At 70.7% G+C, this 53,626-nt stretch carries 44 protein-coding genes, 1 tRNA gene and 3 pseudogenes; 21 read left to right on the forward strand and 27 right to left on the reverse strand.

Features of this window, described 5'->3' with window-relative positions; genetic code table 11:
* Positions 1–206 (reverse strand): annotated as a pseudogene (locus LE548_RS10015) (hypothetical protein); the annotation flags it as partial.
* A gap of 209 nt (positions 207–415) precedes the next feature.
* Between LE548_RS10015 and LE548_RS10020 the strand changes: the two are divergent.
* Both LE548_RS10020 and LE548_RS10025 read left to right on the forward strand, forming a co-directional pair.
* A complete protein-coding gene (locus LE548_RS10020; protein WP_225096318.1) occupies positions 416–829 on the forward strand; it encodes a hypothetical protein in 414 nt (137 codons plus the stop codon).
* Positions 830–863: 34 nt separating this feature from the next.
* Positions 864–1,760, forward strand: a complete 897-nt coding sequence (locus LE548_RS10025) for a spermidine synthase (protein ID WP_374116050.1) — start codon at positions 864–866, stop codon at positions 1,758–1,760.
* 9 nt (positions 1,761–1,769) lie between these two features.
* Here LE548_RS10025 and LE548_RS10030 read toward each other — a convergent pair whose 3' ends face one another.
* Positions 1,770–2,270, reverse strand: coding sequence for a hypothetical protein (locus tag LE548_RS10030; protein ID WP_225096320.1), 501 nt, complete (start codon positions 2,268–2,270; stop codon positions 1,770–1,772).
* 100 nt (positions 2,271–2,370) lie between these two features.
* Here LE548_RS10030 and LE548_RS10035 point away from each other — a divergent pair, with 100 nt between their 5' ends.
* From LE548_RS10035 to LE548_RS10045, 3 genes are all read left to right on the forward strand, one after another.
* Positions 2,371–3,090, forward strand: coding sequence for a response regulator transcription factor (locus LE548_RS10035; RefSeq protein WP_225096321.1), 720 nt, complete (start codon positions 2,371–2,373; stop codon positions 3,088–3,090).
* Entirely contained in the window at positions 3,087–4,478 is a 1,392-nt protein-coding gene (locus tag LE548_RS10040) for a HAMP domain-containing sensor histidine kinase (RefSeq protein WP_225096322.1), read from the forward strand. The genes LE548_RS10035 and LE548_RS10040 overlap by 4 nt, the downstream gene beginning before the upstream one ends.
* 132 nt (positions 4,479–4,610) lie before the next feature.
* A complete protein-coding gene (locus LE548_RS10045; protein ID WP_225096323.1) occupies positions 4,611–6,065 on the forward strand; it encodes a cellulose binding domain-containing protein in 1,455 nt (484 codons plus the stop codon).
* A 65-nt stretch (positions 6,066–6,130) separates the two neighbouring features.
* On the opposite strand, the gene LE548_RS10050 is transcribed toward LE548_RS10045, so the two are convergent.
* The 4 genes from LE548_RS10050 to LE548_RS10065 form a co-directional block, all read right to left on the reverse strand.
* On the reverse strand, positions 6,131–7,561 hold the full coding sequence (locus tag LE548_RS10050) for a GH1 family beta-glucosidase (protein ID WP_225096324.1): 1,431 nt from the start codon (positions 7,559–7,561) through the stop codon (positions 6,131–6,133).
* Positions 7,562–7,660: 99 nt separating this feature from the next.
* Positions 7,661–8,566: a carbohydrate ABC transporter permease gene (locus LE548_RS10055; RefSeq protein ID WP_225096325.1), complete on the reverse strand. Its 906-nt coding sequence runs from the start codon at positions 8,564–8,566 to the stop codon at positions 7,661–7,663.
* A gap of 10 nt (positions 8,567–8,576) precedes the next feature.
* Complete coding sequence (locus LE548_RS10060) at positions 8,577–9,593, reverse strand: carbohydrate ABC transporter permease (RefSeq protein ID WP_225096326.1); 1,017 nt, start codon at positions 9,591–9,593, stop codon at positions 8,577–8,579.
* A 229-nt stretch (positions 9,594–9,822) separates the two neighbouring features.
* Positions 9,823–11,148 (reverse strand): extracellular solute-binding protein, encoded by a 1,326-nt coding sequence (locus LE548_RS10065; protein ID WP_225096327.1) that lies wholly within the window; start codon positions 11,146–11,148, stop codon positions 9,823–9,825.
* 318 nt (positions 11,149–11,466) lie between these two features.
* Between LE548_RS10065 and LE548_RS10070 the strand changes: the two genes are divergently transcribed.
* Complete coding sequence (locus LE548_RS10070) at positions 11,467–12,522, forward strand: LacI family DNA-binding transcriptional regulator (protein WP_225096328.1); 1,056 nt, start codon at positions 11,467–11,469, stop codon at positions 12,520–12,522.
* A gap of 107 nt (positions 12,523–12,629) precedes the next feature.
* Here LE548_RS10070 and LE548_RS10075 read toward each other — a convergent pair whose 3' ends face one another.
* Entirely contained in the window at positions 12,630–12,995 is a 366-nt protein-coding gene (locus LE548_RS10075; RefSeq protein ID WP_225096329.1) for a DoxX family protein, read from the reverse strand.
* Positions 12,996–13,082: 87 nt separating this feature from the next.
* On the opposite strand from LE548_RS10075, the gene sigJ reads away from it, so the two are divergent.
* Both sigJ and LE548_RS10085 read left to right on the forward strand, forming a co-directional pair.
* Positions 13,083–14,042, forward strand: a complete 960-nt coding sequence (gene sigJ, locus LE548_RS10080) for an RNA polymerase sigma factor SigJ (RefSeq protein WP_225096330.1) — start codon at positions 13,083–13,085, stop codon at positions 14,040–14,042.
* Positions 14,043–14,130: 88 nt separating this feature from the next.
* Positions 14,131–14,341 (forward strand): annotated as a pseudogene (locus LE548_RS10085) (SAM-dependent methyltransferase); the annotation flags it as partial.
* A gap of 110 nt (positions 14,342–14,451) precedes the next feature.
* On the opposite strand, the gene LE548_RS10090 reads toward LE548_RS10085, so the two are convergent.
* From LE548_RS10090 to LE548_RS10100, 3 genes are all read right to left on the reverse strand, one after another.
* Positions 14,452–14,524, reverse strand: a tRNA-His gene (locus LE548_RS10090).
* Between the two features lie 106 nt (positions 14,525–14,630).
* Entirely contained in the window at positions 14,631–15,233 is a 603-nt protein-coding gene (gene orn, locus LE548_RS10095) for an oligoribonuclease (protein ID WP_225096331.1), read from the reverse strand.
* A 112-nt stretch (positions 15,234–15,345) separates the two neighbouring features.
* Positions 15,346–16,551: a helix-turn-helix domain-containing protein gene (locus LE548_RS10100; RefSeq protein ID WP_225096332.1), complete on the reverse strand. Its 1,206-nt coding sequence runs from the start codon at positions 16,549–16,551 to the stop codon at positions 15,346–15,348.
* An 818-nt stretch (positions 16,552–17,369) separates the two neighbouring features.
* On the opposite strand from LE548_RS10100, the gene LE548_RS10105 reads away from it, so the two are divergent.
* Positions 17,370–17,897 carry a universal stress protein gene (locus LE548_RS10105; protein WP_225096333.1) on the forward strand — a complete coding sequence of 176 codons (528 nt, stop codon included), beginning with the start codon at positions 17,370–17,372 and terminating at the stop codon, positions 17,895–17,897.
* A gap of 130 nt (positions 17,898–18,027) precedes the next feature.
* On the forward strand, positions 18,028–18,570 hold the full coding sequence (locus LE548_RS10110; protein WP_225096334.1) for a GPR1/FUN34/YaaH family transporter: 543 nt from the start codon (positions 18,028–18,030) through the stop codon (positions 18,568–18,570).
* Positions 18,571–18,712: 142 nt separating this feature from the next.
* On the opposite strand, the gene glmS is transcribed toward LE548_RS10110, so the two are convergent.
* Together glmS and LE548_RS10120 are read right to left on the reverse strand one after the other, a co-directional pair.
* Complete coding sequence (gene glmS, locus LE548_RS10115; protein ID WP_225096335.1) at positions 18,713–20,530, reverse strand: glutamine--fructose-6-phosphate transaminase (isomerizing); 1,818 nt, start codon at positions 20,528–20,530, stop codon at positions 18,713–18,715.
* Between the two features lie 26 nt (positions 20,531–20,556).
* Positions 20,557–20,814, reverse strand: coding sequence for a hypothetical protein (locus LE548_RS10120; RefSeq protein ID WP_225096336.1), 258 nt, complete (start codon positions 20,812–20,814; stop codon positions 20,557–20,559).
* 165 nt (positions 20,815–20,979) lie between these two features.
* Here LE548_RS10120 and LE548_RS10125 point away from each other — a divergent pair, with 165 nt between their 5' ends.
* Positions 20,980–22,545 (forward strand): metallophosphoesterase family protein, encoded by a 1,566-nt coding sequence (locus LE548_RS10125; RefSeq protein WP_225096337.1) that lies wholly within the window; start codon positions 20,980–20,982, stop codon positions 22,543–22,545.
* A gap of 25 nt (positions 22,546–22,570) precedes the next feature.
* Here the strand turns inward: LE548_RS10125 and LE548_RS10130 are convergent, their stop codons facing one another.
* Positions 22,571–23,443 (reverse strand): DUF4429 domain-containing protein, encoded by an 873-nt coding sequence (locus LE548_RS10130; RefSeq protein ID WP_225096338.1) that lies wholly within the window; start codon positions 23,441–23,443, stop codon positions 22,571–22,573.
* A 79-nt stretch (positions 23,444–23,522) separates the two neighbouring features.
* Here LE548_RS10130 and LE548_RS10135 point away from each other — a divergent pair, with 79 nt between their 5' ends.
* On the forward strand, positions 23,523–25,127 hold the full coding sequence (locus LE548_RS10135; RefSeq protein WP_225096339.1) for a beta-N-acetylhexosaminidase: 1,605 nt from the start codon (positions 23,523–23,525) through the stop codon (positions 25,125–25,127).
* Here the strand turns inward: LE548_RS10135 and LE548_RS10140 are convergent.
* The 10 genes from LE548_RS10140 to LE548_RS10185 all read right to left on the reverse strand — a co-directional run bounded on the left by LE548_RS10140 (position 25,091) and on the right by LE548_RS10185 (position 37,953).
* Positions 25,091–26,887 (reverse strand): IucA/IucC family siderophore biosynthesis protein, encoded by a 1,797-nt coding sequence (locus LE548_RS10140; RefSeq protein WP_225096340.1) that lies wholly within the window; start codon positions 26,885–26,887, stop codon positions 25,091–25,093. The genes LE548_RS10135 and LE548_RS10140 overlap by 37 nt on opposite strands.
* Positions 26,884–27,408 (reverse strand): GNAT family N-acetyltransferase, encoded by a 525-nt coding sequence (locus LE548_RS10145; protein WP_225096341.1) that lies wholly within the window; start codon positions 27,406–27,408, stop codon positions 26,884–26,886. The genes LE548_RS10140 and LE548_RS10145 overlap by 4 nt, the downstream gene beginning before the upstream one ends.
* Entirely contained in the window at positions 27,405–28,685 is a 1,281-nt protein-coding gene (locus tag LE548_RS10150) for a lysine N(6)-hydroxylase/L-ornithine N(5)-oxygenase family protein (protein ID WP_225096342.1), read from the reverse strand. The genes LE548_RS10145 and LE548_RS10150 overlap by 4 nt, the downstream gene beginning before the upstream one ends.
* Complete coding sequence (desA, locus tag LE548_RS10155) at positions 28,669–30,135, reverse strand: lysine decarboxylase DesA (RefSeq protein ID WP_225096343.1); 1,467 nt, start codon at positions 30,133–30,135, stop codon at positions 28,669–28,671. Before desA ends, LE548_RS10150 begins: the two co-directional genes overlap by 17 nt.
* Before the next feature lie 119 nt (positions 30,136–30,254).
* A complete protein-coding gene (locus tag LE548_RS10160; RefSeq protein WP_225096344.1) occupies positions 30,255–31,109 on the reverse strand; it encodes a siderophore-interacting protein in 855 nt (284 codons plus the stop codon).
* 11 nt (positions 31,110–31,120) lie between these two features.
* On the reverse strand, positions 31,121–32,164 hold the full coding sequence (locus LE548_RS10165) for an ABC transporter substrate-binding protein (protein WP_225096345.1): 1,044 nt from the start codon (positions 32,162–32,164) through the stop codon (positions 31,121–31,123).
* A gap of 140 nt (positions 32,165–32,304) precedes the next feature.
* Positions 32,305–33,465 carry an acyl-CoA dehydrogenase family protein gene (locus LE548_RS10170; RefSeq protein WP_225096346.1) on the reverse strand — a complete coding sequence of 387 codons (1,161 nt, stop codon included), beginning with the start codon at positions 33,463–33,465 and terminating at the stop codon, positions 32,305–32,307.
* Positions 33,466–33,470: 5 nt separating this feature from the next.
* Positions 33,471–34,412: a hydroxymethylglutaryl-CoA lyase gene (locus LE548_RS10175; protein ID WP_225096347.1), complete on the reverse strand. Its 942-nt coding sequence runs from the start codon at positions 34,410–34,412 to the stop codon at positions 33,471–33,473.
* Positions 34,409–36,325: a biotin carboxylase N-terminal domain-containing protein gene (locus LE548_RS10180; protein ID WP_225096348.1), complete on the reverse strand. Its 1,917-nt coding sequence runs from the start codon at positions 36,323–36,325 to the stop codon at positions 34,409–34,411. The genes LE548_RS10175 and LE548_RS10180 overlap by 4 nt, the downstream gene beginning before the upstream one ends.
* 11 nt (positions 36,326–36,336) lie before the next feature.
* The gene (locus LE548_RS10185) at positions 36,337–37,953 is read right to left on the reverse strand and encodes a carboxyl transferase domain-containing protein (RefSeq protein ID WP_225096349.1); all 1,617 of its coding nucleotides are present in this window, start codon (positions 37,951–37,953) and stop codon (positions 36,337–36,339) included.
* A gap of 120 nt (positions 37,954–38,073) precedes the next feature.
* On the opposite strand from LE548_RS10185, the gene LE548_RS10190 reads away from it, so the two are divergent.
* From LE548_RS10190 to LE548_RS10205, 4 genes are all read left to right on the forward strand, one after another.
* Entirely contained in the window at positions 38,074–38,670 is a 597-nt protein-coding gene (locus tag LE548_RS10190; protein ID WP_225096350.1) for a TetR/AcrR family transcriptional regulator, read from the forward strand.
* 134 nt (positions 38,671–38,804) lie between these two features.
* Entirely contained in the window at positions 38,805–39,962 is a 1,158-nt protein-coding gene (locus tag LE548_RS10195) for an acyl-CoA dehydrogenase family protein (protein WP_225096452.1), read from the forward strand.
* Between the two features lie 45 nt (positions 39,963–40,007).
* Positions 40,008–40,877 (forward strand): acyl-CoA thioesterase II, encoded by an 870-nt coding sequence (gene tesB, locus LE548_RS10200; RefSeq protein WP_225096351.1) that lies wholly within the window; start codon positions 40,008–40,010, stop codon positions 40,875–40,877.
* A 217-nt stretch (positions 40,878–41,094) separates the two neighbouring features.
* The gene (locus LE548_RS10205) at positions 41,095–41,421 is read left to right on the forward strand and encodes a hypothetical protein (protein WP_225096352.1); all 327 of its coding nucleotides are present in this window, start codon (positions 41,095–41,097) and stop codon (positions 41,419–41,421) included.
* Positions 41,422–41,482: 61 nt separating this feature from the next.
* Here the strand turns inward: LE548_RS10205 and LE548_RS10210 are convergent, their stop codons facing one another.
* Complete coding sequence (locus tag LE548_RS10210; RefSeq protein ID WP_225096353.1) at positions 41,483–42,274, reverse strand: phosphatase; 792 nt, start codon at positions 42,272–42,274, stop codon at positions 41,483–41,485.
* A gap of 85 nt (positions 42,275–42,359) precedes the next feature.
* On the opposite strand from LE548_RS10210, the gene LE548_RS10215 reads away from it, so the two are divergent.
* The gene (locus LE548_RS10215; RefSeq protein ID WP_225096354.1) at positions 42,360–43,124 is read left to right on the forward strand and encodes an alpha/beta fold hydrolase; all 765 of its coding nucleotides are present in this window, start codon (positions 42,360–42,362) and stop codon (positions 43,122–43,124) included.
* Positions 43,125–43,192: 68 nt separating this feature from the next.
* Here LE548_RS10215 and LE548_RS10220 read toward each other — a convergent pair whose 3' ends face one another.
* Positions 43,193–44,671, reverse strand: coding sequence for a PucR family transcriptional regulator (locus tag LE548_RS10220; protein WP_225096355.1), 1,479 nt, complete (start codon positions 44,669–44,671; stop codon positions 43,193–43,195).
* A 138-nt stretch (positions 44,672–44,809) separates the two neighbouring features.
* Here LE548_RS10220 and LE548_RS10225 point away from each other — a divergent pair, with 138 nt between their 5' ends.
* Genes LE548_RS10225 through LE548_RS10235 form a run of 3 tightly spaced genes read left to right on the forward strand, consistent with a single transcriptional unit; the run spans position 44,810 to position 48,993 of the window.
* On the forward strand, positions 44,810–46,273 hold the full coding sequence (locus tag LE548_RS10225) for a sodium:solute symporter (protein ID WP_225096356.1): 1,464 nt from the start codon (positions 44,810–44,812) through the stop codon (positions 46,271–46,273).
* A gap of 57 nt (positions 46,274–46,330) precedes the next feature.
* Positions 46,331–47,311, forward strand: coding sequence for an agmatinase (speB, locus tag LE548_RS10230; RefSeq protein ID WP_225096357.1), 981 nt, complete (start codon positions 46,331–46,333; stop codon positions 47,309–47,311).
* Positions 47,308–48,993 (forward strand): thiamine pyrophosphate-binding protein, encoded by a 1,686-nt coding sequence (locus LE548_RS10235; protein WP_225096358.1) that lies wholly within the window; start codon positions 47,308–47,310, stop codon positions 48,991–48,993. Before speB ends, LE548_RS10235 begins: the two co-directional genes overlap by 4 nt.
* Before the next feature lie 109 nt (positions 48,994–49,102).
* Here the strand turns inward: LE548_RS10235 and LE548_RS10240 are convergent, their stop codons facing one another.
* Entirely contained in the window at positions 49,103–51,379 is a 2,277-nt protein-coding gene (locus tag LE548_RS10240) for a glycosyltransferase family 39 protein (protein WP_374116052.1), read from the reverse strand.
* 195 nt (positions 51,380–51,574) lie between these two features.
* Between LE548_RS10240 and LE548_RS10245 the strand changes: the two are divergent.
* Positions 51,575–51,796, forward strand: a pseudogene (locus LE548_RS10245) (transposase); the annotation flags it as partial.
* A gap of 110 nt (positions 51,797–51,906) precedes the next feature.
* Here the strand turns inward: LE548_RS10245 and LE548_RS10250 are convergent.
* Positions 51,907–53,166, reverse strand: a complete 1,260-nt coding sequence (locus tag LE548_RS10250; RefSeq protein ID WP_225096359.1) for a hypothetical protein — start codon at positions 53,164–53,166, stop codon at positions 51,907–51,909.
* Between the last annotated feature and the right edge of the window lie 460 nt (positions 53,167–53,626).

The raw sequence follows: 53,626 nt of genomic DNA on the forward strand, positions 1-53,626 counted from the left end.
GCGTAGTTCGGGCAGCGGATCTCGCCCGCCTCGACCCTGCCGACGTAACGCGCGTCACAACTCACCCGCTCACCGATCTCGCGCGCGGCGCGCCGTACGAGCGCCGCGAACTCGGCCGGTGAGCGCCTGCCGCGCAACTGCCGGAAGGCGAGGTTGGGCCGCAGTGGCCGGTCGGGCTGTGACGAGGTCACGGTTGACGACGCCATGGCCGGGTCCTCTCGTGCGAACCGTCGAACCGGGCATGAACGTACCTGCTGTGACGGACCCGCCACGCGGTGTTTGGCTACAAACCGGATATCTCATCCACGATCTGCCATGAAGTGCCATCCTTTGCGGCGCACTTGTGCCGTAGCCGTTGACGGGCTCGCGCGTTGGACAGGTTGGACCGCAACAGTGCTGTGTGGTGGAGGCCGGGATGGAGACCAGCCAGAGCAACGAACGCTGTACGTCGCCGTCGTCGGACGCGGGGGGTGGCGCGGACACGGCGGCGTGCGACCTCGTGACGGTGCCCGCCCGGCAGGGACTGGAGGCGGTCGACATCCTGCGGCGCGGTTCCGGCGACACGATGGGACCCGTGCTGCACGACGACGGCTGCGGCACCCTCGGCTTCCTGGTCCCGGCCGGCACCGCGGCCTGCTGGGACGTCCCGGGCAGCACCTGCACGGAGACCGACGGGCGCGGCATGCGACTGACCCCCGAACCGCCGGTGGAGGGCTCGGACTGGCTGCTGCCTCCCGGCGAGGCCGACCTCGCCACCGACCCCGTGGTGCTGCGCAGGGCGCTCGGCGAGGCGGCCCGGCTGATCGAGGCGGCCGACAGCCGCCGGTGAGGCACCCGGCCCCGGCACCTGCGAAAATGGGCCGGTGGGCAGGTCGAGGAGTACGCGGAGCACGAAGGACACCGGGCGCACGCGGCGCGGGCCGGCCGCCGTGGAACCCGTCGTGGAGGCGGTCGACGGCGGTCTCGCCCAGCTCGTCCCCGATCCCGACCGCGGCCGTGCCTGGACCCTGCTGATCGACGGCGCCCCGCAGTCGCACGTCGACCTGGACGACCCGGCGTATCTCTCCTTCGAGTACCAGCGCCGCCTCGGCCATGTCATCGACCTCGTCGCCCCGCCCGGCAAGCCCGTGCACGCCGTGCACCTCGGCGGCGGCGCGCTCACCCTCGCCCGGTACGTCGCCGCCACCCGGCCCCGCTCCACCCAGCAGGTCGTCGAGCGGGACGCGAGCCTGGTCCAACTGGTGCGCCGGGAGCTGCCGTTGGATCCGAACGCCCGGATCAGGGTCCGGTCGGTGGACGCGCGCGCGGGGCTCGGCAAAGTCCCCGACGGCTGGGCGGACCTGATCATCGCCGACGTCTTCAGCGGCGCCCGCACCCCGGCCCACCTCACGTCCACCGAGTTCCTGGACGAGGTCCGCCGCGCGCTGCGGCCCTCCGGGGTCTACGCCGCGAACCTCGCCGACGGCCCGCCGCTCGCGCATCTGCGCGGCCAGATCGCCACCGCCGCCGCCCGGTTCGCGGAGCTCGCGCTGATCGCCGACGCGGCCGTGCTGCGCGGCAAGCGCTTCGGCAACGCGATCCTCGTGGCCTCGGACGCCCCGCTCCCGCTCGCCGAACTCACCCGCCGCGCCGCCTCCGACCCCCACCCGGCCCGCCTCGAACACGGCAAGCCGCTCCTGGACTTCACCGGCGGGGCCGTACCCGTGACGGACGCGGCAGCCGTGGCGTCGCCCGCGCCGCCGCCGTCGGTGTTCCGGTAGGCCGGTCCCTCAGTAGTTCCCGACCTCCACATGCGGCGGCCCGTCGTGCCAGGTGCAGAACACCGACACCCGGTCCGTGCCCCGGGTGAACTCCACCCGGATCCAGGTGTCCGTCTTCCACACCTGCATCGACCAGCCGGCCCCCGGTGTCGCCGAGACGAACGTGGCGCCGGCCGCGCCCAGGTCGAACACCGCCCGGCCGCCGTCGGTGTCGTACGCCTTGACCTGGCCGGAGGTGGTCGCAGATGGGCTCGGGGTGTGGGCCGGGGTGCGTGAAGGTGTGGGCGTCGGGCGTGGTGACTGTGTCCGCGAGGGGGAGACGGAGGACGACGGCGGTGGGGGCGCGGGCGTCGAGGCCTGGTTCTTCGCGTCGGCCGCCGTGACCGGCAGGGCGCGCGGCGGGTCGTACGCCGTCCCGGCCATGACCGTGTGCACACCCCACCACGACAGCGTGACCGCCGCTCCCGTCGCGAGCAGCCACGCCATCACCGGTACGAGTCCTCTGCGCATCGCGGGCCATACTGCCTCACCACCCACACGGGTTGTCCACAAGCCCCGAGTTGTCCACAGGCCCGAACGGGGTCCGCCGGCATGGCGTACGGTGCGGCGCATGGCAAGTGTGCTCGTGGTCGAGGACGACCAGTTCGTACGCTCGGCGCTGATCCGGCATCTGACCGACGCCGCGCACACCGTGCGCAGTGTCGGTACGGCGCTGGAGGCGCTGCGCGAGGTCGCCCATCTCCGCTTCGACGTGGTCGTCCTGGACCTCGGACTGCCGGACCTGGACGGCTCCGAGGCCCTGAAGATGCTGCGCGGCATCACCGACGTGCCGGTCATCATCGCCACCGCCCGGGACGACGAGACGGAGATCGTCCGGCTGCTGAACGCGGGGGCGGACGACTATCTGACCAAGCCGTTCTCGGTCGAGCACCTGTCCGCCCGGATCGCCGCCGTGCTGCGCCGCGCCCGGTCCGCCGGTGCCGAGCCCCCGTCCTCCCCGGTGCTCCGGGTCGGCGGCCTGAGCGTCGATCCGCTGCGCCGCCAGGCCGAGCTGGACGGGGTCCGCCTCGACCTCACCCGCCGGGAGTTCGACCTGCTCGCCTTCCTGGCCGGCCGGCCCGGGGTCGTCGTCCCGCGCAAGGAACTCCTCGCCGAGGTCTGGCAGCAGTCCTACGGCGACGACCAGACCATCGATGTGCATCTGTCCTGGTTGCGCCGCAAATTGGGGGAGACGGCCGCTCAGCCGCGTTATCTGCACACCCTCCGGGGTGTCGGCGTGAAGCTCGAACCCCCGGCGGCTCCTCCTGCGGACGGGGTGCCGGTGCGATGAGGTGGGCCCTGGTCAAGGTGTGCCTGGCGGTCACCACGATGGTCGTGGTCGCCTTCGCCGTGCCGCTCGGACTGGTCGTCAAGGAGATGGCCCGCGACCGGGCGTTCACAGGCGCCGAGCGGGAGGCCGCCGCCGTCGCGCCCGCGCTGTCCATCACCACCGACCGGGACAAGCTGGAGCGCGTGGTGGCCTCGGCCGGCGCCGACTCCGGGATGGCCGTGCACCTGCCCGCCGCCGACGGCCGCCCCGCGCTCGACCTCGGCAGACAGCGCGCCGCCGGCCGTGACATCGAGGCCGTGCGGCGCATGGGCCGGGCCTCGACGACCTCCGTCCCGGGCGGCTCCACCCTGCTCCAGCCGGTCGCGCTCGGCTCCGGCACCATCGCGGTCGTCGAGGTCTACGTCCCCGAGTCCGAGGTCACCCATGGTGTCGGCACGGCCTGGGCGGTGCTCGCGGCCGTCGGTCTCGCGCTGATCGTCGGCTCGGTCGCCGTCGCCGACCGGCTCGGGGTGCGCATGGTGCGGCCCGCGCAGCGGCTGGTGCGGGGCGCGCACGAACTGGGCGAGGGCAAGCTGGGCTCCCGGGTGCCGGAGGACGGCCCCACCGAACTCAGGCTCGCCGCCGCCGCGTTCAACTCCATGGCCGACCAGGTCGTACAACTTCTCGCCAATGAAAGGGAGTTGGCGGCCGACCTCTCTCACCGCCTGCGCACTCCCCTCACCGTCCTCCGGCTGAACGCGGCCTCCCTCGGCGCCGGACCGGCCGCCGAGCAGACCCGGGCCGCCGTCGCCCAGCTGGAGCGCGAGGTCGACACCATCATCCGCACCGCCCGGGAGGCCAAGCCGCAGACGGCCGCGGCCGGGCCCGGTGCCGGGTGCGACGCGGCCGAAGTGGTGCGCGAACGCATGGAGTTCTGGTCCGCGCTCGCCGAGGACGAGGGCCGGAAATGGCGGGTGGCCGGCGTCGAGAGACCGGTGCGGACACCCGTGGCCCGCGCCGATCTGGCCGCCGCGCTCGACGCCCTGCTCGGCAACGTCTTCCGGCACACCGCCGAGGGCACCGCCTTCGCGGTCGACGTGCACAACGGCGAGGACGCGGTGATCGTGCTGGTCTCCGACGCGGGCCCCGGCATATCCGACCCGGACGCCGCGATGGCCCGGGGCCGCGGCTCGGGCAGCGCCGGCTCGACCGGACTGGGCCTCGACATCGTGCGCCGGCTCGCCGAGTCCACCGGCGGGGACGTGCGCATCGGCTCCTCGGTGCTGGGCGGGACCGAGGTGCGGATCTGGTTCCAGCTGGACGGACGCCGGCCGGTCGGGCGGGGACACCGCGGCGGTGTGCGCCGCCGCCGACCGGGCAGACCGGTCCCGACTGGTCTCGACCATTAACCGTCCCCGATCCCTTCCTTAAGCGCACCCTAAGGTCTGCAACGGCCGTCCCGATCAGGCCGTTTGTCCGATTCCGGCTCGCTAGCGTGCTGCCGCACCCCACCCCCGTGAGCATCGAAGGCAGGCAGGCGCATGAGCACGCACCGGCGCAGGATCAGTGGCAGGAACAAGGCGATCGGCGGCCTCGTGGCCGCGGCCGTCGCGGGCGGCGGCGCGGTCCTGCTCACCGGTACCGCGAACGCGGCCGGGGTGAACGCCGCGTACACGAGGACCAGCGACTGGTCGACCGGCTACACCGCCCAGTACGTCGTCACCAACAACAGCGGCTCGCAGGAGAAGAGCTGGACGCTGGAGTTCGACCTCCCGGCGGGCGCCAGGCTCAGCTCGCTGTGGAACGGCGAGTCGAGCGTGAGCGGTTCGCACGTCACCGTGCAGCCCGCGAAGTGGGACACCGAGGGCCTCGCCCCGGGCAAGTCCGTGACCGTCGGCTTCGTGGTCGACGGCAGCGGCGCCCCGACCGGCTGTCGTATCGACAACTCCCCGTGCTCGGCGGACAGCGGCCCCACCCCCGAGCCGAGCGGCCGCCCCACCGACACCCGGTCCCCGTCCCCGGCCCCCACCCCGACGGTCACGAAGACCACCACTCCCACCCCCACCGCCGGCCCCACGACCGGCACCGGCAGCGGCACCACCGCCTCCGCCGGCTTCGCCCCCTACGTCGACACCTCGCTCTACCCGGCCTTCGACCTGGTCGGCGCGGCGGACGCGACCGGGGTGAAGAACTACAACCTCGCCTTCATCACCGACGGCGGCGGCTGCACCCCCAAGTGGGGCGGCGTGACCGACCTGACCAGCGATGCCGTGGCGGCGCAGATCGGCGCCCTGCGGGCCAAGGGCGGTGACGTCCGGGTCTCCTTCGGCGGCGCCTCCGGCTCCGAGCTGGCCACCACCTGCTCCTCGGCGGACGCGCTGGCGACGGCGTACGGCAAGGCGATCGACGCGTTCAAGCTGACCAAGGTCGACTTCGACGTCGAGGGCGGCGCGCTGCCGAACACGGCGGCCAACACCCTGCGGGCGAAGGCGATAGCGAAGCTCCAGGCGCAGCACCCGGGCCTGGACGTCTCCTTCACCCTGCCGGTGATGCCCGAGGGCCTCACCCAGGACGGTGTGAACCTGGTGTCGAACGCCAAGTCCAACGGAGTGAAGGTCTCCACCGTCAACATCATGGCGATGGACTACGGCGCCTCGTACAACGGCGACATGGGCGACTATGCCCAGCAGGCCGCCACCGCCACCCAGGCCCAGATCAAGGGCGTGCTCGGGCTGTCCGACGCGGCCGCGTGGAAGGCCGTCGCGATCACTCCGATGATCGGGGTCAACGACGTCTCCGCCGAGATCTTCAAGGTCGACGACGCCACCCAGCTGGTGGACTTCGCCAGGTCCAAGGGCCTCGGCGGGCTCTCCATGTGGTCGGCGGCCCGCGACAAGCAGTGCGCCGGCGGCGCGAAGAACTCCGCCGACCCCACCTGCAGCTCCATCGTCCAGGCCCCGTTCGCCTTCTCGAAGGCCTTCGGCGCCTTCAATTGATCAGTCCGGCGTGATCATCCCTATGGAGGTACGGCCCGCCCCCACGACGGGCCGCGCCCCGTCTTTCAGGCGGCCGAGTCCGCAGGCGACAGCGTCCCCGTCCGGGCCACCTCCCCGTACCACCGGGCACTCGACTTCGGGGTGCGCTCCAGCGTCGCGTAGTCCACGTACACCGCGCCGAAACGCTTGCCGTAGCCGTACGCCCACTCGAAGTTGTCCATCAGGGACCACAGGTAGTAGCCGCGCACATCGGCACCGTCGGTTATCGCCCGGCGGACCGCCGCGAGGTGGCTGTGCAGATAGGCGATGCGGTCGGGGTCGTGGACGCGGCCGTCGGGGTCGGGCTTGTCGTCGTAGGCCGCGCCGTTCTCGGTGACGTACAGCGGCAGGCCCGGGGCCTCGCGCGTGTAGCGCATGATCAGGTCGTACAGGCCGCTCGGGTCGATCGTCCAGCCCATCTCCGTGCGCTCGCCCGGAGTCTGGTGGAACAGCACGTCGTCGGCGCCCGGCCAGGGGGAGTGGTCGCTGCTGCCGTGGCCGTCCGCCCGCGGGCCGGTGACGTCGCAGGACGCGGCCGAGACCAGCGTCGGGGTGTAGTAGTTCAGGCCCAGCGCGTCCAGCTCCGCGTTCGCCGTGCGCAGGTCGCCGTCCAGGACGTACGACCAGTCGGTGACCGGGGCCGTCGCCGTGAGCAGCGACTCCGGGTAGGCGCCGTGCAGCATCGGGCCGTGGAAGACCCCGTTGGCCAGGTCGTCGATCCGGCGGGCCGCGGCCAGATCGGCCGGGTCCTGCGAACGCGGCCGTACCACCGAGGAGTTGAGGCTGACGGCGATCTGGTTGCGGGCCGGCATCACCGAGCGCAGCGCCGACGCCGCCAGTCCGTGCCCCAGGTTGAGATGGTGGGCGGCGCGCAGCGAGGCCACCGGGTCGGTACGGCCGGGGGCGTGGACACCCGAGCCGTAGCCCAGGAAGGCGCTGCACCAGGGCTCGTTGAGGGTGATCCACTGCTCCACCCGGTCGCCGAGGGCCTCCCCGACCAGGCGCGCGTACTCGGCGAAGCGCAGCGCGGTGTCCCGCTCCGGCCAGCCGCCCGCGTCCTCCAGCTCCTGCGGCAGATCCCAGTGGTAGAGGGTGAGCGCCGGCTTGATGCCATGGGCCAGCAGCTCGTCCACCAGCCGGCGGTAGAAGTCCAGGCCTCGCTGCACCGCCGGGCCCCGGCCCGTCGGCTGCACCCGGGGCCAGGACACCGAGAAGCGGTACGCGGTCAGGCCCAGCTCCGCCATCAGCGCCACGTCGTCGCGGAAGCGGTGGTAGTGGTCGACGGCGATGTCACCGGTCTCGCCGCCGGCCGTCCTGCCCGGCGTATGGCTGAAGGTGTCCCAGATGGAGGGGGTACGGCCGTCCTCCCGCACCGCCCCCTCGATCTGGTACGCCGAGGTCGCCGCACCCCACAGGAAGGCGGGCGGGAAGGTGACGGAGGAGACAGAGTCAGGCATGGAAGCGCTCCCATAAGAGGTCGTGGAAGACCGGTGAAGTGAGAAGAGCGAGGGAGCCGGGACGGCGGTGGCCCGGCCCCCTTCAGCGCGATCGGGTGCTCAGCCCTTGACCGCGCCCTGCATGATCCCGCCCACGATCTGCTTGCCGAAGATCGCGAACACCAGCAGCAGCGGCAGCGTGCCGAGCAGCGCGCCCGCCATGATCAGCGACTGGTCGGGCGTGTAGCCGCGGCCCAGCGCGGAGACCGCGACCTGCACGGTCGGATTGCCGTTCTGGGTGAGCACCAGGAACGGCCACAGGAAGTCGTTCCAGGTCTGCACGAACATCAGCATGCCGAGGACCGCCATCGCCGGCCGGGCCGCCGGGAACACCACGTGCCACACCACACGCCAACTGCTCGCGCCGTCCACCCGGGCCGCCTCGATGATCTCGTCCGGCAGCGCCTGCATCAGGTACTGCCGCATGAAGAACACCCCGAACGCGCTCACCAGCGACGGCAGGATCACCGCCTGCAACTGGTCGGTCCAGTCCAGCTTGGCCACCATCATGTACAGCGGGATGATGCTGAGCTGCGGCGGCACCATCATCGTGCCGATCACGATCAGCATCATGGCGTTACGGCCCTTGAACCGCAGCTTGGCGAAGGCGAACCCGGCGATCGTGGACAGGAAGACGATGGTCCCCGCCGAAACGCCCGCCACGAATGTGGTGTTGACGAACGCCTTGCCCAGATTGGCGTCGTTCCAGGCGACGTTCAGGTTGTGCGCCAGGTTCGAGCCGAACCAGAACGGCGGCGGGGTCTCGGCCAGCCGGTTGTTGTCGCGGGACGCGGCGATCGCCGTCCACACCAGCGGGAACAGCGAGCCGATCGAGAACAGGATCAGGACCGCGTAGGCGACGGGGCCCGCGTGCAGCGTCCCGCCGGCCCGCGCCGCCTTCGGCCGCCGAAGCCGCCCGGGCTCCTTGTCCGTCGCCCCGGTGGTCGGGGTCAGGGTCGTCGTCACGGCCGTACTCCTAACTACTCTCGCGCAGGCGGCGCGAGATGACGTAGTTGACGATCCCGATCACGATGAGGATCAGGAACATCGTCCAGGCGATCGCGGAGGCGCGGCCCAGGTGCTGGTTGACCCAGCCCTGCTCGTACAGGTACAGGCCGAGCGTCTGGAACTGGTGCTCGGCGCCGCCGGAGGCGCCCTTGTTGGCGTCGAACATCAGCGGCTCGCCGAACAGCTGCGAGGCGCCGATCGTCGACACGACACAGGTGAACAGGATCGTCGGGCGCAGCTGCGGCAGTGTCACATGGAAGAACTGCTGCCAGCGGTTGGCCCCGTCCAGCGCCGCCGACTCGTACAGGTCCTGCGGGACGGCCTGCATCGCCGCCAGGTAGATCAGCGCGTTGTAGCCGGTCCAGCGCCAGACCACGATCGAGGAGACCGCGATCTGCGAGGGCCACTTGTCGTTCTGCCAGTCGATGTGGCCGCCGCCGACGAAGTGCAGCGCCCAGTTGATCATGCCGTAGTCACGGCCGAAGAGCAGCACGAAGACCAGCGAGGCGGCGGCGATCGACGTCGCGTACGGCGCCAGCATCACGACCCGGAAGAAGGTCGAGGCACGCAGCTTGTAGTTGAGGATGTGGGCGAGCCCCATCGCCATCGCCAGCTGCGGGACGGTCGAGATGATGCCGATGGTCAGGGTGTTCTTCGCCGCGTTCCAGAAGAAGTCGTCGTCGAAGATCCGGGTGTAGTTGTGCAGCCCCGCCCACTGCATGTCGGTGGGCGCGGTCAGCTCCACCGTGTGCAGCGAGGCCCAGCCCGTGTAGATCAGCGGGAACAGCCCGAAGGCGATGAAGAGCAGGAAGAAGGGGGAGACGAAGGCGTACGGACTGAAGCGCATGTCCCGCTGCCAGCGGCGGGACAGCCGCGCCCGCCGCCGCTCGTCCGCCGTCCGCACCACCTCGGGGCGGGCCGGGGCCGCGCCCCCCTCCTTCGCGGGGGGCGCGGCGGTGTCGTGCCGGGGTGCCGTTCCGGTCACCTGACGTCTCCTACGAGGCGTTGGCCTTCAGGCCGGAGCCCAGGAGGCATCCACACGATCGGGTGAACTGTGCTCGATGCGTTGCGAGAACCAGGCATGTGGCTGGATCCTTGATCTCGGTTAGACCGGGCTTCCAACCCGGCTGGTGTTGATCGCGTAAGACTCGATCGCTTGCTGAGTGACCGAGCGGCGTGAGCCAGGAATCCCCTTGCTCCGGCCGGGGGAGGGTTCAATTCTCCAGGTTGTTGTCGATGGTCTTGGTGGCCGTGGACCAGGCCTCGTCAGCGGACTTGCCCTTGGTCACCAGGATGACGCCGTTGTCCGTCAGGCCCTGCTGGATGATCTGGTCCTTCGGGCCGATCGGCTGGGTCGGGATGGACTTGGCGGCCTGGGCGAAGATCGTGCCGATCGGGGCGTCCCCGGTCATCTGGTTCTTCGCGCCGGTGACCTGGGACATCGTGTACGCGGACGGTGCGCTCGGGAAGCTGCCCTGGACGGCGAAGAGCTTGGCCTGCTGGGCGGGCGCGGTCAGCCAGGTCACGAACTTCTCGGCCTCGGTGACGTTCTTGCCGGACTTGGGCACGGTCAGGAACGTGCCGCCCCAGTTGCCGGCCTGCGGCGCCTGGGCCACGTCCCACTGGCCGGCGGCGTCCGCCTTCGACTTGCCCTTGATGTAGCCGAGCATCCACGGCGGGCAGGCCACCGCGGCGAACTTGCTGTTGGAGATCAGCTGGTCCCAGCCCGGCTGGAACTGGGGCTGCGACTGCACCAGCCCGTCCTTGGCGGCCTGCGCGGTCAGGTTGAAGGCGCTCCGCACGGCCGGGTTCGACTTGTAGATGACCTTGCCGGAGGCGTCGTAGAACTTCTGGCTGGCGCTGCTGAGGATCGCGTTGAGCAGACCGCCGGGGGAGTCCATGAAGGTGGTGCCGCTGGGCGCCTTCTTCTTGTACTGCTCTCCGGTGGAGACGAGCTTGCTCCAGTCACCGGCCCACAGCTTGGACACCTGGTCGCGGTCGGAGGGCAGGCCGGCCGCCTTGAACAGGTCCTTGCGGTAGCAGATCGCCATCGGCCCGATGTCGGTGCCGAGGCCGATGGTCTGGCCGCCCTGGGTGGTGGCCTGCTGCCACTTCCAGTCCAGCCAGTTGCTCTTGTCGACACCCGCGACCTTGGACAGGTCCTCCAGCTTGCTCGCCTGGGTCTGCACGACCTCGGCGATGTTGCCGACTTCGACGGCCTGGACGTCCTGCAGACCGCTGTTGGTGGTGAGGTGGTTGACCAGGGCCGGGTAGTAGTTCTCGTTCTTCTCGATCACGTTCTCCTGGATCGAGATGTTCGGGTGCAGCTTCTCGTACTCGGTGTAGAGGCCGGCCTCCTTGAAGCCCATGGTGCCGAACAGACCCAGGGTGATCGTGGTCTTGCCCTTGCCGCCGCCGTCGCCCGAGGTGTCGGACTTGCTGCCGCTGTCGTTGGCGCAGCCGGTCAGCAGACCCGTGGTCATCGCGGCCACGGCCGCGAGGGCCCCCAGCCTGCGAGACCGGCGGATGCTCGTGCGCATTGCGTCCTCCTGTTGCCTGACGTGCCGACCCCCCGGCCAACTGCACTGTTGGGCCCGTCTGTCACTCGCTGCGGCTCGGGCGGGGAACGTGCGGGACGTGTATGTGTCAGGTAGTGTGGGAGCGCTCCCACAAGTGATGTGTTGAAGGGTCGTCGGTTCGAGGCGGGGTGTCAAGGGAGTGCGCGCGGAGGAGTGCGTTCGGTTATCGGGCTGTTAGCCGGGGGCGGAGGTCCGGGGGCGGCAGCCCCACGGACGGCAACCGGACGAGCGGTGCTGTTACATTCGGCCAGCACAGGGAACGGCGGAAAGGCGGAGCCCATGGCAAGCCACGGAGCGCGGGGCCGGAGCGGTGGGCGGCCCACGCTCGAAGAGGTCGCCGCACGGGCCGGGGTCGGCCGGGGCACGGTCTCGCGGGTGATCAACGGCTCGCCCCGGGTCAGCGACGCCACCCGCGCCGCGGTCGAGGCGGCCGTCGCCGAACTCGGCTACGTCCCCAACACCGCGGCCCGTGCACTGGCCGCCAACCGCACGGACGCGATCGCCCTGGTCGTCCCGGAACCGGAGACCCGCTTCTTCGCCGAGCCGTACTTCTCCGACATGCTGCGCGGTGTCGGCGCCGAACTCGCCGACACCGAGATGCAGTTGCTGCTGACCTTCGCGGGCAACGACCGGGGCCGCCAGCGCCTCGCCCAGTACCTGGCGGCCCACCGGGTGGACGGCGTCCTCCTGGTCTCCGTCCATGCCGACGACCCGCTGCCCGACCTGCTGGCCCAGCTGGAGATCCCGGCCGTGATCAGCGGCCCGCGCTCGGCCGGCGAGACGCTCACCTCGGTGGACTCGGACAACTACGGCGGCGCCCGCCTGGCCGTGGAGCACCTCCTGGCCCGGGGCCGCCGCCGGGTCGCCCACATCACCGGCCGCCTGGACGTCTACGGCGCGCAGCGCCGCGTCGACGGCTACCGCGACGCCCTGCGTGACGCGGGCCACGGGGTGGACGAACTCCTCATCGAACCCGGCGACTTCACGGAGGAGGGCGGCCGGCGCGCGATGACGGCACTGCTGGCAAGGCACCCCGACCTGGACGCGGTCTTCGCCGGCTCGGACGTGATGGCGGCGGGCGCCCGTCAGGTGCTGCGCGAGGCCGGCCGCCGTATCCCCGAGGACGTGGCGCTGATCGGCTACGACGACTCCGCCATCGCCCACCACATGGACCCGCCGCTGACCAGCGTCCGCCAGCCCATCGAGGAGATGGGCCGCGCGATGATCGACCTCCTCCTCGCGGAGATCGCCGACCGCCGCCCGGCTGCCTCGCGCGGGCTGGAGCGCCGGCATGCGGTGCTGCCGGCGGAGCTGGTGGTACGGGCGTCGTCGTAGCCTTCGGGCTGCCGCTGGTCCTCGCAGGGGTAGCGGATATCGACGCGGGAGCCCCCTCGGAGTGGTATCGCATCACGTACCGGCTCAAGACTCGCGCTGGACTACGGTCACAGGCGACCCCACGCCACGAAGGCGGCCAGGGCGATGTAGAGCAGGTCCACCAGGACGAGGTGGAGTTCGTGGCGGCGGATGCGGGTGAGTGCCGCGCCGATCATGAGCAGGACCAGACCGGCGGCGGCCAGTGGGACCAGGACCGGGGCGATGCCGAACACGGCGGGCAGGATCAGGCCCGCCCCGCCCAGGATCTCCAGGGCGCCGATGGCCTTGACGCCGCCGGAGCTGAAGTCGTTGACCCATTCCCCGGCGGCTCCGGCGGCGGCGATCTTCTCCTTCGGCGTGGCCAGCTTGTAGCTGCCGCCGAAGATGTAGGCGGCGGCCAGCAGCCCGGCGACGATCCACAGAGCGACGTTCATGAGGTTTCTCCCTGCTGAGTGGTTGCCTGTGCGCTGTCGCCCCTCTAGGACAAGAGACCCCGGCGTTCTGTGAAAGGAAGAGATGTGATGCGCGTCACCGCGGGAGCGGACGCCTACGGATACCGGCCGCTGCTGTTCTCCATCGCCTACGGGATGACCGGATCCGTCGGCGATGCCGAGGACATCGTGCAGGACGCCTTCCTCGGCCTGACCCGCGCGCACCGGGCCGGGACCACGGTCGGGAACGTGAAGGCGTACCTGACCACGGCGGTCACCCGGCTCGGCATCAACCACCTGGGCTCGGCGCGGGTACGGCGCGAGACCTACGTGGGCGACTGGCTGCCGGAGCCGGTCGTCACGACCACCGACCGGCCCGGACCGGCCGAGCACGCCGAGCTGGCCGACTCGCTGTCGATGGCGTTCCTGGTGCTGCTGGAGATCCTGACCCCCGTGGAGCGCGCGGTGTTCGTGCTGCGCGAGGTCTTCGGGTACGGCTACCCGGACGTGGCCGGGATCGTCGGCAAGTCCGAGGCGAACTGCCGGCAGATCTTCGCCCGTGCGAGGAAGCGGGTCGCCCCCGACGGGCGGTCGGCCGAGCCGGTGTCGCCGCCGGTGCGGCGGGCCGAGGGTGCGGAGCTCGCCCGCAGGTTCTTCGAGGCCGCCGACAGCGGTGACATGGACGCGCTGCTCGGCCTGCTCAGCCCCGACGTGGTGTTCCAGGGCGACGGCGGCGGCAAGGCGCAGGCGTTCGGGACGTCGGCGGCGGAGCCGTGGCGCGTCGTCCGGATGCTCGTGGGCGGCTTCCGCCGGGTCCGGACGCTCGGGGCCGCCTTCCGGCCTGCCTGGGTCAACGGCCGGCCGGGTGCCGTGGCCTACGACGCCGAGGGGCGCGTGGCGAGCGTGGTCGAACTCGACATCGCCGACGGCGTGATCCGGGCGATCCACGCCCTGACCAACCCCGACAAGCTCGCGCACCTCGGTCCGGTGTCCGACATCGGGCTGCTGGCGGGCGAGGAGGCGAACCGGCGGACGGGCGGCGGCTGTTGAGCCATAGGTTTGGATCAGGACGCGACCGGTTCCGCTGAGGAGAGTCCCACGCATGAGCGATCACGCGCCCCTGTCCGGACCGGCCGGGGGCGCGACGGCGTACGTGGACGCCGATCTGTACGACCCGGAGCGCATCCTCGCAGCCGCCGCGGGGACACTCGACGCGGCCGCCGCGGAGACACGCGACCTGGCCCCGTCCCACGGCGCTGATCCTCAGCGGCATCCTCGGCCATGTCGCCGACGACGACGAGGCCTGCCCGCGCGTCCGCCGGCTGCTGGACGGTCTGCCCCTCGGCAGCTCAGGGCAGTCGCCGGTGGCGATCGGGCGGTATGGCGGGGTGGGGCCGTAAGCACTGAGAAGCAGTTCGGCCGGTGGTCCGCTTGCGCGGGCCACCGGCCGACTGATCAGGGTGAGTGACGGGACTCGAACCCGCGACATCCTGGACCACAACCAGGTGCTCTACCAGCTGAGCTACACCCACCATGACCGGTGGTGGAACTTGTCGTTTCCCCGACCGGCCGAGAAGAAGTCTACAGGGTCCGAAGGGGTGCTCGCGCACACGTTTTCGCGAGCACCTTTCCCGGGCCCTACTGCGCGGGCAGGACGTGTTTGGCGGCGATCGCCTTCGCCGTGTCGGAGTCGGGGCCGGGCTGGGGCACGAAGACGGCCTCGCGGTAGTAGCGCAGCTCGGCGATCGACTCGCGGATGTCGGCGAGGGCCCGGTGGTTGCCGTTCTTCTCCGGGCTGTTGAAGTACGCCCTCGGGTACCAGCGGCGGGCCAGCTCCTTGATGGAGGAGACGTCCACGATCCGGTAGTGGAGGTAGTCCTCCAGGGTCGGCATGTCGCGCAGCAGGAAGCCGCGGTCGGTGCCGACGGAGTTGCCGCACAGGGGAGCCTTGCCGGGCTCCTTCACGTACTTCTTCACATACGCCAGCACCTGCTCCTCGGCGTCCTTGAGGGTCGTGCCGTTCGGGAGCTCGGCGAGCAGCCCGGACGCGGTGTGCATCTGACGCACCACCTCCGGCATCGTCTCCAGTGCCTGGTCCGGCGGGCGGATGACGATGTCCACCCCCTCGCCGAGTACGTTCAGCTCGGAGTCGGTGACGAGGGCGGCCACCTCGATGAGAGCGTCGTCGGACAGCGAGAGGCCGGTCATCTCGCAGTCGATCCACACCATGCGATCGTTCATGCGACCACCCTAAAGCGGGCCTGAGCTTTTCGGTCCCCCTGTGCGGAGTGCTCTGCGGGGAAGCGCGAGAGCTGACCAGGGGGGCGGGACGGGCCCGCCCCCCTGGTCACTCTCAGCTCCCGTGCCTCGGCCCCGGCAGCAGGCTCACCGCGCCCGCCGGAGTGCGGCGGCTCTGGATCGGTACGCCGCTGTCCGGGTGCAGGAGGGCCGGTACGTGGCCCACCGGGCCCGGGGCGGGCAGGCCCGTGGGGGCGCCGGGTACGGGGACCGAGGGTTCCGGCTCACCCGGTTTGTCGCCCTGCGGCCGGCGGGCGCGGTAGGCGGCCCGGTAGGCGGCGGGGGACGAGCCGAGCTGGCGGCGGAAGTGGCCGCGCAGGGCCACCGGCGAGCGGAAGCCGCAGCGGCCCGCCACCTCGTCCACGCTGTAGTCCGACGTCTCCAGGAGGCGCTGTGCCTGCAGGACGCGCTGGGTGATCAGCCACTGCAGGGGTGCGCTGCCCGTGAGCGAGCGGAACCGGCGGTCGAACGTACGGCGGCTCATGTAGGCGCGTGCCGCCAGCGTCTCCACGTCGAACTGCTCGTGGAGGTGTTCCAGCGCCCAGGCGACGACCTCGGCGAGCGGGTCGGCGCCGATCTCCTCCGGTAAAGACCGATCGAGGTAGCGCTCCTGGCCGCCCGAACGGCGCGGCGGGACCACCAGGCGCCGGGCGAGCGCGCCGGCCGCCTCGTTGCCGTGGTCCGTCCGCACGATGTGGAGACAGAGATCGATTCCGGCCGCCGTACCCGCTGAGGTGAGCACGTCGCCGTCGTCCACGAACAGTTCCCGTGGATCGACGTGCACCGACGGATAGCGCTTGGCCAGCGTCGGCGCGTACATCCAGTGGGTGGTCGCCGGGCGGCCGTCCAGCAGGCCCGCCGCCGCGAGGACGAAGGCGCCGGTGCACAGCCCTACGATGCGGGCCCCCTCCTCGTGCGCCCGGCGGAGTGCGTCGAGCGCCTCCTCCGGTGGCGGCGAGGTGATCGACCGCCAGGCCGGTACGACGACCGTCCCGGCGCGGGAGATCGCCTCCAGCCCATGCGGTGCGGTGAGTTCCAGGCCCCCTGTGGTCCGCAGCGGGCCCTCCTCGCCGGCGCACACCAGCAGTCGGTAGCGCGGCACGCCGGCGTCCTGGCGGTCGATTCCGAACACCGACAGCGGAATGGAACTCTCGAAGATGGGGCCGCCGCTGAACAGCAGCACCGCGACGATCTCCTTGCGGCGGCGCCCGGAGAGTTTCCGGGCCGCGGCTTCCGGCGCGGCAGTGGAGTCGTGGCTCATACTGCTAAGCCCCCCTCGGTGGTCGCGGCTCCTCGGTTGTGTCGCTCCTGCACGTTTCCCCTCGGTCCTGCACGAGTCCCCCGCCGTAAAGACAGTCAAGATCGAATCTACTGGCTACCGCGGTCTCACGGTGGCCGGTTCGACACGCCGGACATTGTCGACATGACAACTTGGCGTGAAGCATTCGATCACGAAGCGTTGCACTCGCGAGGGGTGTAGGGAAGTACGCCTTGTGGCAGTGGCCGAACCGCGTAGGGTGCGCAGCCGCTCGTGGACCCTTTCCGTGCAGGTCAAACGGGGGTTGGGGGGTGCCCGGGACCCCCCTGGGGTGGCATCGAGAAGTTGGCCGAAAAGAGACGTTCGGGGGTACGGAAACAGGTCAGTCGACCGGTGTCTGTCCCCGGGTGTGAGGCCTGCCGCTTTGCGCACCGAAGCGTTCTGCCCGCCGGCGGCGAGGTGCCGGCCCTGGCTCGCCCGGTTCAACGCCTGTCCGGCCGGACGGTCACCGTTCGCTCACCATCCGTATGGATACGGATCCTGTCCGTACGGATGTGGAGCCTGTGCAAACCGCCTGTACGGGCCAGCAACCATTGCGTTACGGGCGCCGCTCGTGCATGCTCCGGTGAACCCCTACGGACGTCGGGGGGCCGCTTACGGAGCGTGCGCGGGATCTGGGCTCAGGAGGCGTGCCGCCGTACCCTTGGGGGTATGGGGTTGGGAAGATGTTTCCCGGACACGGCTCTGGGAACGGCTCCACCGCACACTTCCGTCGCACACTGTCGTCCCCACCCATAAAGGATCACAACGCCGAGACAGCCATGGCCGGTCACGAATTCTTCGAACCAGCGGACCGCAAGCGGCCGGTCGCCGACCCCACGGCGGCCGATCCCCAGGCGGCGGCAGAGCCACGTCCATCCTGCGACCCCGCGTTCCGGCACGGAGTCGTCGTCGGCTTCGACGGCTCCACCTCCAGTGAGCGCGCCCTCGCCTACGCCATCGGGATGGCCCATCGCTCCCACTCCGGCCTGATCATCGTCCATGTCGCCAACCGGCTGCCGTCCACCGTGTGGGCCGGCTGCGAGCCGCCCGTCTTCGTCGACGTGCCGGACCACCGCACGGAGGTCCTCGGGCTGGAGCTGGCCTGTGCGGACTATCTGGCCGAGGTGCCCTGGATCCTGGTCGAGCGGGGCGGGGACATCTGCCACGAACTCGAAGAGGTGGGGCGGGAGTACGAGGCGGACGCGATCGTCGTCGGCTCCACGCAGGGCATCGTCGGCCGGATCTTCGGCTCCGTCGCCGGCCGCCTCGCCAAGCGGGCGCAGCGGCCCGTGATCGTCATTCCGTGACGGTCGTCCCCTGAGCTCCTCAACTCCCTTGGTGCAGCGCGAAACTACTCGCGCGTAGAGGTGGTTTGTGCCCTTGTGAAGGGCATATATCGGTCACCCGCGCAACAGCACAGCATGAAGGGAGCCCGCCGTGGACAACGGAAGTACTACGGTGGTCGGCCGACTCGCCCTGGGAATCACCCTGTTGGCGTTCGGCCTCGGTACGACAGGCGTGATCCACGGTGTGGCCGCGTCCGACGCCGTGTCAGTGGCCCACTACGTGGGCGGAGTTGCTCTGTTCCTGGTCGGCCTGCTGGCCTTCCGCGGCGGCGACGGCGTTTCCGGCACGGGCTTCGCGGCCCTCGGCGCGCTGTGGTTCACCTGGGCGGTCGGCGGTCATTCCTCCGCCAACGCGGCCGGACTCTTCCTGCTCCTCTTCGCCCTGGTGGCGCTCACCCTGACCCTCGCCGGCGGGGACAGCCTCGGCCAGGTCATGCACGGGCTGCTGTTCCTGGCGATGCTGGTGCTGGCTGTCGCGGCCTTCGCCGACAGTTCGTCTCTGGCCAAGGTGGGCGGCTGGGTCGCCGCTGTGTCCGGTGCGGTGGCCTGGTACGCGGCCACGGCAGCGCTGGCTCACTGGCCGACGGCGCTTCCGGGCCGTGCTGCTGGCCGGGGGGTGACGGCCGCCGGCTGATCCGAGCAGCACTGAAGGGACCCCCACGTGAAGGTGGCCACGTGGGGGTCTGTTCTTTGCGCCTGAGCCGGCGCCGCTCTCGCGGACGTGGTTGCTCGCCGCGGGGGTTGCTCAATTATCGCTTCGGCGGTCGGTGGATTTCCTACTCCACCGTTACCGACTTGGCGAGGTTGCGGGGCTTGTCAATGTCCCGGCCCAGGGCCTTCGCCGTGTGGTACGCCAGGAGCTGGAGCGGGATGCCCATGAGGATCGGGTCCAGTTCGTCCTCGTTCTTCGGGACGACGATCGTCTGGTCCGCCTTCTCCTGGTGCTGGTGGGCCACCGCGAGGATCTTGCCGCTGCGGGCCTTGATCTCCTCCAGGGCGGCGCGGTTCTTCTCCAGCAGGTCGTCGTCGGGGACGATCGCGACCGTCGGCAGGGCCGGCTCGATGAGGGCCAGCGGGCCGTGCTTCAGCTCGGAGGCGGGGTAGGCCTCGGCGTGGATGTAGGAGACCTCCTTGAGCTTCAGGGAAGCCTCGCGGGCCACGGGGTAGCCCCGGACACGGCCGATGAAGAGCATCGAGCGGGCGTCGGCGTACAGCTCGGCCAGCTCCTTGATCTGCTCCTCCTGCTTGAGGATCTCGGTGATCTGGTCCGGCAGCTTGCGCAGGCCCTCGATGATCCGCTTGCCGTCGCGGACCGAGAGGTCACGGGTGCGGCCCAGGTGCAGGGCGAGGAGGGCGAAGGCCACCGTCATGTTGGTGAAGCACTTGGTGGAGACCACGCAGACCTCGGGGCCCGCGTGGACGTAGATCCCGGCGTCCGCCTCGCGGGCGATCGCCGAGCCGACCACGTTGACGACGCCGAAGACCCGGGCGCCCTTGCGCTTCAGCTCCTGGACGGCGGCAAGGACGTCGTACGTCTCACCGGACTGGGAGACGGCGACGTACAGGGTGTCGGGGTCCACGACCGCGTTGCGGTAGCGGAACTCGGAGGCCGGCTCGGCGTCCGCGGGGATACGGGCCAGCTCCTCGATCATCTGGGCGCCGATCATGCCCGCGTGGTACGAGGTGCCGCAGCCGAGGATCTTCACGCGGCGGATCTGCCGGGCCTCGCGGGCGTCCAGGTTGAGGCCGCCGAGGTGCACGGTGGAGAAGCGGTCGTCGATGCGGCCGCGCAGCACGCGGTCCACGGCGTCGGCCTGCTCGAAGATCTCCTTGTGCATGTAGGTGTCGTGGCCGCCCATGTCGTACGACTCGGCCTCCCACTCCACCGTCGTGGGCTCGGCGGTGGTGCGCGTGCCCTCGGTGGTGTAGGTGCGGAAGTCGTCGGCCTTGAGCGTGGCCATCTCGCCGTCGTCCAGCGTCACTATCTGGCGGGTGTGCATGACCAGGGCGGCGATGTCGGAGGCGACGAACATCTCCTTCTCGCCGATGCCGAGGACGACCGGGGAGCCGTTGCGGGCCACCACGATGCGGTCGGGGAAGTCGGCGTGCACGACGGCGATGCCGTAGGTGCCCTCGATCACGCGGACCGCCTGGCGGACCTTGTCCTCCAGCTTCTCGGCCGTGGAGCGGGCGATCAGGTGGGTGAGGACCTCGGTGTCGGTCTCGGAGAGAAACTCGACGCCGTCCGCCTCCAGCTTGCGGCGCAGGTCGGCGGCGTTGTCGATGATGCCGTTGTGCACGACTGCGACCTTGTTGTCGGCCGACATGTGCGGGTGGGCGTTGACGTCGGAGGGGGCGCCGTGGGTGGCCCAGCGGGTGTGGGCGATGCCGGTGGTGCCCTTGAAGCGCGCCGGGACCTTGGCCTCCAGGTCGCGTACCCGGCCCTTGGCCTTGACCATCTTCAGACCGGGCGTCTTCGGGGAGCTGACGACGATGCCCGCGGAGTCGTAGCCGCGGTACTCCAGCCGCTGCAGGCCTTCGAGCAGCAGCGGGGCTACGTCACGCTTCCCGATGTATCCGACAATTCCGCACATATACAGGTATCCCTCAGCCTGGCATCTCAGCCGTAGACCATGCGGCGCAGCTGCCTGAGCGTCAGCTCCGGCGGCGCCACCGCCCGGTATCTCAGGTCCGCCTCGATCCGTTCGAAGATCTCCGCGTTGACCAGGCCCTGGACCTGGAGTTCGCGGTGGCGGCGACGGACGAAGTCCTGGGTCGTCTCGTCGAAGTAGGCGAGCACGTCCTGGATCACCCGCAGCGCCTCGCCCCGGTTCAGGGGCGTGGATCGCGTCAGATGATCAACAAGTTCGTCGTGCACCCGTAGATCCTGAGCCACCGGCGCCGGTTTCGCAAGAAACGTGCCCGATTTCGGGCAGGCCCCTGTCAGCGGGGCTGTTGGATCTCTGTTCGCAAGCCGTCCATGCTGTGTCCTGCGTCTCGTTGCCCGGACCCACGAGTTTCGGACGCCATGGACATTCCTCGTATGGGAGTACCGGACCAGCTCGCCGAGCGCATGAGCATGGCCGAACAGCACGAGTACCTGCGCGCGAGATTCTCGCGGCGCAACCTGATCAGAGGCGGCGCCGTCACGCTGGGCGCCGTCACGGGCGGCGCGTTCGTGACGGGCGCCACCGCCCAGGCCGCCGTACCCACGCAGCGGACCGCCCCGGCCACCGAGCGGGTCGACGGCGCCCTCGTCGCCCCCTTCGGCCGTCACCTCGCCTACGGCAACGACCCGCGCACCGAGATGACCGTCTCCTGGCAGGTGCCGGTCGCCGTGCGGAAGCCGTTCATCCGCATCGGCGCCCACCCCTGTGACCTCTCCCGCAAGATCGAGGCCGAGGTCCGCGCCCTCTACACCCCGGCCGGCGTCGGCGCGAGCGGCGACCACACGCAGTACTACCTGCACGCCAAGCTCACCCACCTGCGCCCCGGCAAGACCTACTACTACGGCGTCGGCCACGAGGGCTTCGACCCGGCCGAGCCGCACCTGCTGGGCACCCTGGGCACCTTCACCACCGCCCCCGCCCACAAGGCGCCCTTCACCTTCACGGCCTTCGGCGACGAGGGTGTGGGCTACCACGGCCTGGCCAACAACGCCCTGATCCTCGGCCAGAACCCGGCCTTCCACCTGCACGCGGGTGACATCGCCTACGGCGACCCGGCCGGCCAGGGCAAGTCCACCGACACCGGCTTCGACTCGCGCACCTGGGACCAGTTCCTGTACCAGACCGAGTCGGTCGCCAAGCAGGTCCCGTGGATGGTCTCGTACGGCAACCACGACATGGAGGCCTGGTACTCGCCCAACGGCTACGGCGGCGAAGAGGCCCGCTGGACCCTGCCGGACAACGGCCCGGACGCGAAGAACCTGCCCGGCGTCTACTCCTTCGTCCACGGCAACACGGCGATCATCTCGCTGGACCCCAACGACGTCTCCTTCGAGATCCCGGCGAACCTGGGCATCTCCGGCGGAACCCAGACGAAGTGGTTCGAGAGCCAGCTGAAGCGGTTCCGGGCCCGGGACGACATCGACTTCGTCGTCGTGTTCTTCCACCACTGCGCGTACTGCACGTCCACGGCGCACGCCTCGGAGGGGGGCGTGCGCCAGGAGTGGGTGCCGCTGTTCGAGAAGTACCAGGTGGACCTGGTCATCAACGGCCACAACCACCAGTACGAGCGCACCGACGTCATCAAGGGCGACAAGGTCACCAAGAAGCTCCCGATCGGCGGCACCGCCTACCCCGAGACCGAGGGCGTGGTCTACGTCACCGCCGGTGCCGCGGGCCGCAGCCTGTACGCGTTCAGCGCCCCGGACTCCTACGAGGGCCACGAGCACGAGGTCGACTCCGTCGCGTCCTTCATCAACACCAAGGACGGCAAGGTCAACGAGACCGTCACCTGGTCCCGGGTGCGCTACCTCAACTACTCCTTCCTGCGCGTCGACGTCTGCCCCGCGCCGAAGGGCCGCCAGACCACGCTGAAGGTGTCGGGCATCGCCGAGACCGGCGACCGCATCGACCACTTCACGGTGTCCCGCACCGCGAAGTAGCTCCCCCGGCCCACGTGGGCGGTCCTCACAGGCGCTTGAGGACCGCCTGCTTGGCCAGCGTGAACTCCTCGTCCGTCAGCACCCCGTCCCGGTGCAGTTCGCCCAGCTCGCGCAGCCGGCGCAGCAGCGTGTCGTGGTCGTCCCCGGCAGGCGCCTTGTCGAGCACCGGCGGGTCCTGCGGCGCGTCCGCCTCCGGCGCGGCGGGGTGCGGCAACCGGGCCTGGACGGCCGCCGCGACCAGGGCCATCAGCGGGTCCTTCTTGAAGCCCCACAACTCGACGGCGTTCGGGTCGTACTTGGGCGGTGCCGTGACCGGGGCGCCGCGCACCAGGAAGCGCAGGTGCCCGTTCTCCAGCCCGGCCGCCGGCTGCCAGTCCACGCCGGTGATCTCCGTGACGGGTATGGCGCGGGGCCCGGCGGCGGCCTTGGCGTCCTCCGTCTTCCAGTTCCACTCCAGCCGGACCCGCTCCCCGTCGAAGCTCGCCGTGCCGTCCCCGGCGGAGGCGGCCACCGGAAGCGCCGGACCGGGCAGCAGGAAGGCGTCGACCGGGTCCGGCGGGATCCCGTCCAGCAGCAGCGCCTGGCGCACCTCGTCCGCGACGTACTCGGCGACGCCGTACCGGTCGGACTGCACCGGAAGCTGATACGGGTCGTCCCCCTCCGCGAGCCGCCCGGCCGTGGCCTGCGTCAGGGGGTCGGCGCCGTCGCGCAGCCGCAGCCTCAGCCGCCCGGACTTGCGCCCCTGCTCGAAGGAGACACCGGCCAACGCCCTCAGCGGGACGAGGAGTTCGCCCAGCTCCCGGCGGAACAGGCTCACGTTCTTGTCCCGGCCCGGGGTGAGCCGCAGGGCCTCGCCGTCGAAGGCCCAGGTGCCGTCCTTCTGGATGATTTCCGCCATGGGGGGATTGTTTCACCGGATCTGCGGGACAGTGGTCTCGACCAGATCTGACGGTCGATCACATCCGAAGGGAGCGCTTGTGAGACGCAACCACGGCACAACTCCCCGAACACCTCGACTGCTCGGCTCGCTGCTGCTGGTGGCGGCGGCCGGGATCGTCACCCTCGGCGCCGCCCCCACGGCGCGGGCCGCCGCCCCCACCCCGCTGGACCGGGTCATTCCGGCCCCCGCCTCCGTGCAGCCGGGCGGCACCCCGTACCGCATCACCCGCGCCACCGGCGTCCGCGTCGACGCCACCCCCGAGGTCCGCCGCATCGGCGCCTACCTCACCGGCATCCTGCGGCCCTCCACCGGCTACCCGCTGACCCTCACCGACCACGGCCCCGGCGGCGGCATCCGGCTCCACCTGGCCAAGGGCGACTACGGCGCCGAGGGCTACCGGCTGCACAGCGACGCGGCCAGCCTCACCCTCACCGCGAGCACCCCCGCCGGCCTCTTCCACGGCGTGCAGACGCTGCGCCAGCTCCTCCCGGCCGGCGTCGAGAAGAAGACCGTCCAGCCCGGCCCCTGGCGGATCGCCGGCGGCACCATCGAGGACCGCCCCCGCTACGCCTACCGCGGCGCGATGCTGGACGTCTCCCGGCACTTCTTCACCGTCGCCCAGGTCGAGCGGTACATCGACCGGCTGGCCCTGTACAAGCTCAACGAGCTGCATCTGCACCTCAGCGACGACCAGGGCTGGCGCATCGCCATCGACTCCTGGCCGCGCCTCGCCGCCTACGGCGGCTCCACCGAGGTCGGCGGCGGCCAGGGCGGCTCCTACACCAAGGAGCAGTACCGCGAGATCGTCCGGTACGCGGCCTCCCGCTATCTGGAGGTCGTCCCCGAGATCGACACGCCCGGCCACAGCAACGCGGCCCTCGCCTCCTACGCCCAGCTCAACTGCGACGGCGTGGCGCCCCCGCTCTACACCGGCACCAAGGTCGGCTTCAGCTCGCTGTGCGTGCCCAAGCAGGTGACGTACGCCTTCGCGGACGACGTCATCCGCGAGCTGGCCGCCCTCACCCCCGGCCGCTACCTCCACATCGGCGGCGACGAGGCCCGCTCCACCAGCCACACCGACTACGTGACCTTCATGGACCGCGTGCAGCCCATCGTGGCCAAGTACGGCAAGACGGTCATCGGCTGGCACCAGCTCACCGGCGCCCACCCGGCCCAGGGCGCCCTCGCCCAGTACTGGGGCCTGGACAGCACCAGCGCCGCCGACAAGGAGCAGGTCGTCAAGGCCGCACAGAACGGCACCGGGCTGATCCTGTCCCCGGCCGACCGGGTCTACCTCGACATGAAGTACACCAAGGACACCAAGCCGGGCCTCACCTGGGCGGGCCTGGTGGAGGTGCAGCGGTCGTACGACTGGGACCCGGGCGGCTATCTGCCGGGTGTTCCGGCCTCGGCGATCCGGGGCGTGGAGGCGCCCCTGTGGTCCGAGACCCTGAAGACGAGCGCCGACATCGAGTACATGGCGTTCCCGCGCCTGCCCGGCGCGGCCGAGCTGGGCTGGTCGCCGGCGGCCACGCACGACTGGGACACCTACAAGGTGCGCCTCGCCGCACAGGCCCCGCGCTGGGACGCCCTCGGCATCGGGTACTACCGCTCGCCCCAGGTGCCCTGGCCGGCGAAGTGAGCGAGGGGGTTCCGCAGGCTGCCGACCAGCTGGAGCGCGCCGGACGGATCGGCCAGGTCCACCATCTGCCGGTTGTCCCGCAGTTGCAGCCGGTTGAGGCAGGACAGCGCGAACTCCGGGGCGAAGATGTCGTACTGCCGGAATTTCCCGGCCAGTTCGGGCACCGAAGCCTGATAGTCGCGGGTGACCTCGGCGACCGTGCGCCAGAACTCGTCCTCTGACAGGACCCCCTCGGTGGCGAGATTCGCGGCGAGGAACCGGAAGAAGCAGTCGAAGACATCGGTGAAGACCGACAGCAGCTTCTTGTCGTCCGGGACCTCGACGCGGATCCGCCGTACCTCGGGCGGCAGTACGGCGTCCGGGTCCATCACCGCGATCTCCTCGGCGATGTCCTTGTAGACCGCCCGCCGTACGACCCCGTCCTGAAGGACCAGGACGACGTTCTCGCCGTGCGGCATGAAGACCAGGTCGTAGGCGTAGAAGCTGTGCAGCAGCGGGGTGTAGTACGCCCGCAGGTAGCGGCGCAGCCACTCCGTCGGGGGCAGTCCCGACCGCTCGATCAGCGCGCCCGCGAAGGAGGCGCCGGCGTGGTCCACGTGCAACAGGGAGGCCATGGTCGCGAGGGACTCGCCGTCCTGGAGCGAGGGGACCGGGCTCTCCCGCCACAGCGCGGCCAGCATCTTGCGGTACGGCGAGTAGCGGTCGGTGGCCTGCTCGTACTCCAGATGCCGGTACCCGACGGCGGCCCGCTCCCGGATGATGCTCAGGCCGGTCGCCTTCAGCACGGGGTCGTTCTCGATCAGCTGGGCCAGCCAGTCGTTGATCGCCGGGGTCGCCTCCATGTAGGCGGCCGAAAGTCCGCGCATGAAGCCCATGTTGAGCACGGACAGGGCCGTCTTCACATAGTGCTTCTCCGGATGGGAGCTGTTGAAGAAGGTCCGGATGGACTGCTGGGCCAGATACTCGTCGTCGCCCTCGCCGAGACAGACCAGGTGCCGCCGGGCCACCTCGGCGGCGAAGGTGATGGAGAGCTTGTTCCACCACTGCCAGGGGTGGACCGGGATGAGGAGGTAGTCGGCGGGGTCGAGGCCCTGCTCGGTGAGGGTTGAGCGGAAACGGTTCAGCGTCGGCTCGCCCAGCTCCTCCCGCAGGAAGTCCTCGTACGCGATCCCGACGCCCGCCGTGAACGCGGCCCGCGAGCGGTGCGCGGCCAGCCACACCAGCCGCACCGGGCTCGCGGTCTCCGGGGCGTACGACAGATACTCGTGGACGCCGAACCCGAGCCGCCCGTTGTTCGCGACGAAGCACGGGTGGCCCTCGGTCATCCCGGTCTCGATCGCCTGGAAGCCGCTGCCGGCCAGCTCCGCGGAGCTGACGCGGGGCTTGGTCAGCTTGTAGCAGGTGCCGGAGAGGGTGGAGGAGATCTCCTCCAGGTAGACCGGCAGGATCTCGTCGCTCAGCCCGAGCGACTCCTTCAGCTCGATGAAGAAGTCCAGTGCGGCGAGCGGGAGTTCGGCGCCGTCCCGGTGCCGGGTGATGGACGCGGCGTCGACCTGCCAGTGGTCGAGGGCGCGGCGGACGGCCGCGAACCGGTACGCGGTGTTCCCGTCGTCACTGCGGACGACGTAGCCCCCGTCTTCGCTTTCGGGATGGATCAGGCGCTCATGCGCGAACTCGGCGAGCGCCTTGCGTATGAGCAGGCGGTTGGCCGTCTCCCAGCGCTCGGGGGAGAGGTGGGCCACGGCGTCGGCGAGGATCATGCGGTCACCGCCTTCTCGAACTGCTCGCGTGTGCAGAAGCTCAGCAGCGCCTTCTTCTCCGGCTTCTGGATCTCCCGCTCGGCCACGAACCCGACGGCCGCGTTCAGGGCGTGGACGGCGGCGTTGGCGATGTCCGGCTCGACGACGACACGCTCGTTCGCCGGGTCCGCGAAGAGACGGGCCAGCACGGCGGTGATGACGGCCCTGGTGAACCCGTGCACAGGGGTGTCCGTCGCCGGGGTCAGGAAGTGCATGCCGACGTCACCAGGCAACGGGTCGTACAGGCCGACCAGTTCGCGGTGCGCGGGGTCGTAGTACTCCATGAGGAACGCCGGTTCACCGCCCTGGAGCCCGAGCAGCGCGTGATGGTGCTCGTCGGCCGCGATCTCCATGTAGGCCCGCTCGACGTCCACCAGCGTGGCGTCCTGCATCATCCAGAAGGCCGCCTTGGGATGCGTGACCCAGGCGTGGAGAAGCTCGGCGTCCTTCAGGGGGTCCAGCGGCCGGAAGGTGAAGGTCATACGGCGAACTCCTGGAATGCGATGGTCTTCTCGACCGGGTAGTACTCGGTGCCGAGCAGCTCACGGATGATGTACGAGTTCCGGTACGCGCCCATGCCGAGGTCGGGGCTGGTGATGCTGTGGGTGTGCACGCCGGCGTTCTGGAGGAAGACCCCCCGGCCGGTCTCGTCGATCGTGTAGTTGCGGGCCACGTCGAAGTTGCCGTGCGTGTCGTAGCGCAGGCGGCCTCTGACCGGGGCCAGGAACTCCGGCTCGGTGTACCGGTAGCCGGTCGCCAGGACCAGGCCCTGGGACTGGAGCTCGTAGTCCTTCTCCTGCTCCTCCTGGCGGAAGGACAGCGTGTACGTGCCGTTCTCGTGCCGCGCGCCGGTCAGGGCGGAGTTGGTCAGCAGCCGCGTGGGCACGGGACCGCCGAGGTTCTTCTGGTAGAGCAGGTCGAAGATCTCGTCGATCAGGTCACCGTCGATGCCCTTGAACAGGCCCTTCTGCTGCTCGGTGAGCCGGTAGCGGGTGGCCTCCGGGAGCTCGCGGTAGTAGTCGATGTACTCCGGGGAGGTCATCTCCAGGGTGAGCTTGGTGTATTCGAGCGGGAAGAAGCGCGGGGAGCGGGTCACCCAGTTCAGCCGGTAGCCGTGGACGTCGATCTCGCTGAGCAGGTCGTGGTAGATCTCGGCGGCGGACTGGCCCGAGCCGACGATCGTGATCGACTCCTTCCGTTGCAGCTCCGCTTTGTGCTGTACGTAGCGGGAGTTGTGGAAGAAGTCGCCGTCCAGGCCGCGCACCGCCTCCGGGTAGTGCGGGGAGGTGCCCGTGCCGAGGACGAGATGCCGGGCACGGAACGTTTCGCCGCCCTCGGTGCGGACGACGTAGACCTCGTCCGCGTCCTCGTACGTCACCTCGGTGACCGTCGTGCCGAAGCGGACGCTGCTCAGCTTGTTCGCCGCCCAGCGGCAGTAGTCGTCGTACTCGACCCGCAGCGGATAGAAGTTCTCGCGGATGTAGAACGAGTACAGCCGGCCCTTCTCCTTCAGATAGTTGAGGAAGGAGTACGGCGAGGTCGGGTCGGCCAGGGTGACCAGGTCCGACATGAACGGGGTCTGGAGGTGGGCGCCGTCCAGGAACATCCCGGCGTGCCACTCGAAGTCCGGCTTGGACTCCAGGAAGACCCCGTTCAGTTCGGCGATCGGCTCGGTCAGACAGGCGAGGCCGAGATTGAAGGGGCCGAGCCCGATCCCCACGAAGTCATAGGTGCGGCTGGCTTCAGGAAGCGCGGTCAAGGGACTCTCCCAGGTACTGCTCGGCGTGGCCGGCGATCAGGTCGAGGACGGCGGCGATGTCGGCCGCGGTCGTCTCGGGGTTGAGCAGGGTGAACTTCAGGTAGTGGCGGCCGTCGGCCTTGGTGCCCGCGACCACGGCGTCGCCGGAGGCGAACAGGGCCTTGCGGGCGTAGAGGTTGGCGCGGTCGATCTCGGCCGGGTCGGTGACGGCCGCCGGGATGTAGCGGAAGACGAGGGTGGAGAGCGAGGGCTCCACGACGACGTCGTAACGGGGGTCGGCGGCCAGCAGCCTGAAGCCCTCCTGCGCCAGGTCGCAGACCTCGTCGAAGAGCTGCCCGATGCCGTCCGCGCCCATCACACGCAGGGTCAGCCACAGCTTGAGGGCGTCGAAGCGGCGGGTGGTCTGGAGGGACTTGTCGACCTGGTTGGGGATCCGTTCGCGCACCATGCGGCGCGGGTTGAGGTACTCCGCGTGGTAGGTGGCGTGGCGCAGCGTGGCCGCGTCGCGGACCAGCAGGGCGGACGAACTCACGGGCTGGAAGAAGGACTTGTGGTAGTCGACGGTGACCGAGTCGGCGCGGTCGATGCCGGCGATGCGGTCCCGGTACTTCAGGGAGGCGAGCAGTCCGCAGCCGTAGGCGGCGTCGACGTGCAGCCAGGTGTCGTACTGCGCGCACAACTCGGCGATCTCGGGCAGCGGGTCGATGGAGCCGAAGTCGGTGGTGCCGGCGGTGGCGACGACGGCCATGGGGACGAGGCCGTCGCGGGCGCAGCGCTCCAGTTCGCGGGCGAGGGCGACGGTCCGCAGGCGCTTGTCGTGGTCGACGGGAACGGAGACCACCGAGTCGGCGCTCAGGCCCAGCAGTTTCGCGGCCTTCTGCACGCTGAAGTGGCTGACCTCGGAGGTGAAGATCCGCAGTTTCGCCAGGCTGTCCCCCTCTTCCCACCCTGCCCGCCCTGGCTTGGCCTCCTCTCTCGCGAGCAGCAGTGCCTGGAGGTTGGACTGGGTGCCGCCGGAGGTGAACACGCCGTCGGCGGCGGGGCCGAGGCCGATCCGCCGGGCCGTCCAGTCGATGAGCTTGCGCTCGATGAGGGTGCCGCCGGCCGACTGGTCCCAGGTGTCGAGGGAGGAGTTGACGGCGGAGAGCACGGCCTCGCCGAGCACGGCCGGGATGACGACCGGGCAGTTGAGGTGGGCGAGGTAGCGGGGGTGGTGGAAGTAGACCGCGTCCTTCAGATAGACGTCCTCCAGCTCGTCCAGGACGGCGGCGGTGTCGCCGAGCGGCCGGTCCAGGTCGATGGTGTCGATCCGGGGGGCGAGGGCGTCCACGGTGACGCCGGTGAACGGACGGTCGGTGGTGGCGAGTTTGGCCGCCACCCGCTCGACTCCTTCGGTCACGGAGCTGCGGTAGTGCTCCGCGGTGAGGCCATTGAGCAGGTGCGAGCGCATGTGGGGGTCCTCCGAGGGACAGTCCGTGCGGGGGGCTTGGGTCTAACTTAGGTTAGCCTAACCTAAGTTACTTGGATCAAGGTGTGCCTCACCCGTGACAGCCGTCACGGGACGACGGGTTACTCCGCCGCCCGCAGCTGTTCCTCGGTCATCCCCTGCCGCCAGTACCCGACGAACGTCACCCGCCGCCGGTCCACCCCGCGCTCGCCCACGAAGTGCCGCCGCAGCGCCTTCACCTGCCCCGACTCGCCCGCGATCCACACGTACGGCCGCTCGGCGGAGGGGAGTCGGGCGGCTCGTACGGCATCGACGGCCATGGGGGCCCCGTCGTGCCGTACGAGCCACGTGATCTCCGCGTCCGCCTCGGTCCGCACGTCCTGGACGTCTTCGGCTTGCGGCACCTCCAGCCAGGCGCGGACGCGGGTGCCGGCCGGCAGCGACTCCAGGATCGCCGTCGCCGCGGGTACGGCAGTCTCGTCGCCCCACAGCAGGACGAGATCGGTGTCCTCGGGCGGGCGGAAGCGGATCGCGCGGTTGTCGGCGAGGACCGGCCCGAGCACCAGGACCCGGTCACCGGCGGCAGCGTGCGCGGCCCAGCGGGAGGCCGGGCCGGCGGGGGTGGGGGCGCCGGGCTCGATGCCGTGCAGCGCGAAGTCGATGTCGATCTCGACCGTGCCGCCTTCGGCGTTTCGGCGCAGAGACCGCAGCGTGTACGAGCGCATCACGGCCCGTACGTCGTCGGGCAGTTCACGCCAGGCCTGCCACCAGCTGTCCCCGAGATCCAGGGGCACGACGGGCTCCGGCTGGCCGGGATGCGGCAGGAACAGGGAGAGGGACTGGTCTCGTCCGTCGGAGTGGAACGCGTGCAGACCGGCTCCGTCGAAGGTGACGCGGACGAGAGACGGCCCCAGCCGCCTCGTCCGTACGACCTGCAGGGAGAAGAATCGGAACGGGGCGGCTACGGCCGTCGTCATAGGGGAGCTCCTCAGCTAACCTTCTTGGCCTTCTCCAGGGCCTCGGCAAGACTCGTCAGCAGCGGTACGCACTTGTCGTACGAGAGAATCGGCTCCGGAGACCGGGCGATGACCTGGCCCGCCCTCACCGCCGGCAGCTGCTTCCAGGTCGGCTTGGTGATGGCGGCGGGCTGGAGCGCGGACGACCGGTCGTCCATCATGATGATGTCGGCCGGGTACTTGTCGACGTTCTCCCAGCTCAGCGACTCGTACCAGCCGCCGCCCTGCTTCTTCGCGCTCTCCGGCGGCTCGACGAAGTTCACGCCGAGGGCCTTGAAGTACTCCAGGTCGACGGAGAGGTTGGTGCCGGAGACGTAGAAGAGCGGGTCGCTCGCGCTGCCGGCCATCACCTTGAGGCCGGGCTTGGCCTTGGCGGCGGCGCGCAGCCGGGCCGCGGCGGCCTCGAACCGCTTCTTGGCGCCGGTCACCTCGGCGGCCTTCATGTCCGCACCGAGCGACTCGGCGAGGTCCCACATGCGCTGCAGCGGCTCGGTGAGCTGACGGTCGTAGACGGAGATGCCGATGCTCGGGGCCAGCTGGGCGATCTTCTTCTTGGACTCCTCCGGGACGTACCAGAGGGTGCCCGCGTCGTCGAACATCGTCGTGATCAGCAGGTCCGGGGCGAGCGAGGCGTACTTCTCGATGTTGAACTGTCCCCAGGTGTTGCCGAGGACCGTCACCTTGCTGACGTCCATGTCGCCCGCCTGCACATCGGCCTTGCCGTCCTTGGTGGTTGTCGGGCCGAAGACGCCCTTGACCTGGACGCCGTAGTCGTGGAGCGCGGCGCCGACGCCGGTGAACGCGACGATGTTCGCGGGGGTCTTGTCCAGCTTCACGGTTGTGCCGCGGTCGTCCTTGAAGGACCAGGGGCCGGACGCGCCGGACTCCTTTCCGCTGCCGGTGCCGCCGTCTTTGCCCTTGTCCCCGCAGGCGGCGAGCGCGGCGCCGAGGCCGATGGCGCCGCCCGCGGCGAGGATGCCGCGGCGGGTGGGGTGGGTGACGCGGGCAGAGGGCATGGGTGTGACTGCTTTCGAACGGGGCGAGGCGCCCGCCGGACAACTTCGAAGGTAGGTTAGCCTAACCTCACTAGATGTCCAGCGGGTGGGGGCGCCTCGCACCCGGACCCGAGCACGGCCTTCGGGCCGCCGCGGCTACCTCAGCCGGCCAGCCCCAACTCCCGTGCGATCAGCATGCGCTGGACTTCGCTCGTGCCCTCGCCGATCTCCAGGATCTTGGAGTCGCGCCACATCCGGGCCACCGGATACTCGTTCATGAAGCCGTAGCCGCCGTGGATCTGGGTGGCGTCGCGGGCGTTGTCCACCGCGATGGTGGAGGAGTACAGCTTGGCCAGGGCCGCCTCCTTCTTGAAGGGCTCGCCTGCGACCAGGCGGGAGGCCGCGTCGCGCCAGGCCAGGCGGGCCGTGTGAGCCTTCATCTCCATGTCGGCGATCTTGAACTGGATGGCCTGGTTGGCGCCGATGGGGCGGCCGAACGCCTCGCGCTCCTTGGCGTACTTCACCGACTCGTCCACACAGCCCTGGGCCAGGCCCGTCGCGAGCGCCGCGATGGCGATGCGGCCCTCGTCCAGGATGCGCAGGAACTGGGCGTAGCCCCGGCCCTCCTCGCCCAGCAGGTTGGCCGCCGGGACCCGGACGTCCGAGAAGGAGAGCTCGCGGGTGTCCGAGGCGTTCCAGCCGACCTTCGAGTACGGCGCCGCCACCGTGAAGCCCGGCGTGCCCGACGGGACGATGATCGAGGAGATCAGCGGCTTGCCGTCCGGCTTGCGGCCCGTCACCGCCGTGACCGTCACCAAGCCCGTGATGTCCGTACCGGAGTTGGTGATGAAGCACTTCGTGCCGTTGATCACCCACTCGTTCGTGTCCGGGTCCAGCCGGGCCGTCGTACGGGTCGCGCCCGCGTCGCTCCCGCCGTCCGGTTCCGTCAGACCGAACGCGCCCAGGATCTCGCCCGAGCACAGCCGGGGCAGCCACGCGCGCTTCTGCTCCTCGGTGCCGAACAGGTGGATCGGCATCGCGCCCAGCGAGACGCCCGCCTCCAGGGTGATGGCCACGGACGAGTCCACCCGCGCCAGCTCCTCCAGGGCGATGCCGAGCGCCAGATAGTCGCCGCCCATGCCGCCGTACTCCTCCGGGAACGGCAGCCCGAACAGGCCCATACGGCCCATCTCGCGGACGATCTCGTACGGGAACTCGTGATGCTCGTAGAATTCGCCGATCTTCGGCGCCACGACATCGTGCGCGAACTCCTCCACCGTGCGGCGGAGTTCTTCCAGCTCGGGGCTGAGACGGTGGTCCATGCTGATCACTGGTCCTTGTGGGAGAGAGCGCGGACGGTACGGGACGGGCTGGGCCGCCCCAGCTGTTCGGCCATCCACACGCTCGTGGCGGTCAGACGGCCGAGGTCGACCCCGGTCTCGATGCCGAGTCCGTGCAGCATCCAGACGAGGTCCTCGGTCGCGAGATTGCCGGTGGCCGACTTGGCGTACGGACAGCCGCCGAGCCCCCCGGCGGAGGCGTCCACCGTCGTGACCCCGTGCTCCAGGGCCGCGTAGGTGTTCGCGAGCGCCTGGCCGTAGGTGTCGTGGAAGTGCACGCCGATCTCGTCGGTCGGGACGCCCTCCTCGTTGAGCACGTTCAGCAGTTCCTGGACATGGCCCGGGGTGGCCACGCCGATCGTGTCGCCGAGGCTCAGCTCGTCGCAGCCCATGTCCCGCAGGGCCGTGCACACGGCGGCCACCTGGTGGATCGGCACCGCGCCCTCCCACGGGTCGCCGAAGCACATCGAGACGTAACCGCGCACGTGCGCGCCCGCCTCCTTCGCGCGGCGCACCACCGGCTCGTACACGCCCAGCGCCTCCTCCAGCGAGCGGTTCAGGTTGGCCCGCGCGAAGGACTCGCTGGCGCTGGCGAAGACCGCGACCCGCTCGGCGCCGAGCGCGAGCGCCCGGTCCAGGCCGCGCTGGTTCGGCACCAGTACCGGGAGGTCGGCCCGCACCTCGGAGAGCATCGGGAACAGCTGCTCGGCGTCGGCCAGCTGGGGCACCCACTTGGGGTGCACGAAGCTGGTCGCCTCGATCGTCGTCAGCCCCGCGTCGGCCAGCCGGCGGATGAACTCCGCCTTCACCTCGGTCGGCACGGACGACTTCTCGTTCTGGAGCCCGTCGCGCGCGCCGACCTCGTGGATCCGCACCCGCGCGGGCAGGCCGGCGGCCGGTACGACCATGGGCAGTCCGTCGGCGCTCACTCCGTCACCTCCTCGTGCGGTGCGATCACGGCCAGCACCTGGTCCATGGCGACCGTCGTGCCCGGCGTGACGTCCAGCTCGGCGACCGTGCCGGCGTGCGGGGCGGAGATGACGTGCTCCATCTTCATCGCCTCCACCACCAGCAGGCTCTGCCCCGCCGTGACCTCGTCGCCGACCGCGACCTTCACCACGGTCACCGTGCCCGGCATCGGCGCGGTCAGCGAGTCGGCGCCGGCGTGCGCGGCCCCGGTCAGGGACGCGGTGACCGGGTCGTGATCGCGCACGTGCCAGGCATCGGCGTCCCGGCCCAGCCAGTCACCGGCCCGGTGGAAGGTGTGGCGGACGCCGTCGAGGGTGACGCTGACCGTGGTGTCGGTGACGGTGGCCGTACCCCGGGGGGTGTGGGTCACCGGGTCCTGGACCCGGAGGTGGAAGGCCGGCGGCTTCGGGGTGCCGCCGAGCCGCCAGCCGTTCGGCACCGAGAAGGGGTCCACCCAGCCCTGCGACCGTGGCTCCAGGGCCTTCGCCCGTACGGCGGCCGCGGCCTCGTAGACCGCCTCCGGTACGTCCGTCGGGACCAGCTCGTCCACGACCCGCTCGACCAGACCCGTGTCCAGCTCGCCCGCCACGACCGCCGGATGCGCGAGCAGCCGCCGCAGGAAGCCCGCGTTGGTCTGCACGCCCAGCGTGACCGTCTCCGCGAGGGCCGCCCGGAGCTTGCGCAGCGCCGTCGCGCGGTCGGGGCCATACGCGATGACCTTGGACAGCATCGGGTCGTACAGGCTGCCCACCTCGGTGCCCTCGCTGAGCCCGGAGTCCGTGCGGACGCCGTCGCCCTGGGGTTCGTCGAGCAGCAGGACCGTGCCGCCGGAGGGGAGGAAGCCGCGTGCCGGGTCCTCCGCGCAGATCCGGGCCTCCACCGCGTGCCCGGTCAGCCGTACGTCGTCCTGCGTGAAGCCCAGCTTCTCGCCGGCCGCGACGCGCAGCTGCCACTCCACCAGGTCGAGCCCGGTGACGAGTTCGGTGACCGGGTGTTCCACCTGGAGGCGGGTGTTCATCTCCATGAAGTAGTACTGGGTGGGGTCGCCCCCCGGCACGATGAACTCCACCGTGCCCGCGCCCCGGTACCCGCAGGAGCGGGCCGCCTGCACCGCCGCCTCGCCCATCGACGCGCGCGTGGCCTCGTCGAGGAGCACGCTGGGCGCCTCCTCGATGATCTTCTGGTGCCGCCGCTGGAGCGAGCACTCGCGCTCGCCGAGGTGCACGACGTTCCCGTGCCCGTCGGCCAGCACCTGGATCTCGATGTGCCGGGGCCGGTCGATCCACCGCTCCACCAGCAGCGTGTCGTCGCCGAAGGAGGCGCGGGCCTCACGGCGGGCGGCGGCGATCTCCTCCTCCAGGACCGTCATGTCCCGCACCAGCCGCATGCCCTTGCCGCCCCCGCCGGCCGACGGCTTCAGCAGCACCGGCGCCCCCAACTCACGGGCTGCCTCGGCCAGTTCGGGGTCGCGTCCGCCGGGCACGACCGGCACCCCGGCCGCCTTCACCGTCTCCTTGGCGCGGATCTTGTCGCCCATGAGCGCGATCGCGTCCGCCGACGGGCCGATGAAGACCAGCCCCGCCTCCTCGCACGCGCGCGCGAAGGCCGCGTTCTCGGCGAGGAAGCCGTACCCGGGGTGGACGGCCTGGGCGCCGGTGCGGGCGGCGGCCTCAAGCAGCCGCTCCACCGACAGATAGCTCTCGGCGGCCGGCGCCGGGCCGATCCGTACCGCCGTGTCGGCCTCCCGGACATGCCGCGCGTCGGCGTCGGCGTCGGAGGAGACCGCCACCGAGCGCACGCCCAGCGAGCGGAGCGTACGGATGACGCGTACGGCGATCTCGCCCCGGTTGGCGACCAGCACTGTGTCGAACACGGGTCCCCTCCTCACATCCGGAAGACGCCGAACTGGGGCTCGCCCAGCGGCGCGTTGGCACAAGCGGTCAGGGCCAGACCCAGCACCTGACGGGTCTCCAGCGGGTCGATCACGCCGTCGTCCCAGAGCCGGGCGGTGGCGTAGTAGGCGTTGCCCTGACGCTCGTACTGCGCGCGGATCGGCGCCTTGAAGGACTCCTCGTCCTCGGCGGGCCACTCCTCGCCGCGCGCCTCCATCTGGTCCCGCTTGACGGTCGCGAGGACGGACGCGGCCTGCTCGCCGCCCATCACGGAGATCTTGGCGTTCGGCCACATCCACAGGAAACGGGGGGAGTAGGCCCGGCCGCACATCGAGTAGTTGCCCGCGCCGTACGACCCGCCGACCACCACCGTCAGCTTCGGCACGCGCGTGCAGGCCACCGCCGTCACCATCTTGGCGCCGTGCTTGGCGATGCCGCCCGCCTCATAGTCCCTGCCGACCATGAACCCCGAGATGTTCTGCAGGAACACCAGCGGGATCCCGCGCTGGTCGCACAGCTCGATGAAGTGGGCGCCCTTCTGGGCGGACTCGGAGAAGAGGATGCCGTTGTTGGCGACGATCCCGACCGGGTGGCCGTGGATCCGGGCGAAGCCGGTGACGAGCGTCTGCCCGAACTCGCTCTTGAACTCGGCGAACCGGGATCCGTCCGTGATCCGGGCGATGATCTCGCGTACGTCGTAGGGGGTACGGGAGTCGACCGGGACGGCGCCGTAGATCCCGTAGGGGTCGACCTTGGGTTCCGTGACCGGCGTGACCTCCCAGGGGAGGGAGCGCCGGGCGGGCAGCGTGGCGACGATGTTCCGGACGATCCTGAGCGCGTGCGCGTCGTCCTCGGCGAGGTGGTCGGTGACGCCGGAGATGCGGGAGTGGACCTCGCCGCCGCCCAGCTCCTCGGCCGTGACGACCTCACCGGTGGCCGCCTTCACCAGCGGCGGCCCGCCGAGGAAGATCGTGCCCTGATCGCGGACGATCACCGCCTCGTCGCTCATGGCGGGGACGTAGGCGCCGCCCGCCGTGCAGGACCCGAGCACGGCCGCGATCTGCGGGATGCCCGCGCCGGACATCCGCGCCTGGTTGTAGAAGATCCGCCCGAAGTGCTCGCGGTCCGGGAACACCTCGTCCTGCATCGGCAGGAAGGCGCCGCCGGAGTCGACCAGGTAGACGCACGGCAGCCGGTTGTCGAGGGCCACCTCCTGGGCGCGCAGGTGCTTCTTCACGGTCATCGGGTAGTAGGTGCCGCCCTTGACCGTGGCGTCATTGGCGACGATCACGCACTCGCGCCCGCTGACCCGCCCGATCCCGGCGATCACCCCGGCGGCGGGGGCCTGTCCGTCGTACATCCCGTCGGCCGCGAGGGGGGCCAGCTCCAGGAACGGCGAGCCCGCGTCGAGCAGCGTGTCCACCCGGTCCCTGGGCAGCAGCTTGCCGCGCGCGGTGTGGCGGGCCCGCGCCTTCTCGCCGCCGCCCAGGGCGGCCGTGGCCAGCTTGGCGCGCAGCTCCCCGACGAGTGCGAGGTGGGCCTGTTCATTGGCCCGCCAGGCCTCCGACGCGGGATCTGCCGCGCTCGTCAGCTCCGGTGCCTCGTGCATCCTGCGGTCCCCTCAGCGGTGATCGAACCTGTTGATCGAACCTGTAGATCGCCTGTTAATGAGCGTTAACCATTTCCTTCAGGTTAACGACCGCTAACCTCGCTGTCTAGAATTACTCGCATGGTCACCAGAACCGACGCCCCCACCCGGCGCGAGCAGATCCTGAAGGAAGCCGCCCGGCTCTTCGCGGAGCGCGGCTTCCACGGTGTCGGCGTGGACGAGATAGGCGCCGCGGTCGGCATCAGCGGCCCCGGTCTGTACCGCCACTTCCCGGGCAAGGATGCGATGCTCGCCGAGCTGCTGGTCGGCATCAGCGGCCAGCTGCTGACGGGGGCCAAGCGGCGCCTGGCGGAGGCCGACGGAGTGCCCGCGCGCCGCATCCTGGACTCCCTGATCGAGGGCCACATCGACTTCGCCCTGGACGACCGCCCGCTGATCACCCTGCACGACCGCGAGCTGGACCGGCTGCGCGACAGCGACCGCAAGCTGGTGCGCCAGCTCCAGCGGCAGTACGTCGAGCTGTGGGTGGAGGTGGTCCGTGAGGTGTACCCGGCGCTGACCGAGCCCGCCGCCCGCTCCGCCGTCCACTCGGTCTTCGGCCTGCTGAACTCCACCCCCCACCTCGGCCGCGCGGGCACGCTGCCCGGCCGGGGCACCACGGCGGCCCTGCTGCACCGGATGGCCTGCGGGGCGTTCGAGGCGGCCGGGGAGGAGTGAGGGGACCCGGGGTCCCGGGCTCCCGGGAGGAGTGACCTGCGTCTCTGGACGCATCCCCGTACTCGCCGGTATCTTCGAGTCTGAGCAAGCGCTTAGACATGCCCGATGCCATGCCGAAGTACGTGGAGGTAGCCGTGCGCCGTACGGTGTTCAACGAGGATCACGAGGCGTTCCGGGAGACCCTCCGCGCCTTCATCGAGGCCGAGGTCGTCCCGGTCTACGACGAGTGGTTCGCCGCCGGCCAGGCGCCGCGCGAGTTCTACTACAAGCTCGCCGAGCTGGGCGTCTTCGGTATCCGTGTCGACGAGGAGTACGGCGGCGCGGGCATCGACTCGTACAAGTTCGAGGCCGTCCTCTATGAGGAGACCGCCCGCGCGGGCGTGTCCTTCGGTGGTTCCGGCGTGCACGTCCTGCTCGGCCTGCCGTACATCAAGCTGCTCGCCACCGACGAGCAGAAGAAGCGCTACCTGCCGAAGTTCGTCTCCGGTGAGGAGATGTGGGCGATCGCGATGACCGAGCCGGGCACCGGCTCCGACCTCGCGGGCATGAAGACCACCGCCAAGCTCTCCGAGGACGGCACGCACTACGTCCTCAACGGTGCCAAGACCTTCATCACCGGTGGCGTGCACGCCGACCGCATGATCGTCTGCGCCCGCACCTCCGCGCCCACCGCCGAGGACCGCCGGCACGGCATCTCCCTGTTCGTCGTGGACACCAAGGCCGAGGGCTACTCGGTCGGCCGCAAGCTCGACAAGCTCGGCCTGAAGACCTCCGACACCGCCGAGCTGGCCTTCGTCGACGTCAAGGTCCCGGTCGAGGACCTCCTCGGCGAGGAGAACAAGGGCTTCTACTACCTTGGCCACAACCTGGCCTCCGAGCGCTGGGGCATCGCCTTCGGCGCGTACGCGCAGGCCAAGGCCGCCGTCCGGTTCGCCAAGGAGTACGTGCAGCAGCGCACCGTCTTCGGCCAGCCCGTCGCCGCCTTCCAGAACACCAAGTTCGAGCTGGCCGCCTGCCAGGCCGAGGTGGACGCGGCCGAGGCCGTCGCCGACCGCGCGACGGAGGCCCTCGACGCCGGTGAGCTGACCCCCGCCGAGGCCGCCAGCGCCAAGCTGTTCTGCACCGAGGTCGCCCACCGCGTGATCGACCGCTGCCTCCAGCTGCACGGCGGCTACGGCTTCATGAACGAGTACCCGATCGCCCGCCTGTACGCGGACAACCGCGTCAACCGCATCTACGGCGGCACCAGCGAGATCATGAAGACGATCATCGCCAAGGACATGGGCCTGTAAGGCCCACGAAACCCGACGCAATCACTGGCCGGTACAACTGATCCCATGAGTCAGGCACTCCAGGATCTCCTCGATCTGCTCGACCTGGAGCAGATCGAGGAGGACATCTTCCGCGGCCAGTCCCGCTCCGCCGTCGTACCCCGCGTCTTCGGCGGGCAGGTCGCGGCGCAGGCGCTGGTCGCCGCCGGCCGGACGGTCCCCGCCGACCGCCCCGCCCACTCGCTCCACGCGTACTTCCTGCGCCCGGGCGACCCCGGCGCGCCGATCGTCTACACCGTGGACCGCATCCGCGACGGCCGCTCCTTCACCACCCGCCGCGTGGTCGCCGTCCAGCACGGCAAGCCGATCTTCCACCTCTCCGCCTCCTTCCAGGTGGACGAGGAGGGCCTGGACCACCAGACCCCCATGCCCCCCGCCCCGGATCCGGCGACCCTGCCCACCTCCCAGGAACGGCTGCGCGGTTACGGCCATCTCGACCCGGCCGTGGTCGAGAAGTTCCTGGAGGCGCGGGAAGCAGTCGATCTGCGCTACGTCGAGGAGCCGCCGTACGGGCAGTTCGGCGCACCGCGCGAGCCGCACAGCCAGGTGTGGTTCCGCACCAACGGCAAGCTCGACGACGACCCTCTCCTGCACGTCGTACTCGCCACGTACGTCTCCGACATGACCCTCCTCGACTCCGTGTTGCTCGCGCACGGCCGTGGCGGCTGGGCGGTCGGCGATGTCGTGGGCGCCTCCCTGGACCACGCGATGTGGTTCCACCGCCCCTTCCGCGCCGACGAATGGCTGCTGTACGACCAGGAGTCACCGTCCGCGCACGGCGGCCGGGGCCTGGGTCAGGCCCGTATCTACACGCAGGACGGGCAGCTCGCGATCACCGTCATCCAGGAGGGCGTGGTCCGCGTTCCGCGCGCCTGATTCGCCCCGAGATGCCGAATGGCGGATGTGCTAATACGCTCTTTCAGTGAAGCCGCAGTACGCAGCGTGATTGACTGATCACGGTTCGTGCACCGCGGTGACACCTCAAAAGCGCGCCGTGCGTTCCCCTTCCGTGAGCACGGCGCCCGACCATCCGATCCGCCCCTCCCCTCCCCTGGGAGATGCGGCAGATGATGGAAACGAAAGGGCACATCCCATGCGAGCACAGCGCATCAAGCGTTATGTCGTGCTGTCCACCGCCGGTCTGATGCTGGCCGGCGGAGCCTCGATCGGCGCGGCCGGCACCGCTTCGGCGGCGCCCGAGGGCAACCGCGGCGGCCACCACCGGCACCACGAGTGCGGCTGCGGCGGCGGCCGGCACCATCACGGCGGCCGTCACCACGGCGGCCGCCACGGCCGCAACGGCGGCGGCGAGAACGGCCGCAACGGTCGCGGCGAGAACGGCCGCAACGGTGGTGGCTGGAACGGTGGCGGTGAGAACGGCCGCAACGGCGGTGGCTACGGTGGCGGCAACGGCCGCTGATCACTGACGCACACAGCGCCCATACTGTGCGGCTCCGCGCGCGAGGAGCCGCACAGTGCTGTCAGGACAGGAGTCCGGACGCGGCGAGCAGATAGGCCGTCATGGGGTCGTAGTAACGCGGGCTGGGCACATGGTCGTCCAGCGGTACGACGGCCTGGAGGGTGCCCTCGGCCTCGGCGAGGAACAGCGCGGGGTCGTTGCAGTCGGCGTACCCGACGGAGTCGACGCCGTGCTGCCCCGCGTACCCGGCCCACCCGTGATCGGCGACGACGAGGTCCGGCAGCGGCCGCCCCGCCCGCTCAAGTCCCGTGAGAACGGCCCGCATCGGCTCCCCGGAGTGGGTGTGCCACAGTGTGGCCCCGTGCTCCAGGACGGCCACGTCCGCGAACTGCATGACGTACCCCTCGTCCGTCTGCAGCCCGTCCGGGATGACCACGATCTCGCAGCCCGCGCCGCGCAGCGCGGCGGCCGTGGCCCGGTGCACGTCCAGCAGACCGCCCGGGTGGCCGGTGGCGAACAGCACCCGCTGCCGCCCCTCCGCCGCCTTGCGCAGCCGCGCCGCCATCCGCTCCAGGGCGTCCACGGTCAGCTCGGGGTCGATGGTGTCCTGGCCGTACCGGTACTCGGGATCGTCATTGACGCCGGCCTTCTCCGCCATCACGGCGAGCACGTCCTGCTCGTCCGCCCAGCGGTCGCCCAGCTCCAGGCCGAGCCAGTAGTGACGGTCGCCGTTGGCCAGCTTGCGGTAGTGGGAGAGGTTGTTCTCGCGGGGCGTGGCGACGTCCCCCGCGATGCGGGTCCTCACCAGATGGTCGACGAGCTGCGCACGGCTGGGTGTCCCGGATATCGGCATGCCTTCCATTGTGAGGGATAGCATTGCGGGCCGAATTGCCTCACCCCTTCCTTCCGTTGAGCCGTTGAGTATGGGAGCAGCAGATATGCGTGCCGCCGCCGTGACGTCCGCCGGTGATCTGATGCGCTGGGTGGAACTGCCCGGAGCCGAACCGGCCCGCGTGTACGTGCACGGGCTCGGGGCCACCTCGCCGGCCTACTTCGCCGAGGCCGCCGTCCATCCGCTGCTGGCCGGCCGCCGTTCGCTGCTGATCGACCTGCTCGGGCACGGCATCAGCGACCGCCCGACGGACTTCGACTACACGCTGGAGTCGCATGCGGACACGCTGGCGGCCGCCCTGGAGTCGGCCGGTGTGGCGGGGGCCGAGTTCGTCGCGCACAGCATGGGCGGCTCCGTGGCGATCGTGCTGGCCGCCCGGCATCCGAAGCTGGTGTCGCGGCTGGTGCTGATCGACGCCAACCTCGATCCGCTCCAGCCCCGGGCCGGCCTGGGCGGCAGCAGCGGCATCGCCCACTACTCGGAGGAGGAGTTCCTGTCGGGGGGCTGGGCGGAGGTCCGCGACCGGGTCGGCCCGCACTGGTGGTCCACCATGCGCCTGGCCGGCCGGGAGGGGCTGTACCGCAGCGCCGCGCATCTCGTCCGGGGCACCCGCCCCACCATGCGCGAACTGCTGGTCGCCCTGAGCGTCCCGCGCACCTTCCTCCTGCCCGCCGCCGACGACTCGCTGACCGGCATCGAGTCCCTGGAAGCGGCCGGTGTCACCGTGACGCGGGTCCCGGACTGCGGCCACAACATCATGCTGGACAACCCGGAGGGGTTCGCGCGGGCCGCGGCGGCCGGTCTGGCCTGACCGCCCCGGGCCGACCGGCCAACTGCCGGTCGCCCACTGTCCGTTGCCCGCCCCCGGCAGCCGGCTCGTCAGCCGTGCCGCAGCGCGAACCACAGCTCCATCCGGACGTCCGGGTCGTCCAGGTCGGTGTCCAGCAGGGCCGCGCAGCGGGCGATGCGTTGCCGCACGGTGTTGCGGTGCACGTCCAGGGCCACCGCCGTACGGTCCCAACTGCCATGCAATGACAGCCAGTTGCGCAGGGTCTCGGTGAGCTCGGGGCGGCCGGTGAGGGGGGCGAGCAGAGCGCGGGCGTGGGCCTCGGCGTCCGTGGGCGGCACCAGGTCCGCCAGTCCGGGCCGGGCGCCGTGCCGGACCAGCGGGGTGCGGGTGGCACGGGCACGGGCCAGGGCGCGGGCCGCCTGGGTGTCGGCGGCCGGCCACTCGCGCGGCTCCACGGCGGCACTCACCCCGAGCGTCCAGCCCGGCTGCGGCTCCGGCTCCCGCCCGCCCGGCACCAGCACCCGTACGACGTCCCGCGCGAGGTCGACCAGCGGTGAACCCAGGGCCGCGCCGAGGGCCGAGGCGGCGACGGCGTCCGGGAGCTGCGTCTCGGGGCGGGCGTGGACCACCAGCCAGCTCGCCTCCCCCAGCAGCGGCGCGACCGCCTCCGGCGCCGAGCCGAGCAGGAGCCGTACCAGCGCCGAGGAGCGGGCGGCTCCGGCCCCGCTGTGATGCTCGCCGGTCAGCAGCGACAGCAGCACGGAGGCCACGGAGGTGATGGTGTGGTCGCCGGGTTCGCGCCGTGCGCTCGCCACCGCGAGGACGAAACCCTCGCCCGCCCCCAGCGCGTAGGCGGCCAGGTGCGCGTCGCCCAGGGTGTCCGTGGCCGACGTGGGGCCGGGGACACCGGTCCCTCCCGGGCGTACCACCCCCGCCAGGTCCGCCAGCGCCTCCCGTACGCCCGCCCCCGGCTCCCGGCCCGCCGCCGCGATCTCGGTGCCGTCGGCGCCGTACAGCACCGCATGCCCGGACAGGCGCTGGGCGAGCTGGCGCAGTACCGACGGCACCGGATCCGGGCGGGAGGCCGCCGCCGCGAGCCTCTGCTGGGCCTCGGTGACGCGGCGCAGCTCGGCCAGCCGGGCCTGCGCCATCAGCTGCCACACCGCACGGGCCACGCCGGAGAAGGTGGTCTCGGGCGGGACCTCCAGGAGGGGCAGGCCGTACCGCTCGCACGCGGCGACCAGCGCGCGCGGGACCGTGTCGTGCACCGGTGCCAGTCCGAAGCCGAGGGCCGCGCCGCCCGCCGCGACGATCCGGGAGACGTAGTCGTCGAAGTAGGTGCCCGAACCCGCCGCCTCCGGGATGTGCACCCCGGCCGTCAGCAGCAGCTCCCCGCCCAGGAGGTACGGGTACGGGTCCGCCATCTCCGAGGTGTGCGCCCAGTGGATCACGGTCCCCTGGTCCGTCGGGCCCGCGATCTGCCGCAGGGCCAGGTCCTCGCGGGCCAGCAGGGCCGAGAGCGGGACGGGTGGGGTCGGTGGGACCGCTGGGGTGATCGACTCCGGCATGGTGTGCATTCCCTCCACTCCACCCCGTTCATATGGATGAAACGTACACTTCGCAGTCGCTTTCCGGCCACCTACTGTCGAGGGACGTCACCCGCCGGCGATCCGATCCCCGTACGACTTCGAGTGGAGGAGGGCTTCATGGCCGTCGACTACACAGTGATCGTCGTCTATCTCGCCGGCATGCTGGCCATGGGCTGGTGGGGCATGCGCCGCGCCAAGTCGAAGAGCGAGTTCCTGGTGGCCGGCCGCCGCCTGGGACCGGCCATGTACTCCGGCACCATGGCGGCGATCGTCCTCGGCGGCGCGTCCACCATCGGCGGGGTGGGACTGGGCTACCAGTACGGCCTGTCCGGCGCGTGGATGGTCTTCACCATCGGGCTCGGGCTCCTCGCCCTGTCGGTCTTCTTCTCCGCCCGCATCGCCCGGCTGAAGGTCTACACGGTCTCCGAGATGCTGGACCTGCGCTACGGGGGCCGGGCCGGCCTGATCTCGGGCGTGGTCATGTGGGCGTACACCCTGATGCTGGCGGTCACCTCGACGATCGCCTACGCCACGATCTTCGACGTCCTGTTCGACATGAACCGGACCCTCGCGATCGTCCTCGGCGGCTCGATCGTCGTCGCCTACTCCACCCTCGGCGGCATGTGGTCGATCACCCTGACGGACATGGTCCAGTTCGTCGTCAAGACGATCGGCGTGCTGCTCCTGCTCCTGCCGATCGCCGTGGTCAAGGCGGGCGGCTTCAGCGAGATGAAGGCCAAGCTGCCGACCTCGTACTTCGACCCGCTGGGCATCGGCGGCCAGACGATCTTCACGTACGTCCTGATCTACACGTTCGGCATGCTGATCGGCCAGGACATCTGGCAGCGCGTGTTCACCGCCCGCAGCGACAGGACCGCCAAGTGGGGCGGCACGGTGGCCGGAACCTACTGTCTGGCCTACGCCCTCGCCGGCGCGGTGATCGGTACGGCCGCCAAGGTCCTCTACCCGAAGCTGGGCAGCCCCGACGACGCCTTCGCCACCATCGTCAAGGACGAACTCCCCGTCGGTGTGCGCGGGTTGGTGCTGGCCGCCGCCCTCGCCGCCGTGATGTCGACGTCCTCCGGCGCCCTGATCGCCTGCGCGACGGTCGCCAACAACGACATCTGGTCGCGGCTGCGCGGTGCCGTACGGCGCGACGGCGAGGACCATGACGAGGTCGGCGGCAACCGCGCCTTCATCCTGATCATGGGCGTGGCGGTGATCGGTACGGCGATCGCGCTGAACAACGTGGTCGAGGCGCTCACGGTGGCGTACAACCTGCTCGTCGGCGGCCTGCTCGTGCCCATCCTCGGCGGCCTGCTGTGGAAGCGCGGCACGGCGCAGGGCGCGCTGGCGTCGGTGATCGTCGGCGGCCTGGCGGTGATCGGCCTGATGGCGGGCTACGGCATCCTCGCCAACGAGCCCGTGTACTACGGCCTGCTCGCCTCCCTCGCCGCCTACGTCACCGTGTCCCTGGCCACCAGGCCCACCGACGAGACCGTCCTCACCGCCTGGCGCGAGCGCCTCGCCGGACGGTCCCCCTCCGAACTCTCGTCCGAACCGCTCCCGGCTCACCAGTAGAGTCGGAGAGGAAAGCAGTACATGCGCGACGAAGCGCAAGAAGGAAGGCATTTCACCATGAGCAGCAACGAGACGCCCCGCGGTCCCGTCGACTCCTCCCGCATCCCGCGGTACGCCGGCCCCGCGACCTTCGCCCGGCTGCCCCGCCTGGACGAGGTCGGCACCGCCGACGTCGCCGTCGTGGGCGTGCCGTTCGACTCCGGCGTCTCGTACCGGCCGGGCGCCCGCTTCGGCGGCAACGCCATCCGCGAGGCGTCCCGGCTGCTGCGCCCGTACAACCCCGCGCAGGACGCGTCGCCGTTCGCCCTCGCCCAGGTCGCGGACGGCGGCGACATCGCCGTGAACCCGTTCAACATCAACGAGGCCGTCGAGACCATCGAGGCGGCGGCGGACGAGCTGCTCGGCACGGGCGCCCGGCTCATGACCCTCGGTGGCGACCACACCATCGCCCTGCCCCTGCTGCGGAGCGTCGCCAAGAAGCACGGCCCGGTGGCGCTGCTGCACTTCGACGCCCACCTGGACACCTGGGACACCTACTTCGGCGCCGAGTACACCCACGGCACCCCGTTCCGCCGCGCGGTGGAGGAGGGCATCCTCGACACCTCGGCCCTCTCCCACGTGGGTACGCGCGGACCCCTGTACGGCAAGCAGGACCTCACCGACGACGAGAAGATGGGCTTCGGCATCGTCACCTCGGCCGACATCTACCGCCGGGGCGCCGACGAGGTGGCCGACCAGCTGCGCCAGCGCATCGGCGACCGCCCGCTGTACATCTCCATCGACATCGACTGCCTCGACCCGGCCCACGCGCCCGGCACGGGCACGCCGGAGGCAGGCGGCATGACCTCGCGGGAGCTGCTGGAGATCCTGCGCGGCCTGGCATCCTGCAACCTGGTGTCGGCGGACGTGGTCGAGGTCGCCCCGGCGTACGACCACGCGGAGATCACCTCCGTCGCCGCCTCCCACACGGCCTACGAACTGACCACCATCATGAGCCGCCAGATCGCGGCGGCCCGGAAGGACTCGGCAGCGAAGTGACTCACGACCACGACCTGGTGCTCCGCCCGACCGATCGGCAGACGGAGGCCGCGCTGAATCCCCCTCCCGGCCGCAGCGGCGGAGACCTGGTCGTGGAAACGCTGGCCGGGCTCGGCGCGACGACGGTCTTCGGCCTGCCCGGCCAGCACGCCCTCGGCATGTTCGACGCCCTGCGCCGCTCGTCGCTGCGCTACGTGGGCCTGCGGGTGGAGAACAACGCGGGCTTCGCGGCGGACGCGTACGGCCGGATCACGGGCGAGGCGGCACCCTTGCTGCTCTCGACGGGTCCGGGCGCGCTGACCTCGCTGGCGGCGCTCCAGGAGGCAGCCGCGGCATCCGCCCCCGTGCTGGCGATCAGCAGCCAGATCCCGACGGCGGGCCTGGGCGGCGGCCGCCACGGCTACCTCCACGAACTCCCGGACCAGTCGGCCTCGTTCCGGGGTGTGGTCAAGTCCGTCCACACGGTCCGTACGCAGTCCCAGATCCCGTCCGCGATCGCGGCGGCCTGGAAGTCGGCCCTGACGGCACCGCACGGCCCGGTGTGGGTGGAGATCCCCCAGGACGTACTGCTGGCGCCGACCGCGCTGCCGGTGGTGACGGCGGTGGACGCGACGCCGGAGGAGTTGGTCCCGCGTGTCGAACTGACGGCGGTGGCAGCCGACTTGCTGTCGCGCGCGTCCCGCCCGGCGATCATCGCGGGCGGCGGGGTCGTACGGTCGGACGCGTCGGGCAAGCTGCGCCGGTTGGCCGAGAAGCTGGACGCTCCGGTCGTGACGACGTTCGGCGGCAAGGGCGCGTTCCCGTGGAACCACCCCCTGTCCCTCCAGTCCTGGCTGGAGGACCGGCACACGACGGACTTCCTGGAGGACGCGGACGTCCTGCTGGTGGTCGGCTCGGGCCTGGGCGAACTGTCCTCCAATTACCACACGTTCAAGCCCCGGGGCCGAGTGATCCAGATCGAGGCTGACCTCGGCAAACTGGAGTCCAACCACCCGGCACTGGGCATCCACGCGGACGCCCGCCTGGCGTTGCAGGCCCTGCTGGAGACGGTGGAGGAGCGGACGGACCCGACGGCGCCGGAGCGGGTGCGAGAGCTGCTGGCGAAGGTCGCCGACCGTCTCGCTGGGCAGGAACTCACCCTGGAACAGCAGGTGTTGGCCGCCGTCCGCTACGCCCTCCCCGCAGCGGCACCCTCCTTCTGGGACATGACGATCCTGGCGTACTGGGCTTGGTCGGCCTTCGACCCCCGCGGCACGAACCTGATGCACTCGGCCCAGGGCGCCGGCGGCCTCGGCTACGGCTTCCCGGCGGCGCTGGGCGCGGCGGCGGCGGACCCCACCCGCCCGGTCCTGGCGGTGTCGGGCGACGGCGGAGCCCTGTACTCGATCGCGGAACTGGCCACGGCACGCCAGTACGACCTCCCGGTCACCTGGCTGATCGTCGACGACGGCGGCTACGGCATCCTCCGCGAGTACATGACGGACGCCTTCGGCCAGGCCACGGCCACGGAACTGACCCGCCCGGATTACGTGGCCCTGGCGGAGTCCTTCGGCGTGCCGGGGGTACGGACGACTCCGGAAACGCTGGAGGAGGACCTGAGGAAGGCGCTGTCGGCTCCGGGGCCGTCGGTGGTGGTGCTCCCTGCGGTCCTGCGGATGTTCGCGCCGACGCACGTGGGCTAGTCGGAGTTCTCAGGCTTCTTACGAACCATGGCTTCCTCTTGCGGCGCAGCGCGCCAAGGGAGTCTGATCCCCTGGCGCGCTGTGTGGTTCCCGAAGCGGGGGTGTTGGCTCAGTTCACGTCCGACGGGTCCAGGCGGTAGACCGTGGACTGGGTCGTCTGCGACGACGTCTTGCCGGCTGACGTGGAGCTCGTGGTCTTGCTGTACGCGCTCTCCTTCACCAGCGTGCCGTGCTTCTTCACCCAGGCCGTGACCTCGGAGGACACGCTGTTGTTGTCGCCGCCGGGGCCGCCGCCCATCATGCCGCCGCCGAGCTGGATGTAGTGCAGCTCGCCCTTCTTGACCAGTTCCTGGAGCTTGGCCACGGTCATCGCGTCGTCGGTGCCGGTGAAGCCCCACATCGAGATGACCGGCACCTTCGCGCTCAGCTCGATCTGGGCGGCGCTCTGCGAGTTGGAGACCGCGAGCAGCCAGGTGGCGCCGTCCTGGTGCTTCTTCAGGTAGGCGATGAGGTCGCTGTTCGCGCCGCCCATACCGCCGCCGCCCATGCCGCCGCCCATTGCGCCGCCGCGCATGCGTCCCGACTCGCCGTTCGCGGCACCGGTACCGGTACCGGTGCCACCCGGCGCCGTACCAGCCGGTGCCGTACCGCCCGACGCGCCCTGTCCGCCGGGGAGTTCACCGTTCCCCGTGCCGCCGCCCGGGAAGCCACCGGCCTGCTGTCCGCTGCCGCCCGGCATCTCCCCGCCCGAGGGAGCACCACCGGGGAAGCCACCTCCCGCCTCGGCGTTCCGGCCGCTGCCGCCCGGCATCTCCCCGCCGCCCGGGAAGCCGCCCCGGCCCCCGCCTCCGCCGCGCCCGCCGAAGCCGCCGCCGGTCGACGGGCCGGCCGTCGGGTTCACCCCGCTCATGCCGCCGCCCGAACCGGACGGCACCGACCAGGCGTACGCCGCCGGACCCGCGAGCGCGGCCACGACCGCGGCTGCCACGGAGGCCGCGAACAGCCGCACACGGCTCCCGGAGCGGAAGACGAACAGGCCGGCGATCGCCGCCGCCGTCAGCACCCCGACGGTCGGCCACAGCCAGGTGTTCCAGCCCGAGGCGCGGCGGAGCAGGACGACGGCCCAGATCGCCGTCACCGCGAGACCGGCCGGCAGGGCCCACATCCACCGCTTGTCGGTGCGGAACGCGCGCAGCAGCAGGACGCCACCGCCTCCGCACAGCGCCGCGATGCCGGGGGCGAGGGCGGTCGTGTAGTACGGGTGCATCGTGCCCTCGGCGGTCGCGAAGGTGACGTAGTGCAGGACCGCCCAGCCGCCCCAGAGGATGAGCGCGGCCCGCGTGAGGTCGGTGCGCGGGGCGCGGCCGCACAGGATCAGGCCGCAGATCAGGGCGAGCGCCGCGAAGGGGATCAGCCAGGAGATCTGGCCGCCGAGAATGGTGTTGAACATCCGGCCGAGCCCGGCGGAGCCGGAGAACCCTCCGCCGCCGCCCCCGCCACCACCGCCGTTGCCCTGGCCGCCGAAGATCCGGCCGAGGCCGTTGTAGCCCATGATCAGGTTCCAGGCGGTGCCGTCCGTCGAACCGCCGATGTACGGCCGTTCGGAGGCGGGGACCAGGGACACGGCGACCGCCCACCAGAAGCTGGAGACCGCCAGGACCACGCCCGCGATCAGCAGGTTCACGATCCGCTGCACGAGCTTCGGGCGCGCCGCGAGCAGGTAGACCGCGAAGACGGCGGGCAGCGCGATGTAGCCGGCCAGCATCTTCGTGTTGAAGGCGAGACCGAAGCAGACCGCCGAGCCGAGCAGCGGCAGCAACGTGCCGGTACGCGTGGCGCGCAGCGCGAGCGCCGCCCCGCCGACCATCAGCAGGACGAGGATCGTGTCCGGGTTGTTGTCCCGGTTGATCGCGACCGTGACCGGGGTCAGGGCCAGGACCAGTGCGGCCACGGCCGCCGCCGCGTGCCCGAACGTCCGCTTCACGGAGGAGTGCAGGATCCAGATCGCGCCGAGCCCGGCCGCGACCTCCGGCAGCATCATCTGCCAGGTGCCGAAGCCGAAGATCCGGCACGACAGGCTCATGACCATGTTCGCGAACGGCGGCTTGTCGACGGTGAGGAAGTTCCCGGCGTCCAGCGAGCCGAAGAACCAGGCCTTCCAGTTCTGTGTGCCGCTGTAGATGGCCGCGCTGTAGAAGCTGTTGAGGCTGGAACCGGACAGGTTCCAGGTGTACAGCACGCCGGCCAGCAGCAGGATCGCGAGCAGCACGGGCAGCGACCAGCGCGGCGCGGGCTCAGGGGGTACGGCGGCGTCCGGCGCCGACAGGCCGGAGGACGCGGTCGTCACGGTCGTCGTGTGGGGGAGGGGATCGGTGGCAGATGTCACGGGGGTAGCGTGCAAAGGCGGATTGAGCGCTCACTGTGGCGTGCCTTGCCGTTGCCTGTGAATCGACAAAGGGGTGGGTAAAGGCCAGGCGGCGCCAGACGTATCTCCGGCGCGGGGTACTAGGGCCTGTGTGAGGTCGTGATCAATCTCGGGTTCTGGTCCCGTGCGGGGACAGGACCTGGTAGGACGCTGGGTGTGACACGTAGACAACTCACCGACGAGCAGTGGGAGTTTATTGAGCCGTACCTGCCGATAGTCGAGTACGGTCCGTACCCCGAGCGGCTGCGGGACCAGTTCGAGGGGGTGATCTGGCGGTTCCGGTCCAGCGCCCAGTGGCGCGAGATGCCCTCCGAGTTCGGACCGTGGGCGACCGTCTACGGGCGCTTTCGCGTCTGGCGGGACGCCGGGGTCTTCTCGACACGACAAGATGCCCGAGAGCTACCTCGCCGGCCTCCACCTCCGCGCCTCGATGATCTGGATCAACGACCTCCTGAAGGCAACTACCTGATCACAACATCACGCAGGCCCTAAGGCGTCGCCGTGGCCTGTTCGGCGGTCAGGCGGGCCCGCCAGTCACGGACGTCGTCATGGGAGATGGAGGCCAGGCGGGCTATCTCCGCGTCGTCGCGGCCGTCGGCCCACGCCAGTATCCGGGTCACGGTGCGGTTCCGCGCGGCGCGGAAGTCCCTGAGCATGCTTTCGAGACGTTCGACCTCCTCGCCTTCGTAGACAAGCTGCCGGTCGACGGAGGCCCGTTCGTCGGCGCGCAACCGCTGCAGATAGGCGGACAGGCCTGTCAGGACCAACCCCTCCTCGTGCGCGGCGCTCTGGAAGCGTTCGGCCAAGGCCGCCAGCACACAGTCCGGCACATCGGCGAGCGTGGCTCCGGGGGGCTTGGCCGCCTCCCAGGTGCTCCTGCCGGCCTCTGTTGTCTCCAGCCAGGTGCGGGCCTCCGTCGGGGAACGGTCGCCGCACGCCCGGGCGCGATAGGCGTACAGGGCGGCGCGGTGGCCATAGAAGGTGAAACCGTCCTCGATCTGCCGGTCGGCGGGGCGGCACATCCGCCCCGGGACACCGCCGTAGCCCGAGTCGGGCCGGTAGTCGGCGTAAGCCTCCAGTTCCGCGTCGGTGGCCACTCCCCAGGACGGGTCGCACAGGTCGGGGTTGCTCGCGAGGAACGCGCCGACCTCGACCCGCCACGCGGGGACCGGGCTCATCCGGAGCCTGGGCCAGACGACCGCTCCGGAGGGAGCGAAGGTGTAGGTGGCGGCCTGCTCGATGTCGTCCCAGGCGGTGGCGGCCTCGGCGGACCACTCCAGTTCGCCGGCCGGTCCCGTACGGTGTATCGAGTCCACGAGCCGCTGTACGGCGGGGAGTATGCGCAGCGCGAGCGCATGCAACTCCTCGGCGGTGAAGAAGCGCCAGGAGTAGCCGCGCTGCTCGTCGTGCGCTAGGTGGGTCAGCAGGTACACGAGAACGCCGGGGGTCGGCAGCGTCCCGTCGCCGAGTGCGCTGCGCGGGACACCGGGGAGCTGGCGCTCCAGGTGCTCGCGCGAGGCCCGCCAGTCGACGTCCCCGAACCAGACCGCACCGCTCTGCGCGTCGATGGCCAACCATTGGTGGTATCCCACGCCCGGGCCGTACCGCTCCTCTTGTTGCTCGGCGTCTTCGTCGTGCCAGACGTATTCGGCGGGGGGCGGGTTCAGCTCCACGGCCACGAAGCCGTCCTCCGGGCGGTAGCCGGTGAGGATGCGGGCCGTGATCGGTGCGCTGTCGGCGGCGGTCATGAGGGGTTTCCTCTCGGTGGAACAGCAACCGCCGCAAACCGTAGTGCGCCCGTCCACCATTAGTTCAATTTCCAGTCATTTGCGCCTGGCCCGACACGGCAGGCGGGCACCGCCGGGGCCTCGGCGTCACGCGAGGTCTACGCGCATGCAAGCGGCCACCAGGTTGGCCGTATTTCACATGGCCTCCACGTTTTGCTCACTTCACGGGATGCTTCCGCAGCCCGCCCTCGATCGATTCGAAGGCATGTCAGGCGTATACGGCAACATTGAACACTGGGCGCCAGGTCGGACCTGCTCCCGCGGTGCCGGTTACCAGCAGCACCCCCTGTGTCATCTGCCCAGACCGGCTACCCAGCGTACGGATACAGCGACGGACCGTCCGCGGGCGCTCGCGGGAACCAGCCATCTGCCGCAGGCCTACGAAAGTCCCTGCTCGCCCACCAGGCCCTCCGGGACTCGG

The sequence above is a fragment of the Streptomyces sp. CoH27 genome, assembly GCF_020181035.1.
In the GTDB taxonomy this organism is placed as follows: domain Bacteria; phylum Actinomycetota; class Actinomycetes; order Streptomycetales; family Streptomycetaceae; genus Streptomyces; species Streptomyces camelliae.

Coding starts and splice junctions, on each gene's coding strand:
- LE548_RS10020 (WP_225096318.1), top strand. CDS start 416: ATGGAGACCAGCCAGAGCAACGAACGCTGTACGTCGCCGTCGTCGGAC.
- LE548_RS10030 (WP_225096320.1), bottom strand. CDS start 2,270: ATGCGCAGAGGACTCGTACCGGTGATGGCGTGGCTGCTCGCGACGGGA.
- LE548_RS10035 (WP_225096321.1), top strand. CDS start 2,371: ATGGCAAGTGTGCTCGTGGTCGAGGACGACCAGTTCGTACGCTCGGCG.
- LE548_RS10040 (WP_225096322.1), top strand. CDS start 3,087: ATGAGGTGGGCCCTGGTCAAGGTGTGCCTGGCGGTCACCACGATGGTC.
- LE548_RS10045 (WP_225096323.1), top strand. CDS start 4,611: ATGAGCACGCACCGGCGCAGGATCAGTGGCAGGAACAAGGCGATCGGC.
- LE548_RS10050 (WP_225096324.1), bottom strand. CDS start 7,561: ATGCCTGACTCTGTCTCCTCCGTCACCTTCCCGCCCGCCTTCCTGTGG.
- LE548_RS10065 (WP_225096327.1), bottom strand. CDS start 11,148: ATGCGCACGAGCATCCGCCGGTCTCGCAGGCTGGGGGCCCTCGCGGCC.
- LE548_RS10070 (WP_225096328.1), top strand. CDS start 11,467: ATGGCAAGCCACGGAGCGCGGGGCCGGAGCGGTGGGCGGCCCACGCTC.
- LE548_RS10075 (WP_225096329.1), bottom strand. CDS start 12,995: ATGAACGTCGCTCTGTGGATCGTCGCCGGGCTGCTGGCCGCCGCCTAC.
- sigJ (WP_225096330.1), top strand. CDS start 13,083: ATGCGCGTCACCGCGGGAGCGGACGCCTACGGATACCGGCCGCTGCTG.
- orn (WP_225096331.1), bottom strand. CDS start 15,233: ATGAACGATCGCATGGTGTGGATCGACTGCGAGATGACCGGCCTCTCG.
- LE548_RS10100 (WP_225096332.1), bottom strand. CDS start 16,551: ATGAGCCACGACTCCACTGCCGCGCCGGAAGCCGCGGCCCGGAAACTC.
- LE548_RS10105 (WP_225096333.1), top strand. CDS start 17,370: ATGGCCGGTCACGAATTCTTCGAACCAGCGGACCGCAAGCGGCCGGTC.
- glmS (WP_225096335.1), bottom strand. CDS start 20,530: ATGTGCGGAATTGTCGGATACATCGGGAAGCGTGACGTAGCCCCGCTG.
- LE548_RS10125 (WP_225096337.1), top strand. CDS start 20,980: ATGGGAGTACCGGACCAGCTCGCCGAGCGCATGAGCATGGCCGAACAG.
- LE548_RS10130 (WP_225096338.1), bottom strand. CDS start 23,443: ATGGCGGAAATCATCCAGAAGGACGGCACCTGGGCCTTCGACGGCGAG.
- LE548_RS10140 (WP_225096340.1), bottom strand. CDS start 26,887: ATGATCCTCGCCGACGCCGTGGCCCACCTCTCCCCCGAGCGCTGGGAG.
- LE548_RS10145 (WP_225096341.1), bottom strand. CDS start 27,408: ATGACCTTCACCTTCCGGCCGCTGGACCCCCTGAAGGACGCCGAGCTT.
- desA (WP_225096343.1), bottom strand. CDS start 30,135: ATGCGCTCGCACCTGCTCAATGGCCTCACCGCGGAGCACTACCGCAGC.
- LE548_RS10160 (WP_225096344.1), bottom strand. CDS start 31,109: ATGACGACGGCCGTAGCCGCCCCGTTCCGATTCTTCTCCCTGCAGGTC.
- LE548_RS10165 (WP_225096345.1), bottom strand. CDS start 32,164: ATGCCCTCTGCCCGCGTCACCCACCCCACCCGCCGCGGCATCCTCGCC.
- LE548_RS10170 (WP_225096346.1), bottom strand. CDS start 33,465: ATGGACCACCGTCTCAGCCCCGAGCTGGAAGAACTCCGCCGCACGGTG.
- LE548_RS10185 (WP_225096349.1), bottom strand. CDS start 37,953: ATGCACGAGGCACCGGAGCTGACGAGCGCGGCAGATCCCGCGTCGGAG.
- LE548_RS10190 (WP_225096350.1), top strand. CDS start 38,074: ATGGTCACCAGAACCGACGCCCCCACCCGGCGCGAGCAGATCCTGAAG.
- tesB (WP_225096351.1), top strand. CDS start 40,008: ATGAGTCAGGCACTCCAGGATCTCCTCGATCTGCTCGACCTGGAGCAG.
- LE548_RS10205 (WP_225096352.1), top strand. CDS start 41,095: ATGCGAGCACAGCGCATCAAGCGTTATGTCGTGCTGTCCACCGCCGGT.
- LE548_RS10210 (WP_225096353.1), bottom strand. CDS start 42,274: ATGCCGATATCCGGGACACCCAGCCGTGCGCAGCTCGTCGACCATCTG.
- LE548_RS10215 (WP_225096354.1), top strand. CDS start 42,360: ATGCGTGCCGCCGCCGTGACGTCCGCCGGTGATCTGATGCGCTGGGTG.
- LE548_RS10220 (WP_225096355.1), bottom strand. CDS start 44,671: ATGCCGGAGTCGATCACCCCAGCGGTCCCACCGACCCCACCCGTCCCG.
- LE548_RS10225 (WP_225096356.1), top strand. CDS start 44,810: ATGGCCGTCGACTACACAGTGATCGTCGTCTATCTCGCCGGCATGCTG.
- speB (WP_225096357.1), top strand. CDS start 46,331: ATGAGCAGCAACGAGACGCCCCGCGGTCCCGTCGACTCCTCCCGCATC.
- LE548_RS10250 (WP_225096359.1), bottom strand. CDS start 53,166: ATGACCGCCGCCGACAGCGCACCGATCACGGCCCGCATCCTCACCGGC.